At 54.6% G+C, this 46,765-nt stretch carries 43 protein-coding genes and 3 tRNA genes; 19 read left to right on the top strand and 27 right to left on the bottom strand.

The features are described 5' to 3' along the window. Positions 1-370, bottom strand: a 370-nt coding sequence (locus ACK4S7_RS05560) for an outer membrane protein (RefSeq protein WP_409645026.1), incomplete at its 3' end; no start/stop codon positions are given. A 181-nt stretch (positions 371-551) separates the two neighbouring features. Between ACK4S7_RS05560 and ACK4S7_RS05555 the strand changes: the two genes are divergently transcribed. Beyond that, positions 552-878: a DUF952 domain-containing protein gene (locus ACK4S7_RS05555; RefSeq protein WP_409645025.1), complete on the top strand. Its 327-nt coding sequence runs from the start codon at positions 552-554 to the stop codon at positions 876-878. Positions 879-1,116: 238 nt separating this feature from the next. On the opposite strand, the gene ACK4S7_RS05550 is transcribed toward ACK4S7_RS05555, so the two are convergent. The 6 genes from ACK4S7_RS05550 to lptF form a co-directional block, all read right to left on the bottom strand. After that, on the bottom strand, positions 1,117-1,674 hold the full coding sequence (locus ACK4S7_RS05550) for a hypothetical protein (RefSeq protein ID WP_409645024.1): 558 nt from the start codon (positions 1,672-1,674) through the stop codon (positions 1,117-1,119). Between the two features lie 68 nt (positions 1,675-1,742). Continuing rightward, the gene (locus ACK4S7_RS05545) at positions 1,743-2,396 is read right to left on the bottom strand and encodes an NRDE family protein (protein WP_409645023.1); all 654 of its coding nucleotides are present in this window, start codon (positions 2,394-2,396) and stop codon (positions 1,743-1,745) included. 41 nt (positions 2,397-2,437) lie between these two features. After that, positions 2,438-2,992, bottom strand: coding sequence for a DUF159 family protein (locus tag ACK4S7_RS05540; protein ID WP_409645022.1), 555 nt, complete (start codon positions 2,990-2,992; stop codon positions 2,438-2,440). 56 nt (positions 2,993-3,048) lie between these two features. Then, positions 3,049-4,200: an N-acetyltransferase gene (locus ACK4S7_RS05535; RefSeq protein ID WP_409645021.1), complete on the bottom strand. Its 1,152-nt coding sequence runs from the start codon at positions 4,198-4,200 to the stop codon at positions 3,049-3,051. A 34-nt stretch (positions 4,201-4,234) separates the two neighbouring features. After that, positions 4,235-5,287: an LPS export ABC transporter permease LptG gene (gene lptG, locus ACK4S7_RS05530; RefSeq protein WP_409645020.1), complete on the bottom strand. Its 1,053-nt coding sequence runs from the start codon at positions 5,285-5,287 to the stop codon at positions 4,235-4,237. Positions 5,288-5,326: 39 nt separating this feature from the next. After that, a complete protein-coding gene (lptF, locus tag ACK4S7_RS05525; protein WP_409645019.1) occupies positions 5,327-6,565 on the bottom strand; it encodes an LPS export ABC transporter permease LptF in 1,239 nt (412 codons plus the stop codon). 127 nt (positions 6,566-6,692) lie between these two features. Between lptF and ACK4S7_RS05520 the strand changes: the two genes are divergently transcribed. Genes ACK4S7_RS05520 through ACK4S7_RS05510 form a run of 3 tightly spaced genes read left to right on the top strand, consistent with a single transcriptional unit; the run spans position 6,693 to position 9,106 of the window. Then, positions 6,693-7,169, top strand: a complete 477-nt coding sequence (locus tag ACK4S7_RS05520) for a DUF2141 domain-containing protein (protein ID WP_409645018.1) — start codon at positions 6,693-6,695, stop codon at positions 7,167-7,169. A 9-nt stretch (positions 7,170-7,178) separates the two neighbouring features. Next, the gene (locus tag ACK4S7_RS05515) at positions 7,179-8,150 is read left to right on the top strand and encodes a diacylglycerol/lipid kinase family protein (RefSeq protein ID WP_409645016.1); all 972 of its coding nucleotides are present in this window, start codon (positions 7,179-7,181) and stop codon (positions 8,148-8,150) included. A gap of 32 nt (positions 8,151-8,182) precedes the next feature. Next, on the top strand, positions 8,183-9,106 hold the full coding sequence (locus tag ACK4S7_RS05510) for a hypothetical protein (RefSeq protein ID WP_409645015.1): 924 nt from the start codon (positions 8,183-8,185) through the stop codon (positions 9,104-9,106). Here the strand turns inward: ACK4S7_RS05510 and ACK4S7_RS05505 are convergent. From ACK4S7_RS05505 to ACK4S7_RS05470, 8 genes are all read right to left on the bottom strand, one after another. Continuing rightward, positions 9,103-9,756, bottom strand: a complete 654-nt coding sequence (locus ACK4S7_RS05505) for a YoaK family protein (protein WP_409645014.1) — start codon at positions 9,754-9,756, stop codon at positions 9,103-9,105. The two genes, ACK4S7_RS05510 and ACK4S7_RS05505, sit on opposite strands and share 4 nt — an antisense overlap. Positions 9,757-9,766: 10 nt before the next feature. After that, positions 9,767-10,966 (bottom strand): serine palmitoyltransferase, encoded by a 1,200-nt coding sequence (gene spt, locus ACK4S7_RS05500; RefSeq protein WP_409645013.1) that lies wholly within the window; start codon positions 10,964-10,966, stop codon positions 9,767-9,769. An 18-nt stretch (positions 10,967-10,984) separates the two neighbouring features. Further along, entirely contained in the window at positions 10,985-11,230 is a 246-nt protein-coding gene (locus tag ACK4S7_RS05495; RefSeq protein WP_409645012.1) for an acyl carrier protein, read from the bottom strand. Positions 11,231-11,320: 90 nt separating this feature from the next. Beyond that, positions 11,321-12,229 (bottom strand): NAD-dependent epimerase/dehydratase family protein, encoded by a 909-nt coding sequence (locus ACK4S7_RS05490; protein ID WP_409645011.1) that lies wholly within the window; start codon positions 12,227-12,229, stop codon positions 11,321-11,323. Then, on the bottom strand, positions 12,226-13,356 hold the full coding sequence (gene proB, locus ACK4S7_RS05485) for a glutamate 5-kinase (protein ID WP_409645010.1): 1,131 nt from the start codon (positions 13,354-13,356) through the stop codon (positions 12,226-12,228). Before proB ends, ACK4S7_RS05490 begins: the two co-directional genes overlap by 4 nt. Further along, a complete protein-coding gene (gene obgE, locus ACK4S7_RS05480; RefSeq protein ID WP_409645009.1) occupies positions 13,341-14,393 on the bottom strand; it encodes a GTPase ObgE in 1,053 nt (350 codons plus the stop codon). Before obgE ends, proB begins: the two co-directional genes overlap by 16 nt. 183 nt (positions 14,394-14,576) lie before the next feature. Continuing rightward, positions 14,577-14,652: transfer RNA gene (locus tag ACK4S7_RS05475), tRNA-Ala, on the bottom strand. A gap of 74 nt (positions 14,653-14,726) precedes the next feature. Continuing rightward, a complete protein-coding gene (locus ACK4S7_RS05470) occupies positions 14,727-15,044 on the bottom strand; it encodes an FYDLN acid domain-containing protein (protein ID WP_409645008.1) in 318 nt (105 codons plus the stop codon). Between the two features lie 156 nt (positions 15,045-15,200). Here ACK4S7_RS05470 and aroA point away from each other — a divergent pair, with 156 nt between their 5' ends. The 8 genes from aroA (at position 15,201) to ACK4S7_RS05430 (ending at position 21,330) form a co-directional block, all read left to right on the top strand. After that, a complete protein-coding gene (gene aroA / locus ACK4S7_RS05465) occupies positions 15,201-16,535 on the top strand; it encodes a 3-phosphoshikimate 1-carboxyvinyltransferase (protein WP_409645029.1) in 1,335 nt (444 codons plus the stop codon). Next, the gene (locus tag ACK4S7_RS05460) at positions 16,532-16,810 is read left to right on the top strand and encodes a CBU_0592 family membrane protein (RefSeq protein WP_409645006.1); all 279 of its coding nucleotides are present in this window, start codon (positions 16,532-16,534) and stop codon (positions 16,808-16,810) included. The genes aroA and ACK4S7_RS05460 overlap by 4 nt, the downstream gene beginning before the upstream one ends. Further along, positions 16,807-17,433 carry a (d)CMP kinase gene (locus tag ACK4S7_RS05455; protein ID WP_409645004.1) on the top strand — a complete coding sequence of 209 codons (627 nt, stop codon included), beginning with the start codon at positions 16,807-16,809 and terminating at the stop codon, positions 17,431-17,433. The genes ACK4S7_RS05460 and ACK4S7_RS05455 overlap by 4 nt, the downstream gene beginning before the upstream one ends. Positions 17,434-17,681: 248 nt before the next feature. Then, entirely contained in the window at positions 17,682-19,388 is a 1,707-nt protein-coding gene (gene rpsA / locus ACK4S7_RS05450) for a 30S ribosomal protein S1 (protein WP_409645002.1), read from the top strand. Positions 19,389-19,595: 207 nt separating this feature from the next. Next, on the top strand, positions 19,596-19,874 hold the full coding sequence (locus tag ACK4S7_RS05445) for an integration host factor subunit beta (protein WP_409645000.1): 279 nt from the start codon (positions 19,596-19,598) through the stop codon (positions 19,872-19,874). A 57-nt stretch (positions 19,875-19,931) separates the two neighbouring features. After that, positions 19,932-20,017: transfer RNA gene (locus ACK4S7_RS05440), tRNA-Leu, on the top strand. Between the two features lie 160 nt (positions 20,018-20,177). Continuing rightward, positions 20,178-21,068, top strand: a complete 891-nt coding sequence (locus ACK4S7_RS05435) for a manganese catalase family protein (RefSeq protein ID WP_409644999.1) — start codon at positions 20,178-20,180, stop codon at positions 21,066-21,068. Between the two features lie 10 nt (positions 21,069-21,078). Beyond that, entirely contained in the window at positions 21,079-21,330 is a 252-nt protein-coding gene (locus tag ACK4S7_RS05430; RefSeq protein ID WP_409644997.1) for a DUF2061 domain-containing protein, read from the top strand. Here the strand turns inward: ACK4S7_RS05430 and ACK4S7_RS05425 are convergent. The 6 genes from ACK4S7_RS05425 to ACK4S7_RS05400 all read right to left on the bottom strand — a co-directional run bounded on the left by ACK4S7_RS05425 (position 21,327) and on the right by ACK4S7_RS05400 (position 31,769). Next, on the bottom strand, positions 21,327-22,835 hold the full coding sequence (locus tag ACK4S7_RS05425) for a YifB family Mg chelatase-like AAA ATPase (RefSeq protein WP_409644995.1): 1,509 nt from the start codon (positions 22,833-22,835) through the stop codon (positions 21,327-21,329). The two genes, ACK4S7_RS05430 and ACK4S7_RS05425, sit on opposite strands and share 4 nt — an antisense overlap. Positions 22,836-23,051: 216 nt before the next feature. After that, a complete protein-coding gene (locus tag ACK4S7_RS05420; protein WP_409644994.1) occupies positions 23,052-23,723 on the bottom strand; it encodes a glutathione S-transferase family protein in 672 nt (223 codons plus the stop codon). Positions 23,724-23,784: 61 nt separating this feature from the next. Then, positions 23,785-23,970 (bottom strand): hypothetical protein, encoded by a 186-nt coding sequence (locus ACK4S7_RS05415; protein WP_409644993.1) that lies wholly within the window; start codon positions 23,968-23,970, stop codon positions 23,785-23,787. Next, complete coding sequence (locus tag ACK4S7_RS05410) at positions 23,970-28,130, bottom strand: translocation/assembly module TamB domain-containing protein (protein WP_409645028.1); 4,161 nt, start codon at positions 28,128-28,130, stop codon at positions 23,970-23,972. The genes ACK4S7_RS05415 and ACK4S7_RS05410 overlap by 1 nt, the downstream gene beginning before the upstream one ends. Further along, on the bottom strand, positions 28,130-30,367 hold the full coding sequence (locus tag ACK4S7_RS05405) for an autotransporter assembly complex protein TamA (RefSeq protein ID WP_409644992.1): 2,238 nt from the start codon (positions 30,365-30,367) through the stop codon (positions 28,130-28,132). The genes ACK4S7_RS05410 and ACK4S7_RS05405 overlap by 1 nt, the downstream gene beginning before the upstream one ends. 160 nt (positions 30,368-30,527) lie before the next feature. Further along, a complete protein-coding gene (locus ACK4S7_RS05400; RefSeq protein WP_409644991.1) occupies positions 30,528-31,769 on the bottom strand; it encodes a DUF1996 domain-containing protein in 1,242 nt (413 codons plus the stop codon). A gap of 134 nt (positions 31,770-31,903) precedes the next feature. Here ACK4S7_RS05400 and ACK4S7_RS05395 point away from each other — a divergent pair, with 134 nt between their 5' ends. Both ACK4S7_RS05395 and ACK4S7_RS05390 read left to right on the top strand, forming a co-directional pair. Next, positions 31,904-32,425: a hypothetical protein gene (locus ACK4S7_RS05395; RefSeq protein ID WP_409644990.1), complete on the top strand. Its 522-nt coding sequence runs from the start codon at positions 31,904-31,906 to the stop codon at positions 32,423-32,425. Between the two features lie 216 nt (positions 32,426-32,641). Continuing rightward, on the top strand, positions 32,642-33,145 hold the full coding sequence (locus tag ACK4S7_RS05390; protein WP_409644989.1) for a ferritin-like domain-containing protein: 504 nt from the start codon (positions 32,642-32,644) through the stop codon (positions 33,143-33,145). 180 nt (positions 33,146-33,325) lie between these two features. On the opposite strand, the gene ACK4S7_RS05385 is transcribed toward ACK4S7_RS05390, so the two are convergent. From ACK4S7_RS05385 to ACK4S7_RS05370, 4 genes are all read right to left on the bottom strand, one after another. After that, positions 33,326-34,105: an SDR family NAD(P)-dependent oxidoreductase gene (locus tag ACK4S7_RS05385; protein WP_409644988.1), complete on the bottom strand. Its 780-nt coding sequence runs from the start codon at positions 34,103-34,105 to the stop codon at positions 33,326-33,328. Between the two features lie 10 nt (positions 34,106-34,115). Further along, positions 34,116-35,294, bottom strand: coding sequence for a zinc-dependent alcohol dehydrogenase (locus tag ACK4S7_RS05380; protein WP_409644987.1), 1,179 nt, complete (start codon positions 35,292-35,294; stop codon positions 34,116-34,118). A 1-nt stretch (position 35,295) separates the two neighbouring features. Continuing rightward, a complete protein-coding gene (locus tag ACK4S7_RS05375) occupies positions 35,296-35,853 on the bottom strand; it encodes an SRPBCC family protein (RefSeq protein ID WP_409644985.1) in 558 nt (185 codons plus the stop codon). 196 nt (positions 35,854-36,049) lie between these two features. After that, a complete protein-coding gene (locus ACK4S7_RS05370; protein ID WP_409644984.1) occupies positions 36,050-36,703 on the bottom strand; it encodes an alpha/beta hydrolase in 654 nt (217 codons plus the stop codon). Between the two features lie 245 nt (positions 36,704-36,948). Here ACK4S7_RS05370 and ACK4S7_RS05365 point away from each other — a divergent pair, with 245 nt between their 5' ends. Next, entirely contained in the window at positions 36,949-37,131 is a 183-nt protein-coding gene (locus ACK4S7_RS05365) for a DUF1289 domain-containing protein (RefSeq protein WP_409645027.1), read from the top strand. A gap of 447 nt (positions 37,132-37,578) precedes the next feature. On the opposite strand, the gene ACK4S7_RS05360 is transcribed toward ACK4S7_RS05365, so the two are convergent. Continuing rightward, entirely contained in the window at positions 37,579-38,736 is a 1,158-nt protein-coding gene (locus tag ACK4S7_RS05360; RefSeq protein WP_409644983.1) for a CapA family protein, read from the bottom strand. Positions 38,737-38,808: 72 nt separating this feature from the next. On the opposite strand from ACK4S7_RS05360, the gene ACK4S7_RS05355 reads away from it, so the two are divergent. The 4 genes from ACK4S7_RS05355 (at position 38,809) to ACK4S7_RS05340 (ending at position 46,195) form a co-directional block, all read left to right on the top strand. Beyond that, positions 38,809-41,778 carry a TonB-dependent receptor gene (locus tag ACK4S7_RS05355; protein ID WP_409644982.1) on the top strand — a complete coding sequence of 990 codons (2,970 nt, stop codon included), beginning with the start codon at positions 38,809-38,811 and terminating at the stop codon, positions 41,776-41,778. A gap of 81 nt (positions 41,779-41,859) precedes the next feature. After that, positions 41,860-43,398: an AbgT family transporter gene (locus tag ACK4S7_RS05350; protein WP_409644981.1), complete on the top strand. Its 1,539-nt coding sequence runs from the start codon at positions 41,860-41,862 to the stop codon at positions 43,396-43,398. A 44-nt stretch (positions 43,399-43,442) separates the two neighbouring features. After that, complete coding sequence (locus ACK4S7_RS05345; protein WP_409644980.1) at positions 43,443-45,236, top strand: CocE/NonD family hydrolase; 1,794 nt, start codon at positions 43,443-43,445, stop codon at positions 45,234-45,236. 2 nt (positions 45,237-45,238) lie between these two features. Next, entirely contained in the window at positions 45,239-46,195 is a 957-nt protein-coding gene (locus ACK4S7_RS05340) for a LysR family transcriptional regulator (RefSeq protein WP_409644979.1), read from the top strand. A gap of 443 nt (positions 46,196-46,638) precedes the next feature. On the opposite strand, the gene ACK4S7_RS05335 is transcribed toward ACK4S7_RS05340, so the two are convergent. Then, a tRNA-Leu gene (locus tag ACK4S7_RS05335) sits at positions 46,639-46,725 on the bottom strand. Between the last annotated feature and the right edge of the window lie 40 nt (positions 46,726-46,765).

Genomic DNA, 46,765 nt, shown 5'->3' with positions numbered 1-46,765 from the left:
TCGCATTGGTGTAACCACCCTTTGCGTAGATCATGGTCGATGGCGTGACGGCAAAACCAACACGTGCGCCAAGATAAAGGTCACGATCGGTATTAAGGCTATACGAATCGCCAGTGGATATCAGATTATTAGCAGTGCCTTTGACATCCGAGTCGGCGAATTCGGCTTCAATGCCGGCAATTACGCCGCCAAGTTGGAAGTCATAACCAGCAGCTACGCCATACATCAAATCGCCATCGCCATCGCTGACATCGTCATAGCCAACGAGCGCTTCGATATGTGGCCCTGTGAACGGGGCGGCTTCCTGCGCGAATGCAGGGGTTGCAAGTGCAGTGGAGAGGAGTGCTGCACCAATTAAGAGTTTACGCATTTCTTTGATCCATTTTCAGTGAAAATGACGTCGTCATTGCAACGCCACACACCAAACGGCACCCATAGCGTGATAGTTTCATGAATATAAAACAACGAAACCCATGTGACATTATGGCAACGGTCTTCCCAAGCGCATGATCCAACTTGCCTCGGGCACGTCGTTTAGACATGAGTGCTAAATGGAAAATTTGCCCCGCCCCCTCACAGCTTTCAAGATTCTCACGGCTCCGCAATGGGCGCAATTTCAGGCTGATGGCGTCTTCAGCGGTGCACCTGTTGATCTGGCAGATGGATATATACATCTGTCGACCGCCGATCAGGTGCAAGGTACATTAGCCAAGCATTTCCAAGGACAAGACGGCCTTGTGATTGCAGAAGTAGATTTGCTTGGGCTGCAGGATAGTGTTCGTTGGGAAGAATCGCGTGGTGGCGCATTATTCCCGCATGTTTACGCAGACTTGCCATTGAGCGCGATCATCGGTCATTTGACTCAGATCAAAGCATGACCCGTTTGTCCGCGTCATAAGGGCCTTCTTTAATGAAGGAGCCTGCTATGGACATTCTGCAAATACCTGCCGTCGCATTATTCACGGGCATGGTCGCATCTTTTGCGCTTGTTATGATTTCTGAGTCCGTGATCGATCTCATCAAGACATAAACGACAGGCCCGCCCCCCTTTCGGAGAACGGGCCCTTCCGCTCCTTTTGACAGCTTGTTCGCTGCCTCAGGAAAACTGTTTCGGTATCAGTAGTTATTTCCGCCCCGGTTACCGTGGCTGTCTACATCGTCAGGTTCCAAGGCGGCCTCGCCAAATGTGTCCGGCTCGTCATCGTCGCTACGCTCGCCACGGAATGCGTCCATATCGATACGGCCGCTCCGCTCCATCTGGTTCATGTGGTCAACTACATCTTGCGCGTCATCCGCGTAAATCTGCGCAGGGTTTGTAGTGCCACCGCGTTCGCTTTCTTGGGCAGATTCACGATTTGCTATGCCCCGGATGGCGTCATCAGACACAGTCTGCGCCTGCGCGGCTTCGTCGTCCTGCTCGCTGTTAAAGTTTTCCGGGGCATCTTCCGACCTGTCTACCGGGCTTTCGTCAGCGTGATCATTGTCAACATCGGCACCAGTGGCTGTCATCGCGGCGTCGCTGTCATCATCCTCTTTTGTGCGCAAATCGGCATTGCTACTAACTGCGGCAGGATAGGCACCGGAGTCCGTTGTATGTGATGCTGGCGCAGTCGCTGCCGCTGCGTCTGTAATGGGCGTGGAGCCGATCGGTCGGCTGGTATCTCTCTCGGTCACAGGCAGATCCTTTCCAAAAGGTGGGGAAGTGCAAACGCGAACCTCGAAGGGCGGTTCCCTTGGAAAGTTCAGGCGGGCCAATGAAAGGCGACGGCACTTTCGCCAGCGGGGTTGCCATCAGCATCAAACCGCCGCTCGATAATCCGCCCGCAACCATCATGGCCCACTGCCAATATGGTGCTGCAACGGGTCCCATAAACAGGGTTCCGGATAAAAACCGGGTGGTCGTCATCGTCCTTGCTGCGCGTATCTATCAGAACATTAAACAAGTCGACCGGGTCATCTGCCTGGCCATGGAGCCAATTTTCAATCTCAAGGTTCAGTCGGTCTTTGCGCGGCCAATGTTCATCCATCACTGCGTTAGACATGCCGTGGATTCCATCGTCTATAAGAACGCTAAGGTCCGTTGGACGATTAGAGACAAATTGAACTCCCTTTTGGTCTCCAATCAGGAGATTGAACGGATTGAACCTGTCCATTTTGTCGGGCACCTGCGCTTCGGCCAACCAGTTGGTGACAAGCGCACCGCGTGATTCCTTTTGCGGGTCGGGCCCTCCTGGATTTCGCACATTTGTCACGACGCCAAAGCGGCCGGTGCTGCTCACGCCCATCCACGTGCCTTGCGACAACATGTCACGGCCAGCGATAATCGACGGTTCATCCACCCACACGCCCAAAGGCGAGGCGGTACGTGCATGGAATTCGTCCCTATTACCTGCCACCACCAATTGCCAACGCGGATGGGCTCTCCACGCGACCGACACTACGCACATGTCGTGCTGCTCGAGTCCCGAGGCTCCAATAATCTGGAAGCTTCTTTCCAATCGGCCGTCAGCCATATTTGCTGCTGGGGGCCCGCCAGAATCAGCGGGACGCCGGCCTTCCCCGTCTTGTTGTCATCTATGCTGACAACTGCAAACACCGGCATGTCGGTCAGGTCACGCCATATCCCGGCCATTGTGAACAAGAAGGGCGCAGGGGTAATCACGCCATCATCCTTTGACTGAAGGATTGATGTTGCAGGGACCAAGCATCGCAACTCTACATGCCGCAAATTGCCAATCCAAAATGGGCTGAGAACATTGCGCACGGTCGTCACCCATTGCACTTCGCCCGACGGAGTCATGCTGTTCGGTGCTGGATAGCCCCAAACCATTGGCCGAATGACGCGCTGCGATGTCTTGGCCGAACGCACGATTACTGGGGCAAATTCTCCGGGCCTTAGGTCGCCACCACCCCATGGGTCAGGACCATGCTGCGCGCCAAAGGCTTGGGCAACCACACCGGACGGCGCATCCAAACGATAGGCTCTGGTCATCCCGCTTCGCTACCGACAGAGGTCATGATGGGGCAAATATCGCCGAGAGCGAGCCATCAGAGCTGCTTTTCGTAGATGCGATATACCTTGTTGATCTCACCATTAATGGCCTCGCCAACCGAACGCATGGGTCCGTTATCATCAAGCACCCAGCCAAATTCACCGCGGGTTGCACCAAATTCGCTCGTTGCAGAGTCGCGGATATAGCTCACGAGCATGAATGCCAACTGGCTGGCCATTCTTGTTGCCTGCAGCCGTTTGACAACGCCCATCAACGGAACCCGCATCGTGCGTACTTTGGGCGCACGCAGCCACCAAAGCAATTTCGCCCAGTTGAACGGCCACAGCGATCCGCCAAAGGTGCCGATTTTTTCATTTATGTCGGGCCAAGTCATCATGAACGCCACTGGTTCACCATCAACCTCGGCAATTCGGATCAGGTCGTTAAATACGATAGGTTTTAACTGCTTGCCGGTATGCGCAACTTCCGCATCGGTAATTGGAACAAAGCCCCAATTTCCGCTCCATGCATCGTTCAAGATCGACAGGATAATTGCGGCCTCGGCATCAAAATTATTCTTGTTCACCTTCCGAATGACAATACGTTCGTTCCGTTCACCAGAAGCCACAATGCGCTGCACCAATGGTGGAAAAGGGACGTCAATCGGGATCTGGTAAGTGTAGAGGTCTTTGACGCCAGCATATCCGGCTGCTTCAATCCACGCGCCATAAGCGGGGTTGTGATATCCCATGAGCACCGTCGGAGGATGGTCATGCCCCTTCACCAACAGCCCCGGCTCTTCCCAGATCGACAAACTTAACGGGCCAAGCGCGCGGGCCATTTTCTTGTCGCGCAGCCAACTCTCGGCTGTCGCAATCAGAACTTTTGCTACCTCGACGTCTTCCGCCTCAAAAAAGCCCCAGTTGCCGACACCCGGCCCCATGCCTTGTTCGGGTGGCTGAGCCAGTGCAAGATGGTCCAGATGGGCGGAAACGCGGCCAACGACACGCCCACCGCGGTCCGCCAAAAAAAGCTGGGCCTCGCCATGTTCGAACCACGGGTTTTTGCCAGGCGTAATCGTCGCCATAACATCGCTTTTGAGCGGCGGCACCCAATTCGGATCGCCCGCATACAGCCGGAAGGGCAAGTCGACGAAGGCCTTCTTATCGGCTGTGGTCAAGACGGGACGAATATTAATGTTTGTCATTGTGTATCCTGAAGTTCCGGACAGCGCCCGACTGCTATTCCTCGGTGCGGACCAACACGGTTTCGCCGATCAAAAAGAATAACAAGAAGGGCCCCCATGCTGCGATCCAGGGCGGGTAAGCGCCCAAATTGCCCATCGCCAGCGCGAAATTGTCAGCGACAAAATAGGTGAACCCCAAAGCCATTCCAATAACCGCGCGCAGAAACAGAGCCCCCGAACGGGCAAGGCCAAAGGCCGCTACTGCCCCCAAGAGGGGCATCAACAAGGTCGATAACGGCCCGGAAAGCTTATGCCATAATATGCCTTCAAGATTGTCGGTGCGGCGGCCAGCAGCCTTTAAGTCATCGATGGCGCGCATCAACGGCAGGAAGGCAAGGCTGTCGCCGTCCACTTTAACAAGATTGAACCTGTCCGGCGTAATTCCCTCGCCGATGACGAGGCTATGGTCCTTGGTTTCGGTTGTGGTGGTCACATTAAAGGACTTTGCGTCTTCAAGCCGCCAGGCGTCGCCTGTGAAACGTGCGCGCGTGGCCGTTATAACCTGCCGCAACCCACCATTGGCGCGCAGATATATGCGGACATCTTCTAACACCGTGCTGTCACCTGCCCCACGCACATTGCCCGCATTTATCAGGTCGTCGCCCTCACGCACCCAGACGTTATTACGCACGTCACCATCAGCTGCCACCGCGCCATATTCTGCGGCTTGCCAGACTTTCAACCGTGCGGTGCTCGGCGCAACGACCGCGTCGTTGAAAGCAAACGAAATGATGGCGACGCCAAGACTTGCCACAAACATGGGTGCCAAAATTTGATGCGCCGACAAGCCTGCTGCTTTCATCGCAACGATTTCGCTATTCTGGCTCAATCCGGCGAAGGCAATTAAAGTCCCGAGAAGCACTGAAAAGGGCAGGAAACGGGCAATGATTTGGGGCGTGCGCATCGTGATATAATGCAGAACGTCGCCTTGGTCATTTCCTGGGACCGAGAGAATCTTTCCGCTCTCGCCTAATAAATCAAGCGTCATCAGCACCAGAACAAGCATCATCAGCACCGCAAAACTGCGGACAACGAAAAGCTTTGCCATGTATAAAGTGATGTTGCGCGAAGGGAAAAAATGCATCTGCTAGGTCTCCGCCTGATGCGCGGGCATGCCAATGGTTGCAAGTCGCGATTTGCGGCCAAACCGGAACATGCGCTTGGTCCATTTGCCCGCCTTCGCCGCGAACACTTCAAGTGCACCAATAGGCTGTCCTCCGGGTACATGGGCGATGACATGATACATCCAGAGGATCAAGCCAGCAAACAACAGGAACGGGATCCACAAAGCAAAAAACGGATCAACGATGCCCATGCCGCCGACACTTTCTGCATATTCGTTTATCTTGTGATAGGTTACCACCATGACAATCGACAGGAACACCCCGAGCGCCGACGTTGAGCGCTTGGGTGGAATGGCCAATGCAAGCGCGAGCAAGGGCAGCAAAAGCATCATTGCAACTTCGACCAAACGGAAATGAAAATTGGCCCATGCCCGGTTACGTTCAAGCACCGGTTTTTGCGCGTCGCCGCCGATGTTAACCAGCTCTGTGATCAGATACTCCCGGTCTTTGCCGCCACGCGTACGGAAATTCTCGATCTGCGGCAACGGGATGGGCACGTCATGACTGGTAAAGCTTAGCACACGCGGCGAATTATAGCTTGGCGCATCATGGACAAGCGTACCCCGTTCGAGGCGAAGCAAAATCGTATCCGGATCATCCGTGCGTAAAAACTGACCTTGCTCGGCTGTGACGGCGATAGTTTGCCCACTATTGCTTTTGGCAAAAACGAACATGCCTGACAATTCATTGCCGTTGTTACGGCTCTCGTCGATGCGGACGGTTAAATTTTTACCCACATTGTTGAATTCGCCTACCCGAACCTTTGCGCCGAATGCGCCCGACCGGAGCTCGAAGCGCAGTTCTTCGTATAGATAGCGCGAGCTAGGTTGGATGAAGCCGACAATGGCAAAGTTAACTGCAGCAAGTGCGAAGGCCAGCATGAACGGGACCCGCAACAAGCGGAAATAGCTCATGCCCACAGCGCGGAAAATATCGAGTTCCGAGGATGTCGCCAATCGCCGGAATGCAAGCAAAATACCAAGCAGCAAGCCAATGGGAATGCCGAGGGACAAATATTCGGGCATGAGATTGGCGAGCATCCGCCAGACCACACTTACAGGCCCGCCCTCTGCCGCCACGAAGTCAAACAGGTTTAGCATTTTTTCCAGCAGCAACAGCGATGCAGCGATTGCGAGCGTGGCAAGCAGCGGCAACATCACAAGCCGGAAGATATAGCGGTCGGTGGCAGTAAGAAATTTCAACTTATGGTCGCCCTGTCACCCTAATTTGGCCGCAAACTGACCCGATAGACGCTTACAGGTTCAGGGGCAATATCGATGCTATCCGAAAAAGCGCGGATATCAGACATAAAGTTCCAGGAGTTTTGATATGAAGAAGTATGTCGCCCTTATGGCTACCGCCGGTCTTGTGCTTGTTTCGGGCACGGCCGTTGCGAGTCAAGAATTGAGCAATGATTTGTCGCGATGCGCGTCGGGCAAAGGGCCCGCAGTGCTCGTTAACGTGCGAGGCGTAAAGGAATCGAGCGGGAAAGTAAGGGTTCAGTCTTATCCTGCCAGCTCTGGCGCATGGCTCGCTAAAGGCCGGTGGCTGCATCGGATTGAAAGCCCGGCCAGTGCCGGCAGCATGAATATCTGTATTCCTGTGCCTTCCGAAGGCAAATATGGCATTGCCGTCCGGCATGACCGCAATGGCAATGGCAAGACGGATATTAACCAAGACGGCGGCGGGTTTTCAAATAATCCGAGCATAAGCATCCTGAATCTCGGCAAGCCATCGGTCAACAAGGTCGCTTTTGACGCTGGCCCAGGCATCACCCGAATCACCGTCAACCTGAAATATATGTAAGGAAGATATTTGGCATTAGTGGCGCTCCTTTCGAACCCGAATTCAACCGGCAACAGGTCCTTGTTGCCGGCGGTTCGGACCTATTGCGCCGAAAACCCGGATATATTTCATTACGAGGTTGAGGAAATTGGACAGATCGCCAAGGCGCTGGAAATGATTGCCCGCGTCAAGCCAAAGGTGCTTGTCATCAATGGGGGCGACGGAACCGTGCAATCCGCCCTCACCGAGCTTTATCATGGTGGCCATTTTGAAGGCACACCACCTCCCGTGGCCGTTTTACCTAACGGCAAGACCAACTTGATTGCGCTTGATCTGGGCTCAGAGGGTGATCCTCTTGCGGCGCTCGCACGGATCATCCAGGTGGCAAAAGGTGATCTGTCGGAACATATCGTGGTGAGAGAACTCATTGCGCTCAGCGATGGCAGCGAGGGCGCCCGGCCAGTGCTTGGGATGTTCCTTGGCGGCGCGGGGCTTGCCGAAACGATTCTGTATTGCCGGCACAAGATATACCCGCTTGGCCTGCCCAATGGACTCAGCCACTTTCTGACGGCGATCGCCGTGGTGTTTTCATCATTCATTAAAGTGAAGGCAAGTTTCTTGCCGGAACGGTCCAAGCCAGTCAGCATTTCGTTCATCCGCAATGGCGAACTCCATGGCACCTTTTCGGTGCTGATTGTTACGACGCTGGAAAAACTGTTGCTGGGCGGTCAGGCCGGAAACAGCAAACAACGGGGACTGATGAAATTTCTTGCCGTTGACCAGACACCGATGGCGATGCTGAAGATGATGGCGGCATCGCTGCGCGGGAAGCTCGGGCAGACCGCGATGACTGGTGTGCATTTCCAGCAGGGCGATGTCATTCGCATCGACAGCGAGCAAAGCAGCGTTGTCCTCGACGGCGAAGTGTTTGAGGCGTATCGCGGTAGCCCTATCGTGTTGCGGTCCACGCCGCCCGTGCCCTTCCTCAAACTTGCTGCTTAACAATTAACGGTAAAGAGGGCTAAGGCCCCTATATGCTATCGCTGACGAAACTCGTAGCTGAAGAGCTGGCTGTGCCCGTCCAACCCGGCATAAATGATTTTGCAGCACATATTGCGGCCCAATATGGCGACGCCTCGCGCGCCGTTTTATTTTACGGATCTTGCTTGCGATCGGAGAAGTTGCAGGGCGAAATGCTCGACTTCTATCTGATCGTTTCGGACTATGAGGCGGCCTATGGCAAATCCTGGCTTGCGAGATGGAACCGCCGCTTGCCGCCCAATGTCTTCCCGTTTCAATATGATGACCTAATCGCTAAAGTCGCGGTGTTGAGCGAAAAGGACTTCCACGACCTTAACAGGCCCGCTGCCTCGGCCGTATCAGTGTGGGCACGCTTTGCGCAGCCTTCACGGCTCGTCTGGTGCGCGGATGAAACCGCGCGGCAATCGGCAGTGATGGCAATATCCGGTGCCGCGCCAACTCTGCTAAATGGGGCGTTGGCGTTTGTCGAACGCGAGGTTGATGTGCTTGATCTGTGGGAATCGGGTTTTCAGATGACCTACAGCGCCGAATTGCGGGCCGAACGCAAAGACAGACCTTCGTCGGTGATCGCGTTCGACCCCGAACGCTATGCACGATTTGGCGGAGCGGCATTGCACCACACACATATCGCAAACGAAATGCGTGGTGATAAGATCGTGCTGCTGCCGGATTTAGATGGCAGGATATCAGAAGAAAAAAGCCGATGGCCCGGCCTGCGCCGGCGCGGCAAGCTGCTGACTATTGCGCGGCTAGCCAAGGCTGCGTTTACCTACGCAGGCGGAATTGATTATCTGGCGTGGAAGGTAAATCGCCATGCCGGGACGAAAATCGTCATTCGGCCGTGGCAGCGTAAATGGCCGTTGGTCGCAGCTTTGTTTCTGGTACCGAAATTGCTGGCAAAAGGAGCGGTGCGTTAAGCCCGTCTGCGATTGGGCGAGATCAGCAACACGAGCGCGAAAAACCCTGCATAGCTAGCTGGCAACCATAAGCTGTTCAGTCCAAATGCGCCGAACACCATCGCGCCAACCGCAGCGCCACTGACCAAGCCAAGCCAGAGCAAGAGATACGGGACCCAATCGAAGCGCGCCCCGCCGCTGATCAGCGTGGCGATGCCCTGCCCAATTTTTACGAGTGCGCCCGTCATATAAGTAAGCCCGAACGATACTGACCCTTCGCGTTCGAAAAGCGTGTTTTCCAACCCCATGCAAAAAGCCGCGAAGCACAAGGCGACGAGCAGATATCCGAGGCTCGCGATCAAGGGCGCGGCAAATAGCAGCAATGATATGATGATGAGAATCAACGCCTGCCGCCGCGCGTGCGCCAATAGATTCTTGCGGCCAATCAGCGAGCCGCCGATGACGCCGCCTACAAAGCTTAAAAGCAAAAGCGAAACCATGCCCACATAGGGCGCGCCTTCAACCACGCCGACACTAAAGCGCGTGGAATTGCCGCTCATAAATGACAGGAAAAACCCGCCGCTGGCAAGAAAGCCAATGGCGTCGACCATACCCGCCATGGCCGCGAAACTTACGGCCAAGATGCGGGCATTGCGGTCAAGCCTGTTCATTGCCTGCCCGTCAGATAATCCCGACGGCTTTGCCCGCGCGTTCAAAGCGGTCGAGAATATCTGCGACCTGTTCGCTGCTATGTTCCGCGCACAGTGAACAACGCAGCAAGGTCATGCCCGCTGGCGTTGCTGGTGGACGCGCCAAGTTCACATACAACCCGTTTTCAAGCAACGCCGCCCACATCGCCGCGCCCTTTTCCAGATCAGGCATGATCACTGCAATGATGGCGCTTTGTGCGTTTGGCGTACCCAACTGGAAACCCAAATCGCGAAGGCCCTGGTGCAGGCTCCTTGAATTCTCCCACAAATGCGCGCGCTTATTGCCATTGTGCATCAGCTTGCGGATGCTGGTGGCGGAACAGGCCACAACCGACGGCGGAAGCGAGGCGGTGAACACATAAGGACGACACACCAGCCGCATGATTTCAAATTTCGGGTGGTTCGACACGCAGAAACCGCCAACCGTGCCGACCGATTTGGAGAAAGTGCCGATAATGAAATCGACGTCGTCCATTACGCCTTGCTCTTCAGCAACGCCTCGGCCATTTTCGCCAATAAAGCCCATGGAGTGCGCTTCGTCGACTAAGATCATCGCGCCCGCTTCTTTCGAAACGCGGATCATTTCCTTCAACGGCGCGACGTCGCCAAGCATCGAATATACGCCCTCAAGCACCACCAGCTTGCCCGCATCGGCAGGCAGACGCTTCAGGCGCTTTTCGAGAGCCTCAACGTCATTATGGCGGAACGCGACGATTTCGGCGTCACCCATCTTACAGCCATCATAGATTGACGCATGACTGTCGATATCGAGGATGATATAGTCGCCCTTGCCAGCAATCGTGCTGATAATCCCCAGATTTGCCTGATAGCCCGTGGAAAAGACCATTGCGTGGTCCATCCCGTAAAATTCCTTCAGTGCGTCTTCGCATTCCTTGTGGCCCTGAAACGTGCCGTTCAGGACGCGGCTTCCCGTAGTGCCGGCACCAAATTCGTCCAACGCCTTTTTGCCAGCGGCAATGACATCATCATCGAAGGTCATGCCCATATAATTGTACGTGCCAAGCAGGATGGTTTCCTTGCCATTGACAACGGCGACGGTCGGGGATTTCACTTCCTCCATCACCAGACTGAAAGGATCTTTTACGCCAGTAGCGAGCAGACCTTCGCGCTGGGCAATTAGAGCGTCGAATTTGGAGAATAAGTCAGTCATCTACGTCTTTCGTCAAAATTAGGCGTTCGTCAGCTTGGTCACGGCGTCAACAAGTTGACCGACATTTTCGATTTCTGCCTGCAAATTCATGCTGATGATGATGTCAAAGCTGTCTTCAACCTCGGCCACGAAATCCATGACCGTCAAACTGTCCCATTCAAGATCGCCTGCAAAGGTCGTTGTCTCGCTGATTTCGACGCCTTTTTTGTTAAATGGATCAATCAAGCCTTTCAGGCGATCAAACATTTCACTTCGGTCGGTCATTTTTGTATCCTTGATTGTGGTGGCAGCCACTGCGCCATATTTGCGCGCTATGGCAAGGGAATAAGGCGGCAAAAGGGCAAGGCAAAGGCGCTACATCCACCCTTGCTTGCGATACCAGTTTACGGTGTCCTGAAGCCCCTTTGGTGTCAGAATTTCCGGCTTCCAAAGATCGGGCGATGGCACGGCATCAGGATTGATCGTCCAGTCGGGATGCGCCAGGTAATTGGCGCGATCCGGTGTCAGTTTTGCTTTGGGCCCGCGTACGGCCCGATCCGCCCAGCCAGCGCATTTCAACAAAAAACCCGGCGCGTGCAATGTTGTGACTTTGCGCCCAACCGCTACACCAATGGCACGGGCAAAAGCTTCGTGGCTCCACCCGTTCGTGGCGCCGTCATCGGCTTCGTAGATATGTTTCGACACATTATCAGAGGACAATAATGTCACGAGCAAGCGCGCCAGATCGTCGACATGGATGACCGATACCCGGCCACGGGGCGGCAGCAACGCCCATCCCTTGGCGGCAATACGGAACATATCAAACATTTCGGTATCGCCGGGGCCATAGACGCCCGGCGGGCGGACCACGGTCCAGTCAGATGGTGATGCTGTCACCAATTCCTCGGCTTTTGCCTTGCTGGCACCGTACATCGACAGCGCCGGATGGCGGGCAGCCAGCGACGAGATATGCACGAAACGGTCTATCCCCGCCGATTGCGCGGCAGCAAGCATGTTGGCTGTCCCAGTCACATTGCCGCTTTCGAAACCGGCCGCATCCGGCGCGTTTACGACGCCAGCGACGTGCAACACCGCGTCTGCACCTTTGCACAGTTCGTTGAGGCTGGCCGCGTCATCCAGACGCCCATGTACCCACGTAACGCCTGCTTTCTTGGGCTGATCTCGCCGCGTCAGCGCACGCACATGCCAGCCGGCGGCGATCAGTCGGTCAAGCGTTACCCGCCCGACAAAGCCCGTCGCCCCCGTCAAAGCGACTGTCTTCACAAAAGGACCAGTTGGTCACGGTGCACAAGCACGGAGCGCGGCACAGTGCCCAATATCGCTGCAAGTTCGCTTGACCGATGTCCGCAGATGCGCGCGGCATCGACTGCATCATATTCGGAAAGTCCACGCGCGATCGCGACATCGTCGTCGGCGGTGATGTCGATGACATCGCCGCGTTTGAATTCGCCCTCAACCGACAGAGCGCCGGCGGGCAAAAGGCTGCGTCCGGTTTGGAGAGCTTGCACCGCGCCAGCATCGATGCGAATACGGCCCTTGACCGTCAGCCGCCCGCCAAGCCAGCTTTTGCGCGCGGATTCACCTTCGCGCGGAGTGAAGAAAGTCGAAGGCCCGCCTTGTTCCAGCGCTGACAGCGGGTTGTGGCGCAGGCCAGACGCGATCACTAGGCCAATGCCTGCGCGCGTGGCTATGTCAGCGGCATCGAGTTTCGACGCCATTCCGCCTGACCCCATGCCCGACGATGACCCTTCGGCCACCATCACGCGCACACGGCCATCAATTCTCTCAATCCTGGGCAGCAATGCCGCGCCGGGCAAATGCGGCGCGCGGTCAAACAGTCCATCGACATCGGACAGCAGCACCACGCCCGTTGCGCCAGCCGCTTGTGCCACCCGCGCCGCCAAGCGGTCATTGTCACCGAACCGGATTTCCTCGGTAGCGACGCTGTCGTTTTCGTTGATGACGGGTACTGCTCCTGCGCCTAATAAACCATCCAAGGTAGCAGCGATATTTAGATATCGGCGCCGGTCCTCAAGATCATCAAGCGTGACGAGCATCTGTGCAGCCGCCAGGGACTGACCCTCAAGCAGATCCGCCCAAATGCCAGACAGAACAATCTGCCCTACGGACGCAGCCGCCTGCGCGTCGGCAAGGCTGGCACGGCCGCCCTTGTCAAAACCGAGACGGCGGGCACCAAGTGCGATCGCACCTGAGGTAACGATGATGATCCTCTGCCCAGACTTATGACGGGTGCTGATATCTGCAACAAGCGTCTGAAGCCATTCCCGCCGCACATTGCCGTCGGGCTGCACCAGCAACGACGACCCGACCTTGACCACCAGCAGCGGACAAGACGACGGCAGGAATGCAGCGTTCAGATCGGCGACCATGTCCCGTCCTCTGTGATGCCATCGGCTTTGGCGCCTTCGATACCGCTCTTGGCTGGCAGCGCCTCCAATATCCGGTCGAGAACCAAGTCAACGCCTTGGCCGGTAGCACCTGAAATCGCGATAACATCCTTCGCGCCAGCCGCCTGAAGCTGCTGCGCGATGTCGGCCATCAATTCAGGATCAAGCAAATCGCCCTTGTTCAAGGCAACAATCTGCGGCTTTTCGTCCAAGGCAGCGCCATATTCGCTCAACTCGTCACAGACAATATGATATGCCGCCACGGGGTCATCCTGCGTTGCATCGATCAAGTGAATGAGGATGCGGCAGCGTTCGATATGGCCCAAGAACCGGTCGCCAATGCCAACACCTTCGGCGGCGCCTGCAATAAGGCCCGGAATATCAGCAAGCACAAATTCGCGGGACTTATGGTCCACGACGCCCAGTTGCGGGCGCGTCGTGGTGAATGGATAATCACCGACCTTCGCTTTGGTATTGGACACCTGATTGATGAACGTCGATTTGCCAGCATTCGGCATGCCGACGAGGCCGGCGTCAGCGAGCAGCTTCAGCCGTAACCAGACATACATTTCTTCGCCCGGCCAACCCGGGCCATGCTGACGCGGAGCACGGTTTGTCGAGCTTTTGTACGACGCGTTGCCGCGACCACCATCGCCACCGCGCAGAAATACGACGCGTTGGCCAACCTCGGTCAGATCAAGCAAAAGTGTGCGGTCTTCATCATCGGCAAGCACCTGCGTCCCCACCGGCACTTGAATGACCAGGTCGTCGCCATAAGCGCCGTGGCGGTCACGGCCCATGCCCTGAATGCCGCGCATGGCTTTAAAATGCTGCGCATAGCGAAAATCTATGAGGGTGTTGAGGCCAGCCACGGCCTCAAATATGACATCGCCGCCCTTGCCACCATTGCCGCCATCAGGGCCGCCATATTGGACATATTTCTCCCGCCGAAAGCTGACCGCCCCGGGGCCGCCCGCGCCGGAACGGATAAAAATTTTCGCTTGGTCGAGAAAATGCATAAGTAGGCCTTTAGGGGAGGATGCTGGTTTTGGCCAGTGTCGGGTTCCATAACCCGGCTTGTCACCCTGAACTTGTTTGACCGGGTGGTCATCCCATTCCAAGGTCCATCGTGCGTCCCAACTCTTCGGTGAAGCTGGCAGCTGAATGCTGAAACGTTTTCAGCATGACGTGAAGAAGAAGGTTGGTGGAGCCTAGGGGAGTCGAACCCCTGACCTCTACACTGCCAGTGTAGCGCTCTACCAGCTGAGCTAAGGCCCCATCTTGCCGTCAATCTGACAGCATTGGTGAGGAGCGCCCCTAGCGGGCGCTCCTATATATATCAAGCGCGAAGATTAGATATCGTCGGGCTCGTCTTCGGTGCCGGCAACGCCGAGATCCTCGTCGCCGCCCAAGTCGACATCATTGTCCGGCGAAACGTCGCCATCCACTGCATCGACGTCGATATCGAGATCGTCGTCGGCAAGATCGGCGTCGTCTTTCTTCTTTTCAATTTCTTCAAACGGCATTGGCTGCTTCGATTTCAGAACTGGCTCAGGAGTCCACTGGTTGCCGCATTCGATGCATTCAACCGGCTCGTCCTTGGTCAGGTCATAAAAACGAACGCCACATTTCGGGCAAGTGCGCTTGGTTCCCCATTCAGCCTTGATCATGGCGGGCTTAAATCCTTTTTAAACTGGCTTGGAAAAGCGACACACATCTGTGAATCGCCGTCAATTGGCGCGGCCTTTGCCACAGCGACGCGCCGCTGTCAAAAATTACTGTGGTCGTTGACTTGGTCGCCCATCATCCGCAAAGCGCAAAACGTCATGTACAGCGACCAACCTCGATCCGGCAATTTCCAACCCCGCGGGCCGTTACGCGGCACCGTCAGGGTTCCCGGCGACAAATCTATTTCACATCGCGCCCTTATGTTGAGCGCGCTTGCGGTTGGAGAAAGCCGGATTTCTGGCTTACTGGAAGGCGAAGATGTGCTGGCAACTGCAGCTGCCATGCGGGCCATGGGCGCCCATATCGAGCGCACTGGCGAAGGAAGCTGGATCGTACATGGCGTTGGTGTCGGTGGCCTGATGCAACCATCTGGCGCGCTTGATATGGGCAATAGCGGAACGTCGACTCGGCTGTTGATGGGGCTGGTTGCAAGCCACAGGTTGACGGCGACCTTCGTTGGCGATGCAAGCCTGTCCAAACGTCCCATGGGCCGCGTCATCGACCCGCTCAGCCAAATGGGTGCAGAATTTACCGCTAGCCCCGGCGGTATGCTGCCACTGATGGTGCGCGGATTGGTGCCCGCCGTTCCGATCAGCTATAGGTTGCCGGTCGCCTCAGCGCAGGTGAAAAGCGCGGTCCTGCTGGCCGGGTTGAACATCGCGGGCATTACGGAAGTCATCGAGCCAGTGCCCACCCGCGACCACAGCGAGCGCATGCTGCGCGGGTTTGGTGCAGAATTGACCGTCGACGTGAATGCTGATGGCACGCGCTATATCCGGTTGATGGGCGAGGCAGAACTGAAACCGCAACAGATTGAGGTCCCCGGCGATCCATCATCAGCGGCGTTCTTTATCGTCGCCGCATTGATCACACCGGGCAGTGAAGTGACGGTCACGCATGTCGGCATGAACCCGACGCGCACTGGCATTTATAAAATGCTGGAGGCCATGGGTGCAGACCTGACCTATTCCAACCGACGCGAAGTAGGCGGTGAGCCGGTGGCAGACATCACCGCGCGGCATTCGCCCTTGCGTGGAATAGAAGTGACGCCCGATGTTGCGCCAAGCATGATTGACGAATTTCCTGTGTTCTTTGTCGCGGCAAGCATGGCGCAAGGCCGGACAATAACAAGCGGTCTGGACGAACTGCGCGTGAAGGAGTCCGACAGGCTTGCACTTATGGCGACTGGCTTGACGGCTATTGGCGCAATAGTCGAAGAACGTGAGGATGGCCTAACTATCGAAGGCACTGGCGGCGAACCTCTTGAAGGTAGGGCAACTGTGACAAGTGCTTTGGATCACCGCATTGCGATGAGCTTCGCTGTAGCAGGCCAGCATTGTTACAAAACAGTCACCGTCGACGACGTTTCACCCATTGCGACAAGCTTCCCGACCTTTGAAGCTATCCTCAAAAACCTGCAGGTTCAGAATTGACCGAATATTTATCACCCTTCGCCGCTGATTTGATTGGGTTTGCTGGCAGCTTTTTCATTGTGGCCGCGTTTGCCTACAGCAATTTGACCACGCAGATGAACGCATTATGGTTCAATATTGCAAATTTCATTGGTGCGGCCTTGCTGACAATATCGCTGACAGTGAATTTCAATCTGCCGACGATGGTACTGGAAATTGTCTGGATGGCGATTGCGCTCTTCGGCATTTCCAAGGCACTGGTAAATCGCCGTGCGGATAGGGATGCACCCAAATGATCATCGCAGTTGACGGGCCAACTGCATCAGGCAAGGGCACGTTGGCAAAGGCGTTGGCGGCGCATTACAGCCTGCCCTTTCTGGATACTGGCCTGCTGTACCGCGCGGTTGGTCGACAGGTGCAATTAAGGCAGGGCAATGCCGACGATGCCGCGGACGCACTGGCCGGTTGCGACTTTCCGGACAGCCTGCTCAATGACCCCATTTTGCGGACAGAGGAAGTTGGCGGTCTCGCAAGCCGCGTATCCATCCACCCTGAAGTGCGCGCGGCGCTGAATAAGCGGCAGGTCGACTTTGCCAATCAGCCTGGCGGCGCGCTGCTCGACGGGCGCGATATCGGAACCGTTATAGCTCCGCATGCCAATGTGAAGCTATTCGTGACGGCTCCGGCTGAAATCCGTGCACAACGCCGCCACGACGAAATGCGGCGGCAGGGTATGAACGTTGATTTTGCAAATATCCTCAGTGACATTCGCTTACGTGACGAACGAGACATGGGGCGTGCCGATGCCCCGCTTAAACCCGCCGAAGACGCGCTATTGCTTGATACCGGCGATTTGACTATAGGCGACGCCGTTCAAGCCGCGATATCGCTGGTGGAGTCGCGACTCCGCACGCATTGAGGGGCGGGGCGTTCCAGATTGAGAACGCTGTCACCCTGAACTCGTTTCAGGGTCCATTTCGCCTCTGTACCCTTTGGTCCGTTTGGCACGATGGATGCTGAAATACGTTCAGCATGACGGGTGCTTGCTTCTGCAACCCTCTTAAAAAGAACGCTTTGCTGCTATTCGGGCAGCAGGGCAACTCTGGTCAAAGACCGTCGGAACCAACCGACTGGCCGGACAAAAAGTACGCAAGGAAACTCTAACCTATGGCAACTTCGCCAAACCCGACCCGCGACGATTTCGCGGCACTTCTCGACGAATCACTTGGCGGCGCAGACGGTGGCTTTGAAGGCCGCGTCGTTAAAGGCACCGTAACCGCAATCGATAATGACCATGCTGTCATCGATGTGGGTCTCAAATCCGAAGGCCGCGTGGCACTGCGTGAATTCGCTATGCCCGGCCAGAAAGCCGACCTGAAGGTCGGCGACGAAGTCGAAGTCTTCGTTGATCGCGTAGAAAACATGAATGGCGAAGCCATGCTCAGCCGTGATCGCGCCCGTCGCGAAGCAGCTTGGGATGTGCTTGAAGGCGAATTTGACGCTGGCAACCGCGTCGATGGCGTTATCTTTGGCCGCGTTAAGGGCGGCTTCACCGTTGACCTCGGCGGCGCAGTAGCGTTCCTTCCCGGTTCGCAAGTCGATGTACGTCCAGTACGCGACGTTGGCCCACTTATGGATATCGCGCAGCCTTTCGTCATCCTCAAGATGGACCGCAAGCGTGGCAACATCGTTGTTTCGCGTCGCGCCATTCTGGAAGAAACACGCGCAGAACAGCGCACTGGCCTTATCCAGAACCTCGCAGAAGGTCAGATCATTGACGGCGTCGTCAAGAACATCACCGATTATGGTGCGTTCGTTGACCTCGGCGGCATCGATGGCCTGCTGCACGTCACCGACATCAGCTACAAGCGTATCAACCACCCAAGCGAAGTCATCAACATTGGTGACACCGTCAAGGTTCAGATCGTTCGTATCAACAAGGACACACAGCGCATCAGCCTTGGCATGAAGCAACTGGAAAGCGATCCTTGGGATGCTGCGGTTGCCAAATACCCAGTCGGCACCAAGCTTAAGGGTTCGGTCACGAACATTACCGAATATGGCGCGTTCATCGAACTCGAAGCCGGTATCGAAGGTTTGGTCCACGTATCCGAAATGTCATGGACAAAGAAGAACGTTCACCCGGGCAAGATCGTTTCGACCTCACAAGAAGTCGACGTTGTCGTTCTCGACATCGACATGGAAAAGCGCCGCATTTCGCTTGGCCTCAAGCAAGCGCACGACAATCCATGGGCATCATTCGCTGAGAAGTTCCCAGTGGGCTCGACCGTAGAAGGCGAAGTCAAGAATGCGACCGAATTCGGTCTGTTCATTGGCCTCGACGGCGACGTGGACGGCATGGTTCACATGTCAGACATCGCATGGGGTATCACAGGCGAAGAAGCACTGCACCTTCACCGCAAGGGCGAAACCGTCAAGGCAATCGTTCTTGACATCGACGCCGAGAAAGAGCGCATCTCGCTTGGTATCAAGCAGCTTGAAAAGGGTGCCCCGTCGGCAGCCGGCGCTGCTTCGGCAAGCGGCCTGAAGAAGGGTGCAACGACCACTGTGACTGTCCTTGAAGTACGCGATGGCGGACTTGAAGTGCAAGCTGGCGAAGATGGCGCGACTGGCTTCATCAAGCGCGCTGACCTTGGCCGTGACCGTGACGAGCAACGTCCGGACCGCTTCCAGGTTGGCCAGAAGTTCGACGCAATGATCACCGGTTTCGACCGTTCGAAAAAGCCGAACTTCTCGGTCAAGGCGCTTCAGCTGGCTGAAGAAAAGCAGGCTGTTGAGCAATATGGTTCGTCGGACTCCGGCGCATCGCTTGGCGACATCCTCGGTGAAGCACTTAAGGGCGTGAAGAAGTAATCTTCCGCTGATCACATCACCCGAAAATTCGGGAAACAGAACCCGCTCCTTGCGTAAGGAGCGGGTTTTTTAATGCCTTCCGACCCGGATTATGTCCAAGACCGTTGTAATTATGAAAAATTTCTGCCAATTTGGTTGTATTATTACCAGTTCGCATTTGATAATCGCGACGCGCCTTGAAGGTCGCACTAAAAAGAAGGACACAATATGATCCGTTCCGAGTTGATCAAAAAACTGGAAGCCGAAAACCCGGAGCTAAAAACAGATGAGATTGAAAAAATTGTCGATCTGTTTTTTAACCAAATAATACAACGGCTTGCCGATGGAGGGCGTGTTGAGTTGCGGGGCTTTGGCGCATTTTCCACGCGTGACCGAAGCCCGCGCAAGGGCCGCAACCCACGTACGGGGGCATCGGTTGATGTACCCTCTAAGCGGGTACCTTATTTCAAACCAGGTAAAGAAGTCCGCGAACGCCTGAACAAGTAGGCAGTTTGTGCGAAGTCACTTGACCACGCGCGCAGAATGCTGTCTGCGCGTGGCCAAGCGGATGTGGCGGAATGGTAGACGCTACAGACTTAAAATCTGTTGTCCGTAAGGGCGTGCGGGTTCGAGTCCCGCCATCCGCACCATTTATCCGCTTAGATTATAATTCGGCCACTTATTGGCCAGCGATATTCACCGCATATGTGCGTATCGTTCCATTCGTCGCAAATGCGCGCGGCGTGGAACTTTGGACGAACCTTTTTTAATTCGCCTTTGTTGCTTTCCTATAATCATCAGGAGAGCGTCATGTTTATGCACAACAAGCGACTGCAATATACAGTCAGAGTATCCGAACCAAATCCCAAGCTAGCCTGCATGTTGCTTGAGCAGTTCGGCGGTGCAGACGGCGAACTAGCTGCCGCGATGCGCTATTTCACCCAGGGACTGGGCGAAGATGACGCCGGTCGCAAAGATATGCTTCTGGACATTGCGACTGAAGAACTCAGCCACCTCGAAGTGATTGGGTCAATCGTTGCAATGCTCAATAAAGGCGCGAAGGCGCAATTGTCCGAAGCCCAAGCTGACGAGGCGGAATTATACGCAATGGTCGGGCAAAGCGGCACCAGTGCAAAAGAAGCGCTGTTATTCGGCTGCGGTCCAGCGTTGATAGATTCCGCTGGCGTACCATGGACCGCTGCATATGTAGACTCTCGTTCAGAGCCAACGGTGGACTTACGCTCAAATATTGCTGCCGAAGCGCGCGCGAAAATCGTGTATGAGCGGCTGATCAACATCACGGATGATCCGGGCATCAAAGAAGCACTCGGGTTTCTGATGACACGCGAAATCGCGCATCAAAAGTCTTTTGAAAAAGCGCTTTATGCAATTGACGAAAATTTCCCCTCGGGCAAGCTGCCCGGTATGGAGGAGTATGCCAGCCTCTATGTGAACAGCTCGCAAGGCATAGGTGACGTTGACGGGCCGTGGAATAGCGGGCCTAATTGGGATCGGGATGATGGCCCAACTCCGGCGCTGGATGGTGGTCCGGGTACTGCTACGGTTGCCATGGACGCAGATGATGAAGAGCTTGCCGAGGCGCTTATATTGCGAACGCAATCCGCTACGTCCGGCGATCCGATCACTGGTGCGGATTTGGGCGCTGGCCCAGGCGCAGGGCGCACAACCGAACTGGGTTGAAGGAATTGACATGGATTCGTGCAGTCATGGCTTTCGTTCGGACCTCTTAAGCCTAAAAACGGCTTCCTATGCGGTCATGCACTTGCTGGTCGCAATTGCAGTCGCCTACGCGCTTACGCTTGACTGGCGTAAGGCGTTGGCGATTGGGATTTTGGAGCCCTTTGTTCAAACATTCGCTTTTACGTTGCACGATCGTTACTGGCGAAAACGCGAAAGTTCGCAAGCACACCAGTCTGCGCACAATGCTGTCGAAACTGTCTAATTGCGAGGCGCTTGTCGGCGATAGCTGAGCGCCTCAGCAATGTGGATACGACCAATGTCCGTGGCGTGCGCCAAATCAGCTATGGTGCGCGCCACGCGCAATATACGGGTATACCCGCGCGCTGATAATCGCATCGCCTCGGCTGCTTGTGAAAGCAACTTTTGTCCTGCAGCATCGGGGTTCGCGAATGCCACTAGTGTCTCTCCGTCCAGGTCAGCGTTGGTGCGCAAGCCAGTGCCTTGCAGCCGCTCACGTTGGCGATTCCGCGCCGCGTGCACACGTGCCGCCACTTCAGCCGATCCTTCCGTAGGTGGCGGCAGTACAAGGTCCGCCGCACTCACTGCTTGCACTTCGACATGGAGATCGATGCGGTCAAGCAATGGTCCAGAAATCTTTGCCTGATAGTCCGCCGCACAACGGGGAGCCCGGCTGCAGGCAAGCGCGGCGTCGCCAAGATATCCACATCGGCACGGGTTCATTGCCGCGACCAGCTGAACGTTTGCGGGGAAAGTCACATGGCTGTTCGCGCGCGCAATACTGACTTCACCTGTTTCGAGCGGCTGCCGCAAGCTATCCAGAACGCCACGCTGGAACTCGGGCAATTCATCCAGGAAGAGGACGCCCAAATGGGCAAGGCTCACTTCACCTGGGCGGATACGCAGACCACCGCCAACCAAAGCTGGCATTGATGCACTATGATGAGGCGCGCGAAATGGGCGGGTTCGCAAAAGTCGCCCCCCTTCCAACGACCCGGCGACCGATGCAATCATTGACACTTCTAATGCTTCCGCGGGTGACAACTCGGGCAAGATGCCCGGCATGCATGCCGCAAGTAGCGACTTGCCTGCGCCTGGCGGACCAACCATTGCCAAATTGTGGCCGCCGGCAGCCGCAATCTCCAAAGCACGCTTGGCGGTCTCCTGCCCTTTGACCATCTTCAAATCAGGGCCAACTTGCCGCGCTTCGACGGTACCCGGTTCTGGCGCGCGGAGCAGTGACTGCCCCTTCAAATGATTCAGCAAAGCAAGCAAGTCGGGTGCAGCAACAACTTCTATTTCGCCTGCCCACGCAGCTTCCGATCCTTGCGCCGCCGGACATATTAAACCGAGATCTCGAGAAGAGGCATGAAGCGCTGCCAGCAGTACACCCGGAGATGCTGCCACGCGGCCATCCAGCCCTAATTCACCGACGACTACAAACTGGGCCAGCGCCTCTGCATCAACGAGACCCATCGCTCCCAGCAAAGCCAGCGCAATAGGCAGATCATAATGCGACCCTTCTTTCGGCAGGTCAGCCGGCGATAGGTTTATTGTGATCCGTTTGGGGGGCAGCGCAAGACCAAGCGCCGAGATGGCAGCCCTCACACGTTCGCGGCTTTCTGCGACAGCCTTGTCTGGCAGGCCCACAACGGCGAAGCCAACCATTCCAGGGGCGACCTGACATTGAACTTCTACGCTGCGTGCCTCCAAGCCGAGATATGCGACTGTGGAAACAATCGACACCATATTGTGTCCCCAAATTTGGACCTCCGCTGCGCTGGGATGACGTTACAGCGGAGGTCCGGCCGACCGGTCCAGAGATCGACGACCTCTTCTTGCCTTTTGAACTCGACAAAAAGCAACCGCTGTCGGTTCGTATACTAAAGGTTAGTATATCCAAATCGGAAAAATCTATAACCAAAATGGGTCATCTTACACCCAAAATTCAGCAATCGCAGTGGCTTAGAAATCCACTTGCTCGTAGTGCTTTGGTGGTGTGATCACTTCCATCCGTTCGGACAATAATGGCCGGAAACTGGGGCGCGACTTGAACATGGCATACCATGCTTTGGTCTGTTCATGCCCATTCCAATCGATGCCGCCGAGATAATCTGCAACAGAAATTTGCGCAGCTGCCGCGAGATCAGCCATTGTCATCGTGGAACCCGCCAACCACGCGCGGTGGTCGATCAGATAGTCAATATAATCAAGATGCCCGTTCGCAAGTTTCATTGCCTCGCGCAAAACTTTTGATTCGGGCGGCTGGCGATCGATAAGCCGTTTCTTCATTCGTTCATGCAAAAGCGGTTGAGTCACATCACCATAAAACTGTTCATCAAACCACGAAACCAGCCTGCGGATTTCAGCGCGATACTGCGCGGTGCCACTGATCATCGGGTTTGTGGCAACGGTTTCGTCAATATATTCGGAGATGGCGACCGAATCCGACAACGTAATATTGCGTTCCGAATCCCGCATTACTGGCGTGCGCCCTGCCGGGTTCATTTGCAGAAATTCGTCTCGCTGCTCCCACGGATTCTCGCGCACAAGGCTATAGGGTACGCCTTTTTCCCCTAATAAGAGACGCACCTTGCGCGAAAAGGGACAGAGCGGATATTGATGGAGATGCCACATGCGTGTCTGTTAGGACCGCTTAAGCACAATGTGAAGGGGGCGATCCCAAAAAGCACTGGCATTACTTTGATTTAATATTTTCACCCGGTTCGCGCCTTGCTTCTTTTGCCATTTCGGCGTCAATCTTGGCCTCGGCGGCCTTCACCTTTCGCTCGGTCTCGGCATATTGCGAGTCAAAATCCTGCCCACAGCCAGCCATGAGCAAGAGGGGCAGCATCAACCCACATGTGACAAGGGGACTCCGCATCAATAGTCCTTTTTATATCGGACATTGACATTTGATGTGCCACCGCTGCCAATCTGGCTGAGCACCGAAAGCGCGGGTGTGAGGCTGATTTCCAACTGCGTTGCTGTGTAGCCCCGTGCGTCGGTGACAATTTCGACATAGACGTCGTTGGTAATATATTGGCCAAACGCAACAGCCATGTCGCGGCCGGTTTTTTCATCGGCACCCAAGATGCGTAAACGGTCAAGACCAGTGGCAGACTGCAGCACGCCCAGTGGATTAAGCCCTCCTGCTCCGCCGCGCAAACTGTTCAACGACCCAGCCAGTTGAATCGCCTGGATAGCCGACAATTCACCGATCGAGTTACCAAACAAAATACGCGCCATGATTTCATCCTGTGGCAAGGCGGGGGTTGAACTGAAGCTGATATCGGGATTCTGGCCTGTGCCTCGAATATTGACACGAACTGTCGTTCCATCAACTTCGCTTGCCGCAGCGACGCGGATCGATGGGTTGCTCGCTGGACCGCCATTGAAGGAAATACGTCCACTTTCCAGCTCAAATGAACGGCCGGCAAAGCCAAGAGTGCCGCGAACCAATTCCATATCCCCGGAAATCAGCGGTGCATCGCTCGTACCGGTTACGCGCAAATTTGCGCCCCATTCGGATTCAAGCCCCATGCCGCTGACATATAATTCGTCGGGTGCCTCAAGCCGAATATCGAGTTTCCAGTTGCTTGGCAGGCTTCGGATTGCATCGGCGTCCCCCGACACTCGTGCGCGACCGACGGGTGCTTTGCGTCGAACGCCCGTCAGCGTGGCGACCTTGGCTGCGCCTTGGCGGATAATTTTAAATCGCGTTTCCGGCAACCGCAAGGTGCCGGTTATCAGCGGCGCGCCATCCGGCGCGTTGGTGACGCTTATCTGCCCTGTTGCTGTGGTCGAAATCAACTCGCTGCGCGCGACTCGTGCCCGGTCAAGATCGAGGTTAAGCTGTACAGGGAAGCCCTTTTCAGCACTTAAATTGACGATGCCCCGTCCGGTCACTGTTCCGTCGCCAGCCTGCGCGCTCAGTTCGGTGACTTCCAATTGGTCATTGGTGAAAACGCCGCGCACGCGCAACTGGGTCAGCCGCGTGCCATACGCATCGTTTTCATAAATTAGGTCATTCGCACGCACGACGCCCGTTAGCTGCGGGCTTTGTACACGACCGGAAAAGTCAGCCGCCACTCCGATGTTACCCGTGAGACTCTGGTCAGCCAGCGCCGCCAACGAGAACAGTGTATCAGCTGGCCCATTATAACGGATACCACCGGATAATGGTGCAGCGAACAATCTTTGGGTCCAACTCCCGGTACCAGGGGGCAACGGCGTCAGATCAACTTGAAGCCGACCAACGGCCGCGCCGCGTCGGCGGATAATGGCCCGAGCGTTGCCGCCGCTAGGCAACAGCCGTCCGACCAGACTGATATCAACAGGCTGCGACCGCGACCCCAAATTCGTCCGGACGAACCGGCTGATCTCAAGCCGCGCATCAGCATTTGGGAAAGCGGATAATGACGCCTGCGACCAGTCAAAGCTGCCCGTTGCCCGCCCGCCGATACCAAGGCCAGGCAAGAACGGATTAAGGACAGCCACGTCCACTTTGTCCAGCCGCGACTGGAGGGTGAGGGTTTGGCCATAGGTGCCCGCCAACCGAATGGTGCCGTCCGCAACATTAATCGTGCTGGGCAAAATGTCATAGCTGCTGCGACGAGGAATGATGCGAATTGGACCGTCGGTCGCGAAATTGACGCTGTTGGCGCGTCCCGTCACCGCGACCCGCCATAGCTTTGGCGTAAAATCGGCATTACCTGCTACACGGAATGGAACTTGGCTTCGGCCTTCTGCGAGGACCTGCGCACTTCCAGATCCGGCACGATAATTTACCTTAGCCCGCGCGGCGGCAAGCGAGATGTCATTCACCACCGCATTTTCTACTTGCACATCGGCAATGATTTGCGGGCTATCGAACAAGGTTATGTCCGCATTTATGATACCCCGTCCAATAGCGAGTTTTTGAGTGCCAGAGAGCGCTGCATTCAACGCAACCGCGTCAACAACAGCGCGCTGGAACTTTCCTTGCGCCGACAGTGCAATGGTACCATCAAAGCCAGAACCGGCGCCAGTTAATGTGCCGACAAAGGTACCGGAGTCTGCCTGCCGGATGCGGCCGGTGATACCAATGCCTGCAAAATCGCCGCGCACAATGTCAATTGTGAGCGGGCCTTTACCCGACAGCACATCAATGTCGCCGCTGATCGGTCCATAATCTGTGGATCCCGTGACCGCGATGGCATAGCCACGCCTGCTTAATGTCACAACCCCGACGACATTGGACATTCCTACGCCAAAGCCGGGATTGGCTGCGGTTATCCGATAGACCGGTCGGTCAAATGTGCCAGTCATGCCAACGATTATGGCCCCATATTGGTTAGAATAGCCACGTCCATTGAAGACAACCCGTCCGCCTTCGGTTGCATATGTGCCGTTACCGCTGTTCAACCGGAACAAGGGAGATACCACCGTAGCGCGGGTAATTTGCAAAATACCGTTAGTACCATAGCGAATGCCGGCATTGATAAACATCTGTCCGCCGAGAAAATTCCTGACACCTTCACTGAATAGGCGGGTCGAGCGGGCCTTAATCGTGCCTACAAGCGCATAGCCACGGCCAAGTGTGGTTTCGAGATCGACGTCTGCAACGACGTTGAATAGTCCAACGGAATTCACCTGGAATCCGTCGACTTTCCCGTTCAAGGCCGTGGTGTAAAAACCCTTGTCAATGTCACCCACCAGCAGGGCCGTTGCGTTTATCCGGTCGGATCGTATTTTCAAATTGTCGGACAGCAAACGTCCATCCGCGATTGCAATGTCACCGTTCAACCGGACATTGGTCAGCAATCCTCCGGCTATCTGGTTAATGCCCGTTACCCGCCGCGCCTTGGCGTTAACGGGTATTACGAAGCGATCCGCTTTACCTTGGGCTTCGCCGGTCAGGGTCACGTCTTCGAATTTCGTGGCATCAAAAGCCAGCCGGTTTGCTGTGGCGGAATAGGCGACGGTAGGGCCAACAAAAGCGCCATTCAGCAGTGCCCTGCCCCTTATGTTTGTCCCGCTGACATTAGACCCGATAATGCCGGGGCGAAGGATGCGAAAATTCAGAGCAAAGTCATCGAAACGGCCTTCACCCAAATCAGCCTGCCCTTCTGCGTCTAACTCAATGGCGGCAGACCGGACGGTCCCTTTTATGTTTGCAACACGTTCGTCAAAGGTCGCAGCTAAATCCAAATTTGCGACAGGCGACAGCGCACGCATCAGCAGGCCATCCGCCATCAATTCGGCAGGTGCTGCAGTGCCCTTCACACCAAAAGTTCCTTCGCGCGCTGTCAGCACAAGATCTGTAATTTTCTCTGACGCCATCTGGGCGGTCAGGATGCCGTCCCATTTGCGCCAACTGCCCCGCCCGTTTAAATTGGCCGTCATGGGAGCTTCGCTGCCGACCAACCCTGTAAACAAACCCTTCGCCGGCGCATCAAGTTTGAGGTCAACATCAAAGCGATTGTCATCTGGCACGGCGTCCAGTTGCAGAACGATGCGGTCACCCCGCATGCTGCCTGCGGCCGCGTCAATGATTGCACGCCTATCTGCAATTTGCACTTTCCCCGACAAAGAGGCGACCTGTTCCTCACCCGTTATGGCTTTGTCAAAAACGATACGGTCTACCTGCAACCTTTCGATATTTATGTCCAAGTCGGGCAGCAGGGGATCACCACGGTCAGGCACCATACGAAAGGCGGGCAAGCGCGAGACATTGAGTTCTCGTGCCGTCAACGCATTAATGGCAACGCCCCGCTGAAAATAGGATAGCGGGTCCCAGTCAAGCCGGATTTGAGGCGCGCGTGCAAATTCACCCTCGGGATCACGGAAACGCACATCCGACAATATCGCGTCGCCATATATTGAACCTTCAATCTTCCCAATGCGGATATTGAGGCCGTTCTCCAGTTCAAATGCGGCAATCTGACGTGCAACGAAATTGCGGCCAGACTGGCTGTCGAGCCACACATAGCTGCCAACCAATATCGCCAGCAACAGCGCTACGATGGCAGCACCCCCAATGGCTACCCGCCGCCAGACCATCAAAATGCCTGCCCAATCGACACATAGACGCTGAAACGTGAGTCACCTGGTCGGCGGTTCAACGGTGTTGCAAGATCCAGCCGGATGGGACCGAAATTGGTGTAAAAGCGTCCACCGACGCCCACGCCAACACGCCAGTTGTCGAACTTAGGCATGCTCGATTCATACGCCTGTCCAGCATCCACAAATCCGACAACACCGAAATTGCCAAAGCGATACCGTCCTTCAAGCGCGAATTCGTTGAGGCTGCGGCCACCAATTGGATCGTTGTTTAGATCCTTTGGTCCAAGCTGTTGATAGCCAAAGCCACGCACTGAGCCACCACCACCGCCATAAAAACGACGGGATGGCGCAAGGTTATCGCGTGAAATGCCTGATATGGTAGCTACGCGCGCCCGCGCGGCGACGACAATGCTGTCGGTCACTGGATAATAATAGGATCCGTCCAGAATAGCCCTGGCGTAAACCTGTTTACCTGTTCCCAAACTGGCTTCTGGCGAAACGCGCAAGTTGATGCGATAACCTCTTACAGGGTCAAGCAGGTCGTTCGATTGGTCAAAGCCCAGCTGGGCCGGTAAAGCGGCCACGTAATATATCCGCCGGTCGCGAACACCGCGGGCCAATACAAATGCATTTTCAGAGGTAGCCAGAATTTCGGCACCAATGGACCACGTGAATTTCTTCTGCCAAATCGGCGTGGAGGCAAAGGCCATGATCGCTGCAAGCCTGCCCGTATACGCCTCGAACGCATCATAATTGCTGTGCAGAGCCGATAGCGAAATCTCTATATTTCGGTCGCGTCGGCCAGCATTGGCACGGGCAAAGGCAATACTGGCGGCCTGTTCCTGGGTGCCAAGTACCCCTGCGACCCGCAATGAACCTTCGGGCGGGAATAAGTTCCGGTGAGTCCAACTGCCCTCTGCCCGGAAGCCTTGTCCAGTGCCATAACCTGCACTTGCCGCTAACGTACGGGGCGGTGCGGCTTCCTGCCGGACAAGCAAGTCGGCATAAGGCGTTCCGTCTGGCGCAGCGCCCTCTCCGGGCACAGCTTCAACTGATACGGTCGACAGCAAGCCCGTTGCTATCAGCGCCGCGCGCAGATCGTCGACCTTGCGGCTATCGAATAAATCACCGGTCTTGAAACGCCGCAAGGTGGCAATATGCTCAGCATCAAAGGCCTGAGTAGTCCCCTCTGTCCGCAATCGACCAAAATAGCTGCGCGCGCCTGGCTCAACTGGCAAAGTATAGTCGCCAACCCCGTTATCACCATCAAGCAATATATCACGCTGCCCTACCGCGGCAAAAGGATAGCCGTTCTGGGGCAACTTGACCGAGATATTCGCTTCAGCGGCCAAAATAATATCCGCGACAATTGGGTCCCCCGGCTTCGGGACGAAATTGCTGGTGATCAGGTCAGCCGGCTGCACGACTGGGGCTGCAAAAGCAATTTCCCCCAGATAATAACGTCGCCCTGGAACAACCGTCAGAATAACGTTCGTTGCCCCATCCTCGGTGGTCGAAGGCTCGGAATTGACCTGAACGTCAGCATCGAAAAAGCCCTGCCCGTTCAAAATATCAAGCAACAATTGGCGGTCAGCGCGGGCGCGTTGGGCAACCTCTGCACGGCTATCTGCGCGGCCATCACCTTCCTCAAGCGATGACAAGTCCTCGAATCGGGCAAGTACGTCACGCCATGCCGCCGCTTCCACTTGCACTCCATCGGCATCTTTTGCCACATCCGCCGTTTTGGTTGCATCCAGACCTTCCACACGCACAACATAGCGAACGGAACGCGCTTCGCGCTCAGCGCGCTGCGTTGGCTCAGGCGGCGGCTCTGCATCAAAGCTTTCGATGGGTGGCAAGGGATCATCCAACAGCGGGTCCGTGACCGGGGGGTCCGGTAGCAGTTCAACCACGTCGCCATCTTGAACGGCCAATATGGCGGGATCGTTGGCGGTCTGCGCTGCCTGTTGTGCTGCAGAAGCGCCTTCCTCACGGCTTTCCTCATCGGCTTGCCATTTCTCGATGCTTTCCAAAGGCGCATCATCGAGCGAAGGAATTGCTTTTTCAAATTCGGGGTCGGATATGATCGGTGTGCGCGACCCGACAGGGTTCACAACCGTATCCGTCTTCTCTGTCGCTGGCTGCGTTGGGGGTGCTATTACGGCGATCGGATTTTGGGCAAGCAAAGGCGTTGCTGCAGCACCGAGATATAAAAAGGCAATTGATCGGATCAAACGGACATCCCTTGGCCCCAACGCCGCCTTATGCAAAAAGGTTCCGTCTCCGGCTAGGAATATCCGATAATGTCAACGACGAATGTTGCAAACAGGAACTCTGGGCAGAGGAAAAGACCCTCGGACATTATGGTTTAAGCGGCAAAGCGCCATGCGGACATTACGGCCGCACAGGTATCTTTAAGCGTTGTCCAGCCTTGAGACCAAAGCCAGCAGGGCGCCGCATGATCGTTCCATTGCCAAGAATCCCGTCCGAGCAATTCAACAGTTTATCTAGGCAATTGCTCTCCCATGTTGCCTGCGTCTCACTGTCCCACGCCCCGTACCAATCGGCATGAAAGGTCGATCCGTTTGGCAAGGGCAGCATTCCCGGCATCCGGTCACTGGAAAGATACCATGTCCTGAAATTGTCATCAGGCAACACGGTGTAAGATGCGCCCAGTGTAAATTGCGGAATGACATACGGGTGGGTAATGGGACATCTATAGACGCCAGTGTTGCCGTAGCCCGCATTTGCCAGATGGCTGCGATGATCTACGCTGTCGAGATTCTTGCCATCCCAGCATTCAGGTGAAGCGAGATTGATCATGATGCTATCACCCGGCAAACATTCGAGCTGGTCAAGCCGCTTAACCTTCGCGCCCCTATCGGCCCACTTTGGAGTCACACATTTATACGAGAAATTTTGGTTTTCCGGCTGCGGTTTGTGCATCCGGTTCATATCATACCCGAAGATAAAGCGCAGCCCTCGCGGGATGCCAATGCAAGCCGTTCCCATAATCCTGCATTGCGGGTCTGATTTCGCACGGCGCTTATAATAGATAGAGATATAGTCCGGCTGCACGACCATATTGTCTTGGTCAATCATAGCAGGCTGCCAATAGGCCGATCGGTTGAGCGGCCCCATGCAGCTGCTGTCGCCGGCCGTCCGGAGTGTTTTGTAAGTTGATTTCCCATTTGCGAGAGTATTGCCAAACCATTGGTGAAGGTGCGGACTGCCCCCGATCATGCCGGGATAAGCGATCGGATCGTCATAATTGAGATGCGAGGGCTGGCAGATAAAACGGAACGCACCCACCACGTCAGGCGCAGCCGAGGGTGGGACGGCAGCGGGCAATAGCTGCATGGCACGATTAAAGTTGGACGGAATGGACTCCAAACCATCCAGCGATGGCGCGCCAATAGGATCGGGCAGGTATTTGGCATCAAGCGTCGTCATGGGCGGGGGCGATGGTTGGACTGCGGCCAACGTCTCGGTCGCTAAGTTTTCAGCGGACACTCCTTGGTTTGACACGGCCAGATAAAGGAAGAGCGCTGTGGCCAGGCACGCTACGGCTCGCCATTTTCCTTTGTGCGGGTTTTCGCCTTCCATGCAACCAGTCAAGCGCAAAACCATCGCCATCGCAACCCTCCCGCGTGCGGTTATGCGTCGAACGGGGTTAATTGAGCGAAAGCGGCGTATAGGCCCCGTCAGCGGTCCATGGTCATGATCTGTTAACTATGATTGCCTAAACCAAATCGCGACAAGGATGACAAATGACTCGAATGATTTTCCTGTTCATCGGCCTACTCGCAGGGTGCGCGCCGCAGGCAAGGGACATTGCGCTCACTGACGTGGACTTGCGCGATATGGAAGCTGTTGCAGCTATCCGCGCCCAACTGCTTCCACATGAGCGAGCCGCCTTTGCAAGTTTTTTAGTGCGCCATCATATCAGCTCGGCCAATTTTTGCGGGCAGCCGTTAATCAGCACACACGGCAGGGCACCGGAGACGATAGGCGAAGCGGTTGACCTTGCCATTGATCGCGACGCGGCTGAAGCGAAAGCCCTAGCCGAAGCAAACAAGCCGAAACATCCCCGCCATCGCGCCAAGGAAGAGTGGGACAATCTGATAACCGCAAGGGACATACTCATGGATTCCCAATCGCGGTTGCGAATCGAACATGGCGAAAAGGCATTGCGTCGTTCGGAATGGAAATCGCTGAGCACGAAGATGGCCGAAATCGACCGCAAGCTCGTGTCGATGAAGGAAAAAGTTTACGGTCCCGATAGCCAGTAGCATATAGGTCCATGGAGACCGGAATCCGGTGCCCGTTCTTCTCAGCTATCTACACCGGCATGCATGATTTTTGGGTTGCTGTTTGAAGCAGCAGACTGGCCCTCGCTTGACATCGAAACATTTAGTTCAGGTCGTTCTAACCGGGGAACTTTCCCGCGCCACCGCCCGTTCTTGAATCGTGTCGGCTTACCGCACCACGTAATCAGGAGAATAAATGTGTCTGCCCCCGAAAATCTTACCGATCTTTATACTGGCGAATTGCAAGACCTTTGGTCCGCGAATGATCAAATGGCGAAAGTTCTGAAGAAGATCGCATCGAAAGTCAGCGACCAAAAGCTGAAGGACATGCTGGCAAAATCACAAGCTGGTATCGCTGAACACACTGAAGTACTTAAAACATTGCTTGAAAAATCGGGCGAGAAGGTAAAAAAAGAACATTGCAAGGGTATGGAAGGGTTGGTTGCAGAAGCAGTCAAGCACACCACCGAAGAAGCGCCCAAAAAGGGGCCGGTTCTCGATGCTGTGATAATAGCTCAATATCAGCGGATGACTCATTATGGCATCGCCGGATTCGGTACCGCCGCGTCCTATGCAGGTACCTTGGGTTTAAAAGATGCTGTCAAAGCTTTGGATAAAGCGACCAAGGAAATTTACGGCGGAGATGAGTATATGACCAAGCTCGCCGAAACGACCGTAAACATCGATGCAAAGGACGAATAAATCGTCTCGTGGCTGGAAACGGCCTTAATTACAACCGATCATGCCCGTGCGTTTGTCCGAGAGGATAAATCCACGGGTTTGATTTCGTGTTGGATTGCGAAAAAATGCTTGCAGTAGAGGTCGATCTCCTCTGCATCGTCCTTGATCCAAAAATCTGGCAATTGTGGACCAAGGAAAAGCTTAGTCTGCTGAACCCGGCTCAGCCAGTTTTCGGTGCATTTCAGCTAAAATTCCCACCGGAACAACGCCCGAAGCGGCTACTTGCAGCTTGTTCTTGAAACCCGAAATAATCCGGTCATCGCCCTTCAACATTGCGTCCCAACCGTCACGTGCAACCTTTGCCGGGTCGTCTTTGCCGTCCGCCGCCCCTACTTGAGTATCGAGCATGTCGGCCCGCGCAAAGAATTCGGTATCAGTCGCTCCGGGCATAAGGGTCGTAACCGTTATTTTTTCATGATCCTTCAATTCATTGCGCAAAGCGTCTGTAAAATTGTCGATGAACGCTTTAGTTGCATTATAAACTGCATTAAATGCGCCGGGGATGTAGCCAGCAATCGACCCAGTGACGAGAATTCTTCCTTCGCCGCGCTCAACCATCTGAGTCAATACTCTCTGAAGCAGGTATATCGTACCAGTGATGTTCGTATTCACCGAATGCTCTATCCGGGAAAATTCCTGGTCCAGAAACGCGCCGCCCGTGCCTGTACCTGCATTTGCACACAATATGTCTACTTGCCGCCCTTCCAATTCGCCTAACAGCTTGTCTACGCCAGATAGAGAAGACAAATCCACTTCGACAGGTGTAACGTTTACACCGTGCTGGGAGAAATCTGCAGCAGCAGCAAGGATAAGATCCTCGTCAGCAGCCACCAAAAGGTCATATCCTTCCTCCGCTGCGATAGATGCTAATTCAAAACCGATGCCGGTAGAAGCGCCCGTTACAATTGCCAATTTGCGCATACCGTTTCCCCTAATTTAATCCCGGCTTCAAAACGATTTTGGTCGCCTGGTCCTGTTCATCATGAAACAGCTTGTATCCTTCTGGCGCCTTTTCGAGCGGCATCCGGTGGCTGATAAGGAAGGTGGTATCGATTTTCTCCTCCATGATTGCAGTGAGCAATGGCTGCAGATACCGCTGCACATGCGTCTGTCCCGTTTTCAGTGTCAAACCCTTCTCCATGAGGGCACCGAGCGGAAATTTATCAACAAATCCGCCATAGACGGCGGGCATCGACACGCGCCCGCCTTTCCTGCAGGCGATAATTGCCTGCCGGATGGCATGCGTTCGATCAGTGCCAAGGAAGGTCGAAACCTTTATCTGGTCGATAACATTGTCCGCGAAGAGACCGTGGGCTTCAAGACCGACTGCATCAATGACGGCATCCGGCCCTATTCCGCCTGTCATTTCCAGCAAGGCCTCCGAGGTTTTGGATTCTTCGAAGTTGATAATTTCCGCACCAAACTGCGCTGCCAATTCCAGACGCCTTGGAAAATGATCAATTGCAATTACGCGCTCCGCGCCAAGCAGAAACGCTGACTGGATCGCGAACAGTCCCACCGGACCGCAGCCCCAGACGGCAACTGTGTCGCCTGGTTCAATGTCGCAATTTTCGGCAGCCATCCATCCCGTAGGCAAAATATCGGAGAGGAACAGCACCTTGTCGTCATCGATGCCGTCAGGGACAATGATTGGCCCAACGTCAGAAAAAGGGACGCGAACATATTCTGCCTGGCCACCTGAATAACCGCCAGTCATATGGCTGTATCCAAATAGTCCGGACATGGGATGACCGTAAAGTTTTTCCGCGATATCCTGATTGTCGGCGGGGTTGCCATTGTCACAGGCCGAGTATTGCTTTTTACCGCAGTGGAAACAGCTACCACATGCGATGGTAAAGGGGACGACAACCCGCTGGCCCTTTTTCAAAGTGCTGCCGGAACCGACTTCAACGACTTCCCCCATAAATTCGTGACCCAGAACGTCGCCCGCTTTCATGGTAGGAATGTAGCCATCATATAAATGCAGGTCCGAGCCACAAATTGCAGTTGATGTGACTTTAATAATCGCGTCGCGGGGGTTCACGATTTCCGGGTCATCGACGGTGTCGACCCTGACGTCGTGTTTCCCATGCCAAGCAAGTGCACGCATATTATTTTCCTTCCTTGGCAAGTTGGGCAGGATTGCGCACATTGGTGGCAATCTCTCCGGTCTCCATAAGTTGTTTGAAGCGCCGCAAATCCCGACGTAGCTGAACCTCTGGTTCGCGTTGCAATACTTTGGCAACGATCCTGCCGACGAAGCCCGCTGGCGGATCATAAGACATTGTTGCGGTTACTACGGTTCCTCTGTTGCCTTGCGCTGGCGAAAAGCTAATCCGCCCCTCATTAAATACGTCCGCATCCTCATCGCTCTTCCATGCGATAAAAGCGCCTTCAATATCTTCTGTAACGCGGGCCCGCCATTTTACCTCAGAATCGCCGGGGCCTATTGCCACCCAGTCCGAAATTTCATCATTAACCGGTGTCACCGACACAATATTGTCCATGATAGTCGGAAGGTTCGAAAAATCCCGCCAGTATCTGTAGAGCTCGGTGGGCTCGCGGCTGATAGTCATCGCACGTGAGAAGCGCTCCAGATCGCCCGACTTGCCATGTTTGGAAGTAGTCGACGGTGCGTCATCATGTTGGGTATTATCGTCCTCGGACATAATAGGGCTCCTGCATGTATGCCATTATGAACCCTGCGAGATTGATGATGTTCCTGTTGCTTGCACTGGTTGCGACCAACCGAAGGTTTGCAAAACATGACAGGAGGTTTTGCTGATCGCCACGATTAGTGGCGCATAAAACGCAGCCCATATTTCGGGCACACCGCCATGGCGGCGTGTCCTCCGTAATTTTTACTCAAGTGAGGTGTCGCGCCACAAACTCTTTGCCTAGGCGCAAACCAACAGGGTCGACGGTATGAGGGACCCCATGAGACACGTGGCTTGTGACGGAAACGCCGAGCCGCTTCAGTTCGCTTTCTGCGATGTGCATGGCCGCAATAGGCACCACCGGGTCCGCCGTTCCGTGAACCAGCAGCACGGGCGGTTTCACATGGTGCCCGCGAGCCAGTTCGGATCCGCCGGTCAACATTCCAGAATATCCAACGATAGCAGCAGGTGCGCGCGGCCGGCGAAGTCCAACATGGAGCGCCATCATCGTGCCCTGACTGAACCCGACTAGCGCAAGATTATCTTCGGTCAGGCCATATTCGTCCAGTTTGCGATCAATGAAAGCATCGATGGCCGGGGCCGCCGATGACGCACCGGCGGCCAGCGCCGATGGCGCAAAGCCGGATAATCCCCACCACTGATAGCCTACCGCCATCATCCCGCACCTTTGCGGCGCGTGGGGCGCAAGAAACAGGGCGTCGGGTAAGGCCTCTTGCCAGTGGGGTGCCAAAGCAATCATGTCATCGCCGCTTGAACCAAAGCCATGAAGCAACATCACGATCTGTCGAGGCCGTAATCCCGACTTCGGCTTCAAGCTTTTTCCGTTGACGATTTTGGTCACGATAATTTCCAGTACGCGCTCATCAAGATAGGAGGAGATACTTGACCGACGACTGGTTTCAATCCAGCTTCGTACATTATAATCACGCCAAGCGGTGTAAAGTTGCCTTCCACAAATGTTCTAGCAACAGCCAAATGCCCAAGTCGATGGGAGATTAAACCAAGGGCGTGTCCAACTGGGCTTATAATATTATCGCGTTCCCCGATCAGTTGCGAACCCTGCGCATATATGCTTTGTTACAAACCATGAATAAGGTGTCGTTATCCCCTTGCAATCGCAACTGCAAATTAACCCGCTACGATAATATTTGCGCCGGTTGCGGGCGAACGATTGACGAGATTGTTGAGTGGGGGAACGCAAATGCTGCCCGTCAAATCGAAATAGCTGCTCTTGCCTCTGGCCGTTTCACCTCACGCTTCGAGGATTAATATTTTGCCCGCCTTGACCGAAGCTCGAGCGCGCAACGGCTGACCCGCCGGGAATACCGGACAAGAGCAACCAGCCCCCGACATAGAAGTCAATTTCTGGGCATTACTCTGGGATTCTCAACCGGAAATGAACATCGATGAACATGCAAATGGTGCCCGGAAGAGGACTCGAAGTTCTATGATAAATATTTGTATAATATAACAATTAAATAACTTTAAATTTCGAGTCCCCAATATGGCCCCCAAATTTCAAGCACTAGAATGCTTCGAGTCCGTAAATCGGCCTGATGAGCAGGCACCCGATTCATCAAAAACTCGATTCGCTACCATTGTTAGTTACCTTGATTTACCTGCTGTAGCGAGAGGCACATTCGACACTGAACCGGTCGCCTGCATCTTCGGCATGGAACCCGTGACTGAAGCTATGATTTACGCCGCAACTGCAAGTTAGTTTTCCATGATCGACAGCAAAATGTCTTTCTGGTGGGGCACGCCAATCGACTTAAAGCTCACGCTATCACCTAGCCTTGCACTCAATACTTTGACTTGCTCTAGAATTGTCCGCGCTTGGGTGCCCGTTGCAACCATTGGGCTGCCTCGTACACGTCGGCCCTGATAAGCAAGCCCCTCGTAATCAAGTTGGACGGGCCGTATGTTTGCTCGGAACACTTTACCGTTTTCAACCTCTAGGTGAGCGATCAATGATTGCCATGCCTCCGGTCCGTAGGCGTCATCTGCCTTTTCGGTTTGGAATATGAACGAAGATAGTCCGTGAAATAATGGTGCACTCTTGTAATATTCTATACCCTGTAATTCCGGGACCCCATGGGCAACAAAGGTGCATGCGCCTGCATCAATAGCAGCTTTTGCTAAGGTCCGCTGCCAAGTAGGGGTATCAGACTTCCTTTGTTCCCAATGGTGATTGTGAAGGTAAGCAATGACCGTAGCACCCGTGCTGGCAGCAACACGGATTGCGGCGAGGTAACGGTCCACATCTGATGGGGTAAGCGCACCGTCGAGCCCGCGAACGAGCTCATTAACGCCCGGCCTTGTCATAGTTGCTGCAGCTCCATCGCGGATCGCTCCTGACGCGGCAGCAACTAGCGCGACAGTGCCGCGTCCTTTCAGCAATGCGGGTCTGCTTGCGGCAGCGAGATTCCGGCCGGTGCCCGCATAACTTAGGCCGCGTTCATCCAAAGCTTGGATAGTCGACAGAATCCCACCTGTGTTTAAATCCCACGCATGGTTGTTGGATGTCGCAAAAAGGTTCACGCCCAATGACGTCAAGCAGTCGATGACCGAGGGATCACCTACATGAAGCACTTCGCTGTTCGCAGGGCGTGTCGACTGACCAGCTAACGGTCCGGCAATTGCGGTCTCCAAGTCCGTGAAGACGGCGTCTTGGCCGCGCAGCAACTTGCGAAATATTGCGGCATGTTGCCAACCCATAGCCCGAATATCGGTCTTGATGAGCGCCTGACCCAATAACGAAATACGCAGAGGGCGCCGTGATTTCATAGCCGATGCGGCCACGGGCAGGAAGGCAACGGAGCCCCCTCCACCCAGAAATTGTCGCCGGTTGTGAGAGATAATTGGAAATTTCATAGGCCCTCCGTCTCATCGCTATACTAAAGTAAACAGAAAACGGACAAGGTCTTGCTATTTTGTTATGACTTCATGACATCGGGTAATAAGCTTTTTTGTCGCAAGCGTCCGGAGTACCCATGGCACATGTTCGCAAATAGGGGATATATTACAATGCAATCTGACCACTTGGCTCAAAAATGCCATTCGACAAAACTTCTGATAGCAGCTGGCGTCAGTCTTGTTGCGTTAGCGTGGCCAAACATGGTGATGGGGCAGACGGCAGGTGAACCTATTGTTGAGACCGAAGAGGCTGGCCAAGATATTATTGTTACCGGTTCTCGGATTAACAGGAGGGACGCGGACTCCCTCGGCCCTCTTCTGACATTAACATCCGAAGACATCGCTAAGTCAGGTACGTCATCTGTAGGCGAACTTCTCCAAAAGCTTCCTTCGGCTGGCGTCAGCCTCAACTCCAACGGTACCCAGGGCACTTCCTACGGCGCAAGTTCAATTAACTTGCGCTATCTTGGGGGTGGTGAGGGCAGCGGCAACAGAGTTCTGGTACTTGTCGACGGCCATCGGTGGGTGGACGGTGTTGGGCAGCGCGGCTTCCGTGACTTTGTCGACCTTAACACCATGCCGCAGGGGATGATTGACGGCATTGAAGTGCTAAAAGATGGTGCCTCAGCGATATATGGCGCTGATGCTATTGCCGGCGTTATTAACATCAAAACTGTTCAACCCTTTGACGGGTTACGCGGCTCTGTCCGGGCCGGCGTCACCAGCCACGGCGACGGGGCTGAATTGTCAAGCGTACTTACGGGCGGCAAGACGTGGGATCGTGCATCTGTTATTTTATCCGGTAGTTATTTTAAATCACGCCCAATTCGGACTGACGCCCGCCCACTAACAACATTGACGCTGGTTCCTCAAACGGCCCTCGGGACGAGCCCCAATGGGCTTTTCATCCTTCCCGGTCTTTCCGGAAATACATACTTCGGAACCCCTGCCGGCTTCGCCAGCAGCACGAGCCCAATCGTATATAGCGACACCGGCCCTATCGGCGCCGGAAACCTAGCAGATAATGCATTTCGTCGAGGCGCTTTGCCCGGTGATTTCTATAACACACAGGCGCAAGGTATTTACTCGACCGGTCCGTCTGAACGTTACGGCTTTTACGGACGGTTTGATTATGATCTAACCGATGATGTCTCTGTTCGGTTGGAAGGCGTCTACAACCGCCGTAAATCTAGTCAGCTCTTTTCGCCGGTCCTTCTTGACGTTGGCGGAAGCGCTGGCACCGTCCGCGGCTTCTCCATCCCAAATAACCAAGCATTCAATCCTTTTGGCACGGCGAATGGTGTTCCACTTGCGAACGCTCTGACTTTTGCCTCAAATAGTGCTTGGCGCATCCGCAAGGTCATGACTGACGTCGGGAATCGAAATAATTCGCAGGACGTCGAGACCGTGCGCCTTTCGCTTGGGGTGGATGGCACCTTCACGATTGGTAATGGCGAATGGCGATGGGATGTTTTCGGCTCCTATTCACGCAACAGCATCAACACCGTGGCCGAAAATGGCATTAACTACGACAACCTCTTTTTAGGTCTTGGATCACCTACGACCTGTGCTGCAACGGCCGGTTGCGTACCAATCAACTTGTTTTCGCCAATGACTGAAGCTCAAGCCTCTTATATTCGCTTCACAACACGTGAGTATAATCGCACCGAACTCTACAATGCCGCGTTAAACGTGACAGGCAACTTGTTTGAATTGCCCGCTGGCCCGGTAGCGTTGGCAGTTGGTTACGAATACCGACAGAACCGCGGTTTTGATGCGCCGGACACCTTTGTAAACTCTCCGTCGCGTTTCTTGTCTTCACAATATACTTCCACCACGTCACAAACCCGAACCACAACTGTCGGCAGCTATGATCTTCATGAGGGCTATGCTGAATTAAGTGTGCCCCTACTCCGCGACCAGCCCCTTGCCCAAAGTTTGGAGCTCAGTCTGGCTGGAAGGTACTCCGATTATTCAACTGTAGGGAGCAAAGTGACACTCAAGGCCGGTGTCGGCTACCGCCCCATCCGCGATATTCTATTCAGAGGAACATATTCTCAAGGGTTCCGTGCACCGTCGATTCTTGAGTTGTATCAGGGAGCTCGCCAGACAAGCTTTCAAGGCACGGATCCTTGCAACGGTGGCGCTGCCGTCAATGCTTCGCGGCCAGGATGCGCAGGCGTGCCAACAGGCTACAATCAAGCTAATTTCAACCTGAATGGCTTAATACCTGGTGTAATCAGCGGCAACACTTCGCTGAAGCCTGAAACTGCCGATACGTTCAGCGCCGGCATTGCAATATCCCCTGACAGCATCCCTGGGCTTTCGCTTACGGTAGACTACTACAAAATCGAGATAAATAACGCGATTGCGTCTCAATCCGCTACTCAAATTCTGCAGTTATGTGCGGCTCGAGGGGATGTCTTCTGTGATCTGGTACGCCGGGACACAGGCACAGGAGCTATTCTTGAGCTCCTACAAGGCGCCCAGAACCTGAACTCAATCGAGACCGATGGGGTCGATGCCACTCTTCGTTATGATTTCAACACAAACGTTGGGCGGATTTCAGCAGTTTTGGATGCGTCTTATCTCAACTCGTTTAAGACAACTGCACCCAACCCGGCGGGCGGCGATCCCATTGTTGATGAACGAGCAGGCACGGGCAATTCACCGCGCTCAACCTATCCGCATTGGAAAGGCCAAGCATCGCTCGGCTGGACCGGCGATTCCATCGACACCACATTACGTGCCCGCTATATCGGCTCCACATCAGATGCCGTAAATGCGGTGAAGGACAGTAAGACCAAGGCCATAGTCTACACGGATTTCGAGATGGGCTTCAAAGTTGCAGATGACGCGGCCCGTTTCACCATTGGCGTTAATAATCTTTTCGACAAAGCACCGCCTGCTTCTTATGCAAATGCTCCCATCAACTATGACATCTACACTTATGATGCGCGCGGCCGGTTTATCTACGTAGGGTTTAACGTAAAAATGTGACCCAGTTGATGTCGGCCGCTGACGAACAGCCTGCGGCCGACATACCCGCCGCTTGTATAAAGGTTATAGGACTGCAGCAAAATGCCCGCGGACATCAAGGCACGTAGTTGGCTCAATCGGGTGGAACGATGGGGTAATGCCCTTCCCGACCCAGTATTTATTTTCCTCGGCCTGATTGCCGTTCTGATTTGCGTTTCGGTGGCAGGTAGCATCTTGCAGTGGCACGCGATCAATCCGCTGACTGGCGATACCGTTGTTACGCAAAGCCTTCTGTCTGCTGACAATGTTCGTAAGTTACTTACCGATATGCCAGATACAATGGCCCACTTTCCACCACTCGGTCTGATACTAGTAGTGATGCTTGGCGCAGCAGTGGCCGAGCGGTCAGGACTATTCACGGCGCTTATGACGCGTGCAATGCGCGACATTCCAACCCGTTTCTTAAGTCCCGCTATCTTTTTGATTGGCTTGTTTTCCCACCACGCAGCTGACGCAGCCTATGTAGTGCTTATTCCCTTAGCGGCAATTATCTTTGCATCTGCTGGTAGGCATCCCCTTGCCGGCATGGCCATTGCGTACGCAGGCATCTCTGGGGCGTTTGCTGCTAATCTTGTTCCTGGGCAATTTGACGTTCTAATGATGGGGATTACCAAATCGGCAACATCGTTGCTGACACCAGATCATAATTTGAATCCTTTGGGGAATTGGTGGTTTACTGCTGCGCTCGGGATCATACTGGTGCCAATCGCTTGGATAGTGAACGACAGTATCGTCGAGCCGCGGCTGGGGAAATGGACCGGAAATGCCCCGGGCAATGACATTGAGCAAATTCATGATCCTATTCGCGAACGCCGAGGATTGATATACGCGGGATTGTTTACGCTCATCCTGGTCGGCATCTTTGCGTTTCTGGCTGCGATGCCTGGCTACGCCCCGTTGATAGACGACACAGCGCAAGGTCCATCCCGATTGCAGCCATTTTACTCCGCCCTGGTCGCTGGGTTCATGCTCTTATTTCTAGGCAGCGGTTGGATCTACGGATCGGTCGTAGGAACAGTAAAATCTCACCGGGACGTTGTGCGAATGATGGGTGAAGGCCTGGCAACCCTATCGCCTTTCCTCGTCATAGCTTTTTTTGCGGCGCATTTTATCGCCATGTTTGGCTGGTCAAATCTTGGGCCTGTTCTTGCTATTAACGGCGCAGAATGGCTTCGCACGCTCCAGCTCTCAACACCGCTGCTACTTATAATTTTGCTTGTGATGTCCTCCGTATTCGATCTGTTCATCGGATCCGCATCAGCAAAATGGACGGCGATGGCACCCATCGTAGTTCCCATGCTGATGCTGCTCGGCATTTCACCCGAAATGACGACGGCGGCTTATCGAATGGGAGATTCGATATTCAACATTGTGACACCGGTGGCCTCAAATTTCGTACTGGTCATGGTTCTAGCCCAGCGGTGGGATAAGACTTTTGGAGTTGGATCGCTCATCGCGCTGATGCTACCTTTTTCAATAGCAATTGGTCTGGTTGGTTTATGCCTTGTAGGCATTTGGACAGGCTTCGAATTGCCCGTAGGTCCGAGCGCTCCCTCCACGTACCAACTAACACCGCGTTGAGCTGCCCTGTGAACGTCACTGTCCTATCGAATATAATGGTCACAATGCGTGATGGAACGCGTCTGGCAACGGATGTCTATCTCCCCAGCTTCGGCAAGTCACAGCGTACCTCCGTGCTCTTGGAACGAACACCATATGATAAGCTTGGCACGAACCACGCGGACTTCTCCGTGCAGGATCAGACACCTTTATCCAAGGCGGAGATTGCTACCCAGTTTGCTAAACGAGGCTATGTCTTCGTTCTTCAGGATTGCCGTGGCCGGTACCGATCCGAAGGTGTTTTCCAGAAGTACCTTTGCGAGGCAGAAGATGGGGCCGATACTGTTGCCTGGATTGTTCAACAGCCATGGTGCAATGGCCGTGTCGGCACACTCGGTCTTTCATATGGAGCACATGTGCAGGCGGCCTTAGCCACGTTAAATCCCGTCGGGCTGCAGGCGATGTTTCTGGACTCAGGCGGGTTTTCCAGTGCGTACCACAGTGGCATTAGGCAGGGTGGAGCATACGAGTTAAAGCAGCTGACTTGGGCAATGAAGCACGCCTTGCTTTCACCGGAAACCGAGGCAGATCCGGCCCGCCGCAGTGCCCTAGCGAGCGCAGACATCAGGGACTGGCTTAGTGTGGAAAGATGGCGAAAGGGGCACTCCCCGATAAGCGCTGCGCCCGAATACGAAGATTTTATCCTTGAACAGTGGCAGAATGAGACCTTCACAGACTTCTGGAAACAGAGCGGCATTTACGCCTGCGGAGCGTATGACACATTCGCTGATGTTCCAATGGTGCATATGTCCAGCTGGTACGATCCGTACGCATTAACAGCGATAGAGAATTTTACCGAGCTGTCCAAATGCAAGACCGGTCCGATTAAGCTCATCATGGGTCCATGGACACATGGCAAAAGGTCTCTAACTTTTGCTGGGGATGTTGATTTCGGCCAATCGTCGACGTTTGACGCAAAATTTGGCAATTATGTCGAATTGCGAACGCGCTGGTTTGATTTCCATCTGAACAGAAATGGCAATGACCCCCTGCCCCGTGCCATTTACTATTTTCAGATGGGAGGTGGGTCCGGTCGCCGCCTGCCCTCGGGACGGCTGGACCATGGCGGCACCTGGCACAGTGCAGATACTTGGCCTTTAGCCCAGACTGCCATCCGATCCTTCTACCTTCAGCCTGATGCTTCCCTCGCTGAGACTGCAGCAGTCCGATCGAAACAATTTACTTTTCTGTCCGATCCACATGATCCAGTGCCTACCATCGGCGGAGCGATGGCTTCGGGAGCGCCAGTCATGGAAGCTGGAGGCTTTGATCAGCGCGAAGGTCCCGATGTATTTAGGTCGCAGCAGCCTTATCGCAAACTTTCCGACCGGCCGGATGTACTGATATTCGAGACAGCCTTGCTCGAGGAGGACGTTAACGTCACAGGGCAGATCGTGGCGGAGCTTTTTGTAAGTTCTACCGCAATTGATACCGATTTCACGATCAAGGTGGTTGATGTCTATCCGCCCAGTGCCGACTACCCAGAAGGCTACGCCTTAAACATCGCCCACGGTATTCTCAGAATGCGGTTTCGCAACTCCTTCGAGCGGCCTGAACCGATGGAGAGCGGCCATGTCTACCGTGTGAGCATTTCGTCCTTTCCAATGAGCAACCTGTTTTGCATCGGACATCGCATCCGTCTGGAGGTTGCAAGCAGCAACTTCCCGCATTTTGACATCAACCCTAACACCGACTGGCGAGTAGAGGGGTTGTTGCCCTGCACCGCTGAAAACAGCGTGTACGCAAGCAAACAATATCCATCTACTATCTACATTCCCGTAATCCCTGCTACCAACTAGGCATGCGCAAGCCAGTCATATCTGAGGTTACCCAAAACGATAGAGAGGTGAGCTTTCGTTCACTGAGGGTTTTTGCGGAAATAATGCGCACGGGCTCAGCAACCGCGGCAGGCAAACAGCTATCTTTGTCGCAGCCTGCCGTCAGCAAGCTCGTTTCTCAGTTAGAGGCCAGAGTAGGTTTTGACCTTTTTTATCGAGATCGCGGGAAACTCGTTCCAACAGCAGACGGAACGAAATTAATGCAGGAAGTCGATCTGACGTTAGCCAGCCTCGACCGTTTTAATAGTCTCGTACGGGATATTGCTGGCTACTCGGCTGGAACGATACGCGTTGTCGCTCCACCAAGCTTCGCCGAAGGCGTGCTGCCCGAAATAGTGTCTAGATTTCGCGACCGATTTCCCGGCGTAGAATTTAGCATCGATTCCCGCAGCGTAGCTACCGCCCGCTCAATGATCGCAATGCGGTATGTGGATTGTGGTTTCGTCAAATTGCCAACCGATGAGAAAGACTTAGAACTAAGTGAAGTCATAACAAGCGGAACTCTTTGCGTTATGCGGGAGGATCATCCGCTAGCAAATCACGAGACCATATCCCCTTCTGATATAGGCCTTCACCCGTTAATTCTTCTCGGAGCTGGCGGATATTGGCGCACACAAGTTGACGCTGCATTTGCGTCGTTCGGACTTAAACCTTCGGTCGCGATAGAAACACACACACATGGATCTGCTTGCGCCCTAGCAGGGCGAGGAAACGGGATGGCCATTCTCAATGAGCTACTTGTTCGCCCCTACATCCAAGCGCCGCTGGTAACGCGACCATTCGTTCCTTCAATTACGCACACCTACGCATTTGCAGTGTCCAACGTAGCCAGACCATCAAGATTGACAGAAGAGTTCAAAAGGGAGGCCCTGTCCTTTTTCCTGGAACAACCGCAAAATAATCCACACGCGAAGAAGTGACAGGGCTAACTTGTACGGTTTATTGCCTAAGATTTGTGAACAGCCGTTGATGGTTACATCGGTGCCATTAGGCGTTTGAACAATTGCGCTGGTATGCCTGCCTGCGCGATCATGAGGTTGCCGATAGTGAGTGCCCAATTCTGCGGGTCATTTTGTTTCAACCTTTTGCCTTAAACGCCGCGCAAGGCTTTAATTAAGCGGGTTGAGGCGGCCGAGCCAGCCTCCGATACCAGGAAGCAAGCGAAGCAGAAAGTGGGTATGAGCACTAATACGCAGCCCGGTTTCTTGCATCCAGACATGGGTAGCTTTTCAGCTAGGCGAGCCAGCAGCATCTTATCGCGGCTTCAAGAAACGCGCTGTGGCACTTGCGCCGCGCCATCACAGCCATTTTAAGCAGTTATCTGGGATTGTTCAATCCACACGATTATTCATGAACATGCAAATGGTGCCCGGAAGAGGACTCGAACCTCCACGCCGTTGCCAGCGCCAGCACCTGAAGCTGGTGCGTCTACCAATTCCGCCATCCGGGCACGAGACATACGGGCGTAGCGCCTGCGTGTCGGGTAGGCG

This window comes from Sphingorhabdus sp. (genome assembly GCF_046292425.1).
In the GTDB taxonomy this organism is placed as follows: Bacteria; Pseudomonadota; Alphaproteobacteria; order Sphingomonadales; family Sphingomonadaceae; genus Sphingorhabdus_B.
The sequence above is the reverse complement of the archived record's forward strand: the minus strand, read 5'-3'. Positions and strand labels throughout refer to the sequence as shown.

Bases quoted from the DNA above. Each gene is read 5' to 3' on its own strand.
- spt (WP_409645013.1), bottom strand. From the start codon at position 10,966: ATGACTGACTTATTCTCCAAATTCGACGCTCTAATTGCCCAGCGCGAA.
- ACK4S7_RS05510 (WP_409645015.1), top strand. From the start codon at position 8,183: ATGCTATCGCTGACGAAACTCGTAGCTGAAGAGCTGGCTGTGCCCGTC.
- ACK4S7_RS05355 (WP_409644982.1), top strand. From the start codon at position 38,809: ATGACATCGGGTAATAAGCTTTTTTGTCGCAAGCGTCCGGAGTACCCA.
- ACK4S7_RS05505 (WP_409645014.1), bottom strand. From the start codon at position 9,756: ATGAACAGGCTTGACCGCAATGCCCGCATCTTGGCCGTAAGTTTCGCG.
- obgE (WP_409645009.1), bottom strand. From the start codon at position 14,393: ATGCATTTTCTCGACCAAGCGAAAATTTTTATCCGTTCCGGCGCGGGC.
- ACK4S7_RS05425 (WP_409644995.1), bottom strand. From the start codon at position 22,835: ATGGTGTCGATTGTTTCCACAGTCGCATATCTCGGCTTGGAGGCACGC.
- ACK4S7_RS05495 (WP_409645012.1), bottom strand. From the start codon at position 11,230: ATGACCGACCGAAGTGAAATGTTTGATCGCCTGAAAGGCTTGATTGAT.
- ACK4S7_RS05445 (WP_409645000.1), top strand. From the start codon at position 19,596: ATGATCCGTTCCGAGTTGATCAAAAAACTGGAAGCCGAAAACCCGGAG.
- ACK4S7_RS05410 (WP_409645028.1), bottom strand. From the start codon at position 28,130: ATGGTCTGGCGGCGGGTAGCCATTGGGGGTGCTGCCATCGTAGCGCTG.
- ACK4S7_RS05555 (WP_409645025.1), top strand. From the start codon at position 552: ATGGAAAATTTGCCCCGCCCCCTCACAGCTTTCAAGATTCTCACGGCT.
- ACK4S7_RS05540 (WP_409645022.1), bottom strand. From the start codon at position 2,992: ATGACCAGAGCCTATCGTTTGGATGCGCCGTCCGGTGTGGTTGCCCAA.
- ACK4S7_RS05345 (WP_409644980.1), top strand. From the start codon at position 43,443: ATGCGTGATGGAACGCGTCTGGCAACGGATGTCTATCTCCCCAGCTTC.
- ACK4S7_RS05400 (WP_409644991.1), bottom strand. From the start codon at position 31,769: ATGGCGATGGTTTTGCGCTTGACTGGTTGCATGGAAGGCGAAAACCCG.
- ACK4S7_RS05340 (WP_409644979.1), top strand. From the start codon at position 45,239: ATGCGCAAGCCAGTCATATCTGAGGTTACCCAAAACGATAGAGAGGTG.
- ACK4S7_RS05380 (WP_409644987.1), bottom strand. From the start codon at position 35,294: ATGCGTGCACTTGCTTGGCATGGGAAACACGACGTCAGGGTCGACACC.
- aroA (WP_409645029.1), top strand. From the start codon at position 15,201: ATGTACAGCGACCAACCTCGATCCGGCAATTTCCAACCCCGCGGGCCG.
- ACK4S7_RS05375 (WP_409644985.1), bottom strand. From the start codon at position 35,853: ATGTCCGAGGACGATAATACCCAACATGATGACGCACCGTCGACTACT.
- ACK4S7_RS05395 (WP_409644990.1), top strand. From the start codon at position 31,904: ATGACTCGAATGATTTTCCTGTTCATCGGCCTACTCGCAGGGTGCGCG.
- rpsA (WP_409645002.1), top strand. From the start codon at position 17,682: ATGGCAACTTCGCCAAACCCGACCCGCGACGATTTCGCGGCACTTCTC.
- ACK4S7_RS05350 (WP_409644981.1), top strand. From the start codon at position 41,860: ATGCCCGCGGACATCAAGGCACGTAGTTGGCTCAATCGGGTGGAACGA.
- ACK4S7_RS05455 (WP_409645004.1), top strand. From the start codon at position 16,807: ATGATCATCGCAGTTGACGGGCCAACTGCATCAGGCAAGGGCACGTTG.
- ACK4S7_RS05520 (WP_409645018.1), top strand. From the start codon at position 6,693: ATGAAGAAGTATGTCGCCCTTATGGCTACCGCCGGTCTTGTGCTTGTT.
- ACK4S7_RS05430 (WP_409644997.1), top strand. From the start codon at position 21,079: ATGGATTCGTGCAGTCATGGCTTTCGTTCGGACCTCTTAAGCCTAAAA.
- ACK4S7_RS05360 (WP_409644983.1), bottom strand. From the start codon at position 38,736: ATGAAATTTCCAATTATCTCTCACAACCGGCGACAATTTCTGGGTGGA.
- ACK4S7_RS05385 (WP_409644988.1), bottom strand. From the start codon at position 34,105: ATGCGCAAATTGGCAATTGTAACGGGCGCTTCTACCGGCATCGGTTTT.
- ACK4S7_RS05420 (WP_409644994.1), bottom strand. From the start codon at position 23,723: ATGTGGCATCTCCATCAATATCCGCTCTGTCCCTTTTCGCGCAAGGTG.
- ACK4S7_RS05435 (WP_409644999.1), top strand. From the start codon at position 20,178: ATGTTTATGCACAACAAGCGACTGCAATATACAGTCAGAGTATCCGAA.
- ACK4S7_RS05365 (WP_409645027.1), top strand. From the start codon at position 36,949: ATGAATAAGGTGTCGTTATCCCCTTGCAATCGCAACTGCAAATTAACC.
- ACK4S7_RS05470 (WP_409645008.1), bottom strand. From the start codon at position 15,044: ATGATCAAGGCTGAATGGGGAACCAAGCGCACTTGCCCGAAATGTGGC.
- lptG (WP_409645020.1), bottom strand. From the start codon at position 5,287: ATGGCAAAGCTTTTCGTTGTCCGCAGTTTTGCGGTGCTGATGATGCTT.
- ACK4S7_RS05535 (WP_409645021.1), bottom strand. From the start codon at position 4,200: ATGACAAACATTAATATTCGTCCCGTCTTGACCACAGCCGATAAGAAG.
- proB (WP_409645010.1), bottom strand. From the start codon at position 13,356: ATGGTCGCCGATCTGAACGCTGCATTCCTGCCGTCGTCTTGTCCGCTG.
- ACK4S7_RS05415 (WP_409644993.1), bottom strand. From the start codon at position 23,970: ATGCGGAGTCCCCTTGTCACATGTGGGTTGATGCTGCCCCTCTTGCTC.